The following is a 56,242-nucleotide window of genomic DNA, read 5'->3' as shown; positions in this document are numbered from 1 at the left end:
GGGAACGACCTCGGGCGGGTTGAAGACGTCGTATCCGAGGATCGTCGAGATGAAGGGCATGATGAAGGCGTTCTTGGTCGCCTCCTCGGTCTGGATGATCTCCCGCTGCTGATGGACCTTGGTGGCCAGGGCGATGAGACGTTCGGTGAATTCCACGGTTGACTCCCGGTGAAGCTGAGCTGACATCGATGCAGACGAATGCTCTCCGATGAATGTCGGTCAGCGCCACCCCCCACGAGGGTCGCCCCCTTCACACCTTCCGCGGCACCGTGAACACGGTCTCCACTCCCGCCGAGTACAGCACCGAGTCCGGCGCGCGCGTCGCCAGCCCGGGGAAGCCCGCGGCGTCGAGCAGCCCGTCGTCGAGCGCGAGCAGCTCCGCGCGGCGCAGGGGCCACGGCCGGTGCAGGTTGCGGCCGTACCAGGTGGAGCCCAGGTGGCGCTCGTGGTAGGCCCAGCGTGCGGTGAGGAACGAGGCGAGCGGGTCCTCGCCGACCGGGTCGCCCGGGCGGACGACGATCCGGGAGCGGGCGGCCGAGTCCGAGTGCCGGATCGTGTCGTAGATCACCGCGCCGTGGCGGTGCTCGATGCTCATCCGGGCCCAGCGGTAGGGGAGGCCGAACACCGCCTGCGCGGTGAGCACGGGAAGGAGGTGGGAGGCGTCGAGCGAGACGAACACGACTCCGCGTCGTCCCTGCTCGTCGACGGAGTAGAGCCGGACGTTCACCTCGGGGAAGGTGCCGAGCCAGGGCACCCGCGGGCCGCCGAGGAAGGCCGTCCGCGAGAGCCGGAACGGGATCAGGCCCACCCAGGAGGAGCCGTCGTGCTCGTCGGGCCTCGTCCCGGCCGGGAGGTGGGGCGCCACCAGGGCGGGGTCGACCCGCCAGTGCAGGAACGTCGCCTCGGTCCAGCGCTGCTTCAGGATGCGCGGTCCGCCGAGCGCGGGCGCGGAACGGGTGACGGGTTCGACGGAGCTCACGCGCCCATCGTGCTCCGATGTGCTGCGAGCTCGCCCGTGCAGGCGCGCTCAACGGCGTGCGGCGAGGGCCTTCAGTGTCTCCAGCACCAGGGCCACCGGTGCGGAGGAGACGGCGGAGTTCCGCACGACGGCCTCGAGGGAGCGGACAGGCCGGGGACGGACGACGGGCACGGCGCGGACGCCGTCCGGCAGGCGGTGGGCCGCGAGCTCCGGCAGGACCGTCACGCCCATGCCCGCGGCGACGAACGCGGCGGCGGTGATGTGGTCGTTCGCCTGGACGTGGAAGGGCGGCGCGAACCCGGCGGCGGCGCAGGCCTCCACGACGTTCCGGCGGCACCAGCCGGTGGGCAGGTCGTTGTCGACCCAGCGCTCGTTCGCGAGCTCGGCGAGGTCGATCTCGCTCCGGGAGGCGAGCGGATGACCTTCGGGCAGGACGACGAGGTAGGGGTCGTCGAGGAGGTGGTGCGCCGTGAATCCGGGGGCGGTCGGCTCGGAGGAGGCGACGAGGAGCTGCACGTCGGGGCGCGCTCCGAGGTCGTCGTCGAGCTCCTCTCCCAGGCGCAGATCGAGGGCGAGACCGGGGAACGCGGCGGTCAGCCGACGGGCGACCTCCGGCATCCAGGCGCTGCCGACGGAGGCGAAGTACGTCACCGAGAGGCGGCCGGAGCGGCCCTCGCGCAGCTCCTCGACCACGGCCTCCGCTTCGGCGAGGCGCTCGAGGACGCGGTCCGCCTGGGCGGCGAGGGCGCGTCCGGCGGGGGTCGGGCGGACGCCGCGGCCCACCCGCTCCAGCAGGGTCAGTCCGGTCTCGCGCTGCAGAGCGGAGAGGTGCTGGCTGACGGCGGAGGACGTGTAGCCGAGGCCGGAGGCGGCTCCCGCGATCGAGCCGGAGGCGACGACGGAGCGGAGGATGCGGAGCCGGTGCACGTCGAGCATGGGACGACCGTACAGTCCGGCTGAACTATCCGACAGTGAACGGAACTGGTGCTGAATCCCCGGCAGCGCCACGATGGCCTCATGACCGACGTCTCCTCCTCCGCCCCGCCCTCCACGAGGGACGCCCTCCTGCTGTGGGGCGCGATCGCGGTCACCGTCCTGCTCTGGGCGTCGGCCTTCGTCGGCATCCGCGCCACGACGGAGGACTTCGGCCCGGGCGCGCTGACCCTCGGCCGCATCGTGGTCGGATCGCTCGCGCTCACGGTCGTCCGCGTCGTCCTCACCGCCCGGAGGCGACGCTCGAAGGCGGCTCCGGATCCGCGCACCGCGGTCCCGCGCGGGCGCCTCCTCCTGCTCGTAGTGGGCTGGGGGGTCGCCTGGTTCGGGGTCTACAACCTGGCGTTGAACGCTGCGGAGCGGCACGTCGACGCGGGGACGGCGGCCCTGCTGGTGAACATCGCGCCGATGATCACCGCCGTGCTCGCCGGGCTGCTGCTGGGGGAGGGGTTCCCCCGCCGTCTCCTCGCCGGGATGCTCGTGGCGCTGACCGGCGTCGCGGTGATCGCGTTCTCCACCTCCACCGGGCAGTTCGACGTGATCGGTGTCGCCCTCGGCCTGGTCGCCGCCGTCGTCTACGGCAGCGCGGCGACGCTGCAGAAGCGCCTGCTGGGCCGGATTGACGCGCCGACGATGACCTGGCTCGGCTGCCTCGCCGGCACGGTCGCGTGCCTGCCCTTCGCCCCGGAGCTCGTCGAGGCGCTCGCCGCCGCTCCGCTCTCCTCGATCCTGGCCGTGGTCTACCTCGGGATCTTCCCGACGGCCGTCGCCTTCACGACGTGGGGGTACGTCCTCGCGCGCTCCAGCGCGGGTCGCACCGCGGCGTCCACCTACGCGGTGCCCGCGGTGGTGGTGCTGCTGTCCTGGCTCGTCCTGGGCGAGACCCCGCCGCTCGCCGCGCTGCTCGGAGGCGCGCTCGCCCTGGCCGGAGTCGCGGTGGCGACGCTGCGGAGGCGCCCGAAGGCGGTCTGACCGGCGGCGGACGCTCCTCCACAGCCGCCCGATCGCGTCGAGTCCTCGGACGGGGCGGCCCGCGGGGATCCCGCGGGAGGGCCCGGGATATGCTGGGCGGACGTTCATCCCAGTCGGCGCCGAGCGCCAGGAACGGTGAGGATCCCGATGACCGAGGCCCTGCAGCCGCCCGTCCAGAACGCCCTCTCGCTCACGCCTCCGGAGCCGGTGGCAGCGGTGCCGACCACCTCGGCGCCGTCGATCGCGCCGAAGGTTCCCGAAGCCGCCCTGCCCGGCCTCGAGGCGAAGGTCGACGGCTACCTCGACACGCTCCTGGCGACGGAGTCCCGCAGCCCCGAGTTCGCGACGCGGGCCAACGACATCCGCACGATGGGCGACGCCGACATCCGCTCGGCCGCCGACTCGTCGAACCGGCTGCTGAGCACGCCGGTGCGCGCCCTCCAGGAGGGCGGGCTCTCCGAGGGGTCGACCATCGGCAAGACGCTGCTCGAGCTGCGCCGCACGGTGGAGGATCTGGACCCGTCCGAGGACAACCTGCAGAAGAAGATCCTGGGCTTCATCCCGTTCGGCAACAAGATCACCGACTACTTCCGCCGCTACGAGAGCGCCCAGTCGCACCTGAACGCGATCATCCAGGCCCTGTACGACGGGCAGGACGAGCTGCGGAAGGACAACGCGGCCCTGAATCTCGAGAAGCAGAACCTCTGGGAGACGATGACCCGTCTCAACGAGTACATCTACGTCGCCGAGCGGCTCGACGTGAAGCTCTCGGCGAAGATCGCCGAGCTCGACGCGACCGATCCGGAGCGGGCGAAGGCGCTGCGCGAGGACGTCCTCTTCTACGCGCGCCAGAAGCACCAGGACCTGCTGACCCAGCTGGCCGTGTCGATCCAGGGCTACCTCGCGATCGACGTCGTCATCAAGAACAACGTCGAGCTGATCAAGGGCGTCGACCGCGCGACGACCACGACCGTCTCGGCGCTGCGCACGGCGGTCATCGTGGCGCAGGCGCTCGCCAACCAGCGCCTCGTGCTCGATCAGATCACGGCGCTGAACACCACGACGTCCAACATGATCGAGGCCACCTCGCGCATGCTCGCCGACCAGTCGGCCTCGATCCAGTCGCAGGCCGCCTCGGCCACGGTCGGGCTGCCGCAGCTGCAGGCTGCGTTCGCGAACATCTACCAGACGATGGACTCGATCTCGGACTTCAAGATCAAGGCGCTCGACAGCATGGCCCAGACCGTCGGAGTCCTCCAGACCGAGACGGCGAAGGCCGGCGAGTACGTCGAGCGGGCCCGCCGCAGCAACTCGGACATCGACGCGACGTCCTCGCTCGATCTCGGCCGCTAGCCGATGGGCTGGTTCTCCCGACTGTTCACGGGTGCCCCCGCGGCGCCGGAGGAGACCGCGCCCGCTCTGCCGAGCGTCCCGACGAGCGAGGACATCCTCGCGGCGCTCGACCGGGTCGGCACGCGGACGGAGGGCCGAGTGCCCGGCACCGTCGCGGCGCGCATCCAGCGGATCGACGAGACGGTCCGCGAGATGGTGCCCCGTCTCGACCGCCTCGGCGGGATGAGCCGGCAGGGCCACACCGTCGTGGCTACCGCGACCAGCTACCTCCCCGAGGCGGTGGAGGGCTACCTCCGCCTGCCGAGGGACTTCGCCGACCGCCGCGCCGTGCACAGGGGGAAGACCTCGCTGATGATCCTCTGCGACCAGCTCGACCTCCTCGGAGGCACGCTCGACCGCATCTCGGACGCCGTCTCGCGGCAGGACGCCTCGGCGCTGATCGCGCACGGGCAGTTCCTGGCCGAGAAGTTCACGGAGTCCTCGCTCTCCCCGAGCGGTCTCGACGCGCCTCCGCGGCCGGGAGCGCCGTCCGGATCCGGCTCGCTGACACCGCCGAGCGCCTCGTGACAGCGCTCGCCCCGGCGCTGGACGCCCTCGTGCTCGCGGGGACGGCCGCCGGCCTCGACGCCGCGGCCGTCCGCGACGAGGGTGCGCGGCTGGCCGCCGCCGTCGCCGAGTCGATCCGCGGCGCCGGACAGGACTGGCTCGCCGCGACCGGCGCGACGGGCGGTCTGGAGGCGTTCTTCACCGCCGCCTCGAGCGGCCGGCGCTGGCGGTCGGGGCCGACCGATCAGCTGGCCGCCCTGGTCGGCGCGGGCTCTCACCACTCCTCCGCCTACGCCCGCGCCCTGACCGAGGTCGTCTCGGCGGCCAGCGCTCTCGGCGACCCGGGCATCGGCGGCATCGCCTCCGCCTCCGCGACCGCCGCGGCCCAGCTCTCCGCCGTCCCGGGCGCCCGGGGCGCCGCTCCGACGACGAGCGGGGAAATAGCGCACACGACCGGCCGGACAGCCGCGGGCGCCGACCTGCCGACCGGTCTGCCCGCCGGCGTGCCCGGGGTCGACGAGATCCTCGAGCGCCTCCGCCGGACCGAGCACGACGGTCCGCAGGACGAGCCGGCGCCCGCCGCCGCTCCCGCCGCGGAGCCCGCCTCCGAGCCGGAGCCGCTCGACCCGCCGGAGTCCATCGACGACCTGCTCGCCGAGCTCGACGCGCTGATCGGCCTCGACCGGGTGAAGAGCGAGATCAAGCGGCAGACGCAGCTGCTCCGGATCGACACCCTGCGCCAGGCCGCCGGACTCAGCACGCCCACGCTCACCCGCCACCTCGTCTTCACGGGGAACCCCGGCACGGGCAAGACGACGGTGGCGCGGCTGGTCTCGCGGATCTACCGCTCGCTCGGCATCCTCTCGAAGGGCGTGCTCGTCGAGGTCGACCGATCGGAGCTGGTGGCCGGCTACCTCGGGCAGACCGCGACGAAGACCGCGGAGGTGATCGCCTCCGCGCGCGGCGGCGTCCTCTTCATCGACGAGGCCTACGCGCTCGCGCTCGACCAGTACGGCGCGGAAGCGGTCACCACCCTCGTGAAGGACATGGAGGACCACCGCGGCGACCTCGTCGTGATCGTCGCCGGCTACTCCGGGCCGATGCAGGGCTTCCTCGACACGAACCCGGGTCTCGCCAGCCGCTTCTCGACCACGATCGACTTCGCCGACTACTCCGACGACGAGCTCTCGGCGATCTTCGGCCGCCTCGCATCTTCCGCGGACTTCGAGCCGACGGAGGAGGCGCTCGCCGCGTTCGCGGGCCTCGCCTCGGCGCAGCAGCGCACGGAGGCGTTCGGCAACGGGCGCTGGGTCCGCAACGTTCTCGACACGGCGATCGCCCGGCACGCCTGGCGCCTCCGCGACGTGGAGGAGCCGACGCTCGACGAGCTGCGCATCCTGCTCCCCGAGGACGTGGTGGAGAGCCCCGAAGCCTCGAGCAGCCCGGACGGAGCCGGCGAGGACGACGAGGGCTCGGTCGAGGGCTCTGAGGAGGCCCTCGGGCAGGCGGACGCCGCCCCGAGCGGCACGGCCGCCCCCGTCACCGACGACCCCGAGGAGGAGAGCCGTTGAGCGCCGCACCCGCCGCGCCGCCCGCGCAGAGGATCCCCGAGCCGCCCCTCGTCCAGGTCGCCAACCGGCCGGCGCAGCGGAAGCCGTCGCTGCTCGCCCGCGCGACCGCGACCACTCCGGCCACCCTGCGCCTCCTGCTCGCCCTGACGGCGCTGGCCGCCGTGCTGTTCGGCGTGTTCGCGCAGCAGGCCGGAGCGATGCAGGCGCGCGCCGCGACGACGGCCCGGGAGCAGTCGGCGCAGCTCCTCGGCGTGCAGAACGTCCGCACGCTGCTGGTGGACGCCAACGCGATCGCGGCCAACACCTTCCTCGTCGGCGGACTGGAGCCGACCGAGCTGCGGGCGTCGTACGTCTCGAGCCTCACCGGTGCCGCCTCCGCGATCGCCGGGCTCTCGGCCGCCGACTCGGCGGACACCCGGGCCCTCGCCCGGGTCGCCAGCAGCATCACGACCTACAGCGGGCTGATCGAGCAGGCGCGAGCCAACAACCGGCAGGGCTTCCCCGTCGCCTCGGCGTACCTCGACCAGGCGTCGACGGCCCTCTCGGGAGACGGCGGCATCCTCGAGGACCTCGACGGGCTCGTCGACTCCGGCGCCGACCGGGTCGCGGCCGCCTACGACGCCGTCCGCTGGAGCGTCCTGCTCATGATCGGCTCGCTCGTGATGCTGGTCCTCCTCCTGGCGGCGCAGCTCTGGCTCGCCCGCCGCACGCACCGCTACCTCAACCGCCCGCTCGCCACGGGGACCGCCCTCCTGCTGGTCGTCGGCGTCGGCGGGGCGCTCGCCTACGGATCGGTCGCGGCGGACGCGGGGACGGCACGGGTCGAGTCCTACCGCGAGGCGCTCACCGTGTCGAACGCGCTCATCGCCGCGAGCGACGCCAAGTCGCTCGAGAGCTTCACGCTGATCAAGCGCGGCTCCGGCGCCGCCCTCGAGGAGCGCTACACCCAGGCCGTCGACTCCGCCCGGGAGAAGCTCTCGGGCGACCTGCAGGACGAGCTGGCGAGGACGCGGCTCGTCGACGAGTTCGGGCAGTGGCAGTCGTTCCACGAGGAGATCCGCGCCGCGGACGACGCCGGGAACTGGGACCAGGCCGTCCGCGTCGCCACGATCACCGGGAACGGCACGCCGAACGACCTCTTCACCACCTTCTCCGATGACGCCCGCGACGTGGTGCAGGAGAAGGCCCTGGCCGCCGCCACCACGCTCGACAGAGGTGCGGAGTTCGCGACCCTCGTCTCGTGGATCCTGCTGGCGGCCGGTCTCGCCGGAGCCGTGTTCGCCTGGCGCGGCATCGCCCAGCGACTGGAGGAGTACCGATGAACCGCCTGCGCGCGGCCGCCCTCGCCCTGGCCACCGCCGCGGCACTCGCCCTCACCGGCTGCACGACGGGGGCGGACGACCTCGGCACGCCCCTCGCCGCGGCGACCCCGACTCCGACGGCGAGCGCGGCCGCTCCCGCCGCTCCGGCCGCGGCGGACTGCTCGCCCTCGGCGGTCACCTCCTACGCGCCGACCGGCGTGACCGACAGCACCAGGCTCGCGGAGATCCGCGGGCGCGGGACCCTGCGCGTCGGCGTCTCGGCCGACACCCTCCTGATGAGCGCCCGCAACCCGATCACGGGGGCGATCGAGGGCTTCGACGTCGACATCGCCCGCGAGGTCGCCCGGGCGATCCTCGGCAGCGACTCCATCGACTACGTCGTGATCACCTCCGCTCAGCGCCTCCCCGCGCTCACCGGCGGCGACGGCGCCCCGCAGGTCGACATGGTCGCCCGCACCCTCACGATGACGTGCGACCGCTGGAGCTCGATCGCCTTCTCATCCGAGTACTACGACGCCGGCCTCAAGGTGCTCGTCTCCGACGACCCCGACGGAGTCCCGATCACGGGCATCGGCGACCTCGACGGCGAGAGGGTCTGCGCGCCCAGCGGCACCACGACGCTCAGCCGCCTGCAGAACGACTACCCGGAGGTCGAGGCCGTCGAGGCCGCCACGCACTCGCAGTGCCTCGCCCTCTTCCAGGCCGGCGAGGTCGACGCCATCGCGGGCGACGACACGATCCTCGCGGGCTTCGTGGCGCAGGATCCGTACGCGAAGGTCGTCGGCGACGCCCTGAGCTCGGAGCCCTACGGCCTCGGCCTGCCCGCCGACGACCCCGACTTCGTGCGCTTCGTCAACGCCTCGCTCGAGAGCATCCGCAGCGACGGCCGCTGGCAGAGCATCTACGAGCGCTGGCTCGGGGTCCTCGGCGAGGCCTCGCCGCCGGCCCCGGTGTACGGCCGATGAGCACCGGTCTCGCGGAGGGGACCCCCGTCGCTCCGGGCCGGCTCGGGGAGGCCGCGCCGCAGCGCGAGCTCTTCGAGTACCTCGCCGCTCTCACCCGCTGGCTCCAGCGGACCACGCGCGAGCTCTCGCGGCTGGACGCCGCCGCGCTGGCGTCGCCGCAGGCCGAGAACTACACGGCCGACGTGGTGCTCGCCCAGTCGCTACGCGAGTCCGTCACCCGGCGCCTCGCCGAGCTCGAGGCGGTCTGGGACTCCGGCCGCGTCGACGTCGTGGCGCGTGAGCGGATGTCGCAGCTGATCTGGGGCCGTCTCGACGCCTCCGGGAGCGGCGCGGTCTCGCTGGTGGAGGCGGTGCGCCTCTGCGACGCGGTCGTCGGCCAGCTGCGCTCCCGGCTCGAGCTCGACCCCAGCGGCACCGACGTCGCCGGGCGGATCGTGGGGGTGCGCGCCGAGATCGAGCGCTGCCGCGACCTCACCCGTGACGGCGGCGGCACGGTCGACCGCGAGCGGGCGGAGCGGGTCGCCGTGCTGCGCTCCCGCCTCGACGCGCTCGCCGAGCGGGCGGGCCGGGGAGCCGACGTGTCGGGGCCGCTCGGCCAGCTCGAGAGCGACTCCGCCCGGCTCGAGCGCGACCTGATCATCGCCGCGTCCGAGCGGCGCGGACTCGAGCGCGACCGCCGTCGGGCGCGCGAGCTGGCGGAGGCGGCCGAGCGCCGCGAGGCGCCGCTGCGCGAGCTCGTGGCCCGTTGCCGCCGCGAGATCGCCGACCCGCCGCGGCTGGCCGTGCCCGACGTCTCCCGGCTGGGCGATCCTCCGTCCGACCGCGAGGCGCTCGACGCGCACCTCGCCCGGCTCACCGCCGTCGGCCGCGCGTTCGACGCGGTCGAGGCCGCCTACACCTCGCCGCTGCGCGAACGGGCCGCCCTGGGCTTCCGCCTTCGGGCGCTGCGGGAGCGGGCCGAGGGCAACGGCCGCGCTGCCACCGCCGTCGGCGTCGCGGCCGAGGAGGAGGTGCGCGCCGCCCTCGGCGCGGTGCCCTGCTCCGTCCCGCTCGCCCGCCACCTGGTCGAGCAGTACGACGTCGTCACCCGCGACCTCCCGCACCCCGACCCCGCGCACCACCGGAAGGCCACCCCATGAACGGCGCCCCCTGCACCGCGACTCCCGGCTGCACCGGGACGATCGAGGACGGCTACTGCAACGTCTGCGGCCTGCCGCCCGAGGAGGGCGCCGCCGCCTCCGCGCCGACCGCGCGCCGCGCCGCCCCGGCCTCCCCGCCGGCCACCGCCTCCGCCGCCTTCGGCACCGGCTTCGTCGAGGGCACCCCCGGCGCCACGGCACCCGGGCCCGCGGAGGAGTCGGCCACCGCGCGCAGCACGCGCACCTCCTCCGCCCGCCTCGCCACCGCCGCCCTCGGCTCCGCCCGCACGGCGCAGACCGGCTCGAAGGTCACCCGCCGCGTCGGCACCACCTCGACCCGACTGCGCGGCCCGAGGCTCGGCGCCGGGCTCACCACCGTCCCGTCCCGCCCGGCCGCCGATCCGATGGCCGCTCTGATGACCGAGGCGGTCCTCCCCGAGCGCAAGCGCTTCTGCTCGCACTGCGGCACCGCCGTCGGCCGCGGGCGCGACGGTCGGCCCGGTCGCACCGAGGGGTTCTGCCCCAACTGCCGCACGCCGTTCTCGTTCACCCCGCAGCTGGTGAAGGGCGACGTCGTCGGCGGCCAGTACGAGGTCGTCGGCTGCCTGGCCTACGGCGGCCTCGGCTGGATCTACCTCGCGCGCGACCGGAACGTCTCGGGGCGCTGGGTGGTGCTCAAGGGCCTGCTCAACTCCGGCGACCCCGACGCGTACGCCGCGGCCGTCACCGAGCGCCGGTTCCTGGCCGAGGTCGAGCACCCGCTGATCGTCGAGATCTACAACTTCGTCCTGCACGACGGCGCCGGCTACATCGTGATGGAGTACGTCGGCGGGCCGAGCCTCAAGCAGATCCTGAAGGAGCGGCTGGACGCCAACGGCGGCGCCGCGGATCCGCTGCCGGTGGATCAGGCGCTCGCCTTCGTGCTCGAGGTCATGCCCGCCTTCGCCTACCTGCACGACCACGGCCTGCTCTACTGCGACTTCAAGCCGGACAACATGATCCAGGTGGGCGACCAGGTCAAGCTGATCGACCTCGGCGGAGTGCGCCGGATCGACGACGAGGACTCCGCCATCTACGGCACCGTCGGCTACCAGGCTCCGGAGGTCGCCGACCTCGGTCCCTCGGTCGCCTCCGACGTCTACACGATCGGCCGAACGCTGGCCTCGCTGGTGCTCGACTTCCGCGGCAACCAGACGACCTTCGTCGCCTCGCTGCCGCCGGTGTCCGAGACACCGCTGTTCCAGCGGTACGACTCCTTCTACCGCCTGATCGCGAAGGCGTGCGCTCCCGACCCGCAGGACCGCTTCGCCACGGTGGACGAGATGCGCGGCCAGCTGCTCGGGGTGCTGCGCGAGGTCGTCGCGACCGACCGCGGTCCCGGACACCCCGCGCTGCACTCGACGGAGTCGGCCCTGTTCGAGGCGCCCGTGGCCGACGTGGTCGACCGCGTCCCGCCGTGGGACGCGCTGCCGGCGCTCCGCCGCGACGAGTCCGATCCCGCCCGGTCGTGGCTCGCGGGCGTGAACGTCGCCGACCCGATCGTGCGCCTGCGCGCTCTCGCGCTCGCGCCCACCGTGACGGTCGAGGTGCGGCTCGCCCGCGCCCGGGCGGCGATCGAGGCGCAGCGCTGGGAGGAGGCCGCCCGTGCGACGGGCGAGATCCTCACGGAGGACCCGTGGGAGTGGCGGGCGGTCTGGATGAGCGGCCTCGCCCAGCTCGCGCGCGGCGACGACATCGGGGCCCGCGCCTCCTTCAACACCGTCTACGGGCAGGTCCCCGGCGAGCTCGCCCCGAAGCTCGCGCTCGCCGCGGCGTGCGAGGCGAGCGGTGAGCCCGAGGTCGCCGAGTCCCTCTACGTGATCTGCGCCCGCGCCGACGCGAACTACACGGCACCCGCCGCCTTCGGTCTCGCCCGGGTGCGGCAGCTGCGCTCCGACCTCGACGGGGCGCTCGACGCGCTCGACATCGTCGCGCCCACGCGCTCCTCCTACTCCGACGCGCGCCGCCGCCGGGCGGAGCTGCTGGCGGAGTCGGGCCGCGGGCTGCCCGCGCTCTCGGCTGCCCTCGCGAGCGTCGACTCCGTGTCGATCGATCAGCGGACCCGCCTCGAGCTCACGACCCGGGTCCTCGCCTCCGCCCTCGAGCTGGTGAGGCGCGACGGCCCGGCCGAGGGAGCGACCCTCGGCGGAGTCGAGGCGAACGAGGCCGCCATCCGCGACGGCCTCGAGGCCTCCTACCGCGCGCTCGCCGCCTCCACTCGTGAGCGCGACGAGCGCCTGCGCCTCGTCGACCGGGCCAACGAGGTCCGACGCTGGACGCTGACATGAGCGGCGCGCTGTCGACTCCCTGCCCGAACTGCGGCGAGCCGGTCACGACGGGCGACGCGTTCTGCGAGGCCTGCGGGACGCCGCTGATCGTCGCGGCCACCCCCTCCGCTCCGCCCGTCGCCGTCGGGGGATCCGCCACCTGCGTCTACTGCGGGGGAGCGGTCGCCGAGGACGGCTACTGCGAGCAGTGCGGACGCCCCGCTCCGACCGAGCGCGAGCACTGGGCCGAAGCGCCGCACCCGCTGGTCGGCGGCGTCTGCGACCGCGGGCTCCGGCACCCGGCCAACGAGGACGCGATGGCGCTCGGGGCGACCACCGGTGCCGACGGCTCTCTGAGGACGGCGCTGCTCGTGGTCTGCGACGGGGTCTCCTCGACCCCCGACTCCGACAAGGCGTCGCTCGCCGCGGCCCGTGCGGCACTCAGCGCGCTGCAGGCCGAGGTCGGCGGCGAGAGCGCGGGAGCGGACCGCTGGCGCGCTCTGCTGCAGATGGCCACAGCGCGCGCCTCCGGAGCGATCGACGCGGCCGTTCCCGAGAAGCGGTCGAATCCGCCCTCGTGCACCTTCACCGCGGCGGTGCTGGACGGCGCGCTGCTCGTCACGGGCAACGTGGGCGACAGCCGCAGCTACTGGATGCCGGACGCGGGCGAGCCGCGGCAGCTCACGGTCGACGATTCGTGGGCGCAGGAGCAGATCGCCTCGGGAGTGCCGCGGGAGCAGGCCGAGACGGCGCCCGACGCTCACGCCATCACCCGCTGGCTCGGCGCCGACGCGCACGACGAGGAGCCGCGGGTCGCCTCCGAGGAGCTGACCGAGCCGGGCTGGGTTCTGGTCTGCTCCGACGGGCTGTGGAACTACGCGTCCGCCGCCGAGGACCTCGCGCGCGTGCTGCGCGAGGCGCAGGAGCGGGTGGGCGCGGATCCGGTCACGCTCGCGGAGGCGCTGGTCGCCTGGGCGAACGAGCGCGGCGGGCACGACAACATCACGGCGGCGCTGGCGCGGTTCGACCCGGCGGGTGCGGCGGAGGCAGCGGCTGCAGCGTCCGCTGCCGAGGTGCGCGGTGAGGAGACCGGCACAGCCGAGCAGGGTGCCGCCGACTCCGGTGCCGGTCCCGATGGTGCGGAGCCGGACGCTGCCGAGCCGGACGCTGCCGAGCCGGACGCTGCCGACGCCGGTGCTGCCGACCTCGGCGCTGCGGACCCCGGCGCTGCCGGCCCGAGCGCGGCCGACCCCGCCGCCTCGAGCCCCGACCCGGCCACCCCTTCGCCCGACGCCGACGCCTCCCGTCCCACCGACTGAGCGCGCCGATCCGTCCAGACCACCCCTCCACCGCTGGACGGATCGGCACCCCCGCGGCCGTGGTCACGCCCCTACAGTCGTCGCCATGAGCATCGCCGAGCCCGCCACCGCCCTGTCCGTCGTCGGCCACTGGATCGACGGGGCTCCCTCGGCCTCCTCGTCCGGCCGCACCGCTCCCGTCTACGACCCGGCGCTGGGAGTCGCGACCAAGGAGGTCGCGCTCGCCGACTCCGCCGAGGTGGACGCCGCCGTCGCCTCCGCGAAGGCCGCCTTCCCCGCCTGGCGCGACACGTCGCTCGCGAAGCGGCAGCAGATCGTCTTCCGCTTCCGCGAGCTGCTCGAGGCGAAGAAGCAGGAGCTCGCCGAGCTGATCACGTCGGAGCACGGCAAGGTCGTCTCGGACGCGCTCGGCGAGATCACCCGCGGCCAGGAGGTCGTGGAGTTCGCGACGGGCCTCGCGCACCACCTCAAGGGCGAGTACTCCGAGCAGGTCTCCACGGGTGTTGACGTCTACTCGACCAAGCAGCCGCTGGGCGTGGTCGGGATCATCTCCCCCTTCAACTTCCCGGCGATGGTGCCGATGTGGTTCTTCCCCATCGCCATCGCCGCCGGCAACACCGTCGTGGTGAAGCCCTCCGAGAAGGACCCGTCCCCAGCGATCTGGCTCGGCGCCCTCTGGAAGGAGGCCGGTCTCCCCGACGGCGTCTACACGGTGCTCAACGGCGACAAGCAGGCCGTCGACGGGCTGCTCGAGCACCCCGATGTGCGCTCGATCTCGTTCGTCGGCTCGACCCCGATCGCGCAGTACGTCTACGAGACGGGCACCCGCCACGGCAAGCGCGTCCAGGCCCTCGGTGGGGCGAAGAACCACATGCTGGTGCTCCCCGACGCGGACCTGGACCTCGTCGCCGACTCCGCCATCAACGCAGGCTTCGGCTCGGCGGGTGAGCGGTGCATGGCGATCTCGGTCGTCGTCGCGGTCGAGCCCGTCGCCGACGAGCTCATCACCAAGATCCAGGACCGCGCCGCGAAGCTGCGCACCGGCGACGGCCGCCGCGGCTGCGACATGGGCCCGCTGATCACCGAGGCGCACCGCGACAAGGTCGCCTCCTACATCGCGATCGCGGAGGAGGACGGCGCGGAGGTCGTCTTCGACGGCCGCGGCATCGAGGTCGACGGCGACGCGAACGGGTTCTGGCTCGGCCCGACCCTGCTCGACAAGGTCCCCACCACCTCCCGCGCCTACACGGAGGAGATCTTCGGACCGGTGCTCTCCATCGTCCGCGTCGCCTCCTACGAGGAGGGCGTCGCACTCATCAACAACGGCGCGTTCGGCAACGGCACGGCCATCTTCACCAACGACGGAGGAGCGGCCCGCCGCTTCCAGAACGAGGTCGAGGTCGGCATGATCGGCATCAACGTCCCCATCCCCGTCCCCGTCGCCACGTTCTCCTTCGGCGGATGGAAAGCGTCCCTCTTCGGCGACACCAAGGCCCACGGAGCCGAAGGCGTCCGCTTCTTCACCCAGCAGAAGGCCATCACCAGCCGCTGGCTCGACCCCTCCCACGGCGGCATCAACCTCGGGTTCCCGCAGCATTCCTAGGCTCTCTCCTCCTTCGTCGTCGATCGCCCGCAGTCGGCTCGGGAGGGTGGTCGGGTCTTGCAGAGCGTCGTGCGTTCCGCGCACGTCGATCCGCTGGGACGCGGATCACCGGTTGCGCTCCGCGGTGCTCGTGAGGCTCTCTCCTCCTGGCGTCGCCGATCGCCCGCAGTCGCGGCGCTGGTGAGCCTCTCTCCTTCTTCGTCGTCGATCGCCCGCAGTCGGCCGGGGAGGGTGGTTCCGTTCTCGAGGGCGTCGAACGTTCCGCGCACGACGATCCGCTGGAACGCGGATCGCCGGTTGCGCTCCGCGTCGGCGGGACGCGCTCGGTCGACCGGAGAGGCTCCTGAGCACCGCCGAGCGCAACCGGCGATCCGCGTGGGAGCGGATCGTCGTGCGCGGTACGCAACCCGCTCTGCGGAACGCGACGACCCTCCCCGGCCGACCGCGGCCGATCGACGACGCAGGAGGAGAGAGGCTCTTGGGCACTGCGCAACCGGCGATCCGCGTGGGAGCGGATCGTCGTGCGCGGTACGCGACCCGCTCTTCCCAGCGCGACCACCCTCCCGGCCGACCGCGGCCGATCGACGACGCAGGAGGAGATCGGCTATGAGTGGAGCCGCAGCGCCGTCCAGAGCTCGGTGCGGGCGGAGACGTCGTCGAGGTCGAGGCCGAGGGCGCGCTCGACGGCGGTGATGCGGTTGCGGAGGGTGTGACGGTGCACGCCGAGGTCGCGGGCGGCGGGCTCCCAGGCGCCGTTGCGGCGGAGCCAGACGCGGGCGCTCTCGAGCAGCACGGCTCCCTCCGGGGTCAGCAGCGGTGCGAGCATCCGGCGGGCGAGCGGTGCTGCTCCGGCGGCGGCGAGAAGCCCGATCATCCCCTCGGCGGCGACGTCCTCGAAGCGGACCACCGTCCCGTCTCCCGTGCGCTCGGCGGCGCGCCGCGCCTCCTCGAGGCCCCGGTCCAGGTCCGACCAGCCGATCGGGGCGGAGGCGCCGGCGCTCGCGCCGTGCCGCTCCAGCACGGCGGTCAGCGGCTCGAGTCCGTCGGCGGCGGCCACGGCGACGAGCGAGCCGTCCCTCTCGGCGAAGAACAGGCGCGCGCCGTCCTCCTCCGCCACGACCTCCAGCTCGTCGAGGAGCGAGTCGCCGTGCACCGGCGTGCTCAGCACGACCACCCGCACGGGCTCGGCGGGCAGCGGGCTCCCCAGGCGCCGTGCGGTGCTCTCGGCGACGTCGAAGGCTCCCGCGGCCAGCAGCTCGAGCAGACCGGAGCGCAGCTGCCGGCGGGAGGAGTCCAACGCGCGCCGCTGCTCCAGCGCGATGCTCGCCAGGGCGATGACGCTCGCGACGAGGTCGCTGCCCGCCGGGTCCAGGGGCGTGCCGGTGCCCACGGCGAGCACCCCGCGCAGGTGGTCGCGGCGCCCGATCGTCTGCAGCGTCACTCCGCCGCCGTCGTCGAGTCGGAGTCCCGCTCGGCTGCCGCGGGTCAGGGCGTGCCTCGCGGCCGCGGCGACCGCCTCCTCCGCCGGCACGTCGAGCCGGGTGGGCAGGTGCACCCTCTGCCCGGCCGCGTCGTAGAGGGCGACCCAGCAGTCCAGCTGCCGCTCCAGCTCGGTGAGGATCGCCGCGAGCCCGTCCGGCCGCAGCGCCGCACGGGCGACCCGCCGCTGCGCCTCGAGCGACCACTCCAGCCGCTCACGCTGCTCCCGCGAGATCACGTCGGCGACGAACCGGATGATTCCCATGAACGGAGTCAGGTCCGCCACCTCCAGCAGCGGCAGGCCCTGGCGCTCGCACGCCGTGACGAGAGCGGCGGGCACCTCGTCGTGCACGATGCGGGTGGCGAAGCCGAGCGCGCGGATGCCGCGGCCGCGCAGCCGGGCGACGTACTCCTCCGAGAACTCGGCGCTGTCGTGCCCGGTGAAGTGGACGCCGTCGGTCAGCAGCAGCTGGCCCGACTCGAGCCAGGGCGTCGGATCGACGAGGTCCGAGGAGTGCGCCCACACCAGAGGGGCGTCGAGGTCGGCCTCGTCGTGGACGCCGGCGAGCACGCGCAGGCGGAAGGCCGGTTCGGCCAGCAGATCGCGGACGGTCGCGGGCATGCGCGGCTCCCTTCGACGTTCCGTCCATCGTAGGGTCCGCGGATCGACGGATCCGCACGCCCACTTCCGAGGTGCGCGCGGCACGATGGGGAGCATGACGTCCTCGACCGCCCCCACCGTCCGCGACAACGCCTCGGTCACCGCCGCCGACCGGTCCCGCGTGTTCCACTCCTGGTCGGCGCAGGGCGCGCTGAACCCGCTGCCGATCGCGGGCGGTCTCGGCGCCGAGGTCTGGGACGTCGACGGCACCCGCTACCTCGACTTCTCGAGCCAGCTCGTGAACGTCACCATCGGCTACCAGCACCCGAAGGTCGTCGCCGCGATCCAGGAGCAGGCGGGCGTCCTCACCACCGTCGGCCCCGCCTACGCGAACGAGACCCGCGCCGAGGCGGCCCGCCTGATCACCGAGCGGGCGCCCGAGGGCATGGAGAAGGTCTTCTTCACCAACGGCGGCGCGGATGCGAACGAGAACGCGATCCGCATGGCGCGGCTGTTCACCGGCCGCGACAAGGTCGTCTCGCTGTACCGCTCGTACCACGGCAACACGGGAGCGGCGATCGTCTCGACCGGCGACTGGCGCCGCATCCCGAACGAGTACTCCCGCGGGCACGTGCACGCCTTCGGGCCCTACCTGTACCGCAGCGAGTTCTGGGCCGAGACCCTCGAGCAGGAGTGTGAGCGCGCCCTCCACCACCTCGAGCGCGTCGTGCAGGCGGAGGGGCCGGAGTCGATCGCCGCGTTCCTCCTCGAGACCATCCCCGGCACCGCCGGCGTGCTCACCCCGCCGCCCGGCTACCTCGCGGGTGTGCGCGAGATCGCCGACCGGTACGGCATCCAGCTGATCCTCGACGAGGTCATGGCGGGCTTCGGCCGCACGGGGGAGTGGTTCGCCTTCGACGCCTTCGACGTGCGCCCCGACCTGATCACCTTCGCGAAGGGCGTGAACTCCGGCTACGTCCCGATCGGCGGCGTCGTCATCTCGGATCCGATCGCCCACCACTTCGACGAGCGCGTCTTCCCCGGCGGTCTCACCTACTCGGGCCACCCGCTCGCCGCGGCCAGCGTCGTCGCGACGCTCGAGGCGATGGAGGAGGAGGGGATCGTCGACAACGCGCGCACCATCGGCTCGGAGCACCTGGCCCCCGGCCTGGCGGCGCTCGAGGCGAAGCACGACCTGATCGGCGAGGTCCGGGGATCCGGAGTGTTCTGGGCCCTGGAGCTGGTCACAGACCGGGCCGCGCGCACCCCGCTGTCGGCGGCCTCCGTCGCCCGCCTCAAGGCCGACCTGCTGTCCCGCGGTCTTCTGCCCTTCACCGCCGACAACCGGATCCACGTGGTCCCGCCGGCCGTCATCACCCCCGCCGAGGTCGCCCGCGGGCTCGGCATCCTCGACGACGCCCTCACCGCCTTCAGCGGCTGACCGCACTCTGTTCCTCCGAGCGCCGCGCGGGGGCGGTGTTCTCGCGAGGCGTGTCCGGGGATCCGCGGTGCAGCGGATCCGCGTCGCCGTGCGTATCCCGTTCCTTGGGACCCGGCCGCGCGCTCGGGCCGACTGCGGGACGCCGCGCGGGGGGCGGCGTTCTCGCGAGGCGTATCCGGGGATCCGCGTTCCAGCGGATCTCCGTCGCCGTACGCATCCCGCTCCTCGAGACCCGGCCACGCGCTGGAGCCGACTGCGGGACGCCGCGCGGTGAGCGGCGTCCTAACCAGCACTGTGCAAGGCGAACGCCGTCACGAACCCGAGCACCGCGTACAGCCCGGTGAGCACGTCGTCGCGGTCGAACGCCTCGGGGATCATCGTGTTCGAGATCATGGCGAGGATCGCGCCGGCGGCGACGGTCGTCACGAAGGCCACGACCGCGCCCGGTGCGGTGGCGAAGACCAGGAAGCCGACCAGCGCCGCGGCGGCCGAGATCGCGGCGATCCCGCCCCAGACGGTGAAGACGTAGCGGGCGGAGCGGCCGTCGGCTTTCATGCCGACCGTCGAGGACAGGCCCTCGGGGAGGTTCGAGATCGCGACCGCGGCGACGATGGGCACGCTGATCGCCGCTCCCGCTCCGCCCTGGGCGACCGAGAGGCCGAGCACGATCGATTCGGGGACCCCGTCGATCAGGGCGCCGGCCGCGATGGCCGCGCCTCCTCCTCCGCCCGACCCCTTCGCGCTCTTGCGGTTCCCCGCGCCGGCGCGGGTGAGCAGCGCGTCCGCCCCGACGAAGACGACGGCTCCCGCGAGCGTGCCGAGGATCGTCGGGAGCAGTCCTCCGTCGTCCGCCGCCTCCTGCACGAGCTCGTAGGCGAGCGCCGAGATCAGCACCCCTGCTCCGAACGCGGAGATCGCGGCGGTGAGCTTCGGGGGCACGCGCACGAACCAGGCGAGCGCGGCGCCGATCAGGAGGGTGGCGCCGCCGATGGCGCCGCTGGCGAGGGCGAGGGTCCAGGGAGGCACGGCTCCACCCTGGCACCGGCGGTGTCCGGCCGCGGCGGGCTTGACGGGGGCGCTCCGGCGGCGCTCGACCCGCCTCCGCCCGCCCCGACAGCTGTCGTGCAGGCGTCGGGCCGCGATGCCCGGCCGATCCTCGGCGATGGAGGGCCGCTCAGGCCGGGCGTCCCCGTAAACTGCCGGAATGGCGGAGTTCAGCGCGAGTGTTTTCCAGAACGAGTTCCTCTCGGACGGCGCCACCGACGTGCACGCCATCGTCACGGTGACCGCGTCCGGCACGGGGGTCGCCGGGTCCGACGGGGCCGCGGCCGAGATCATCATCGTCGACTGCTCCGGATCGATGACCGGCGAGAACATGACGGCCGCCAAGCGCGCCGCAGCCGTGGCCGTCGACCAGATCCTGGACGGCACCTTCTTCGCCGTCGTGGCCGGGTCCGAGCGCGCCGACCGCGCCTTCCCCTACCCCAACGCCACCGTCTCGATGGTGCGGATGGAGCCGGGGGCGCGAGCCGCGGCGAAGGAGGCGATCGGCTACCTCCAGGCCGACGGCGGCACCGCGATGGGCACCTGGCTGACCCTCGCCCGCCAGCTGTTCGCGACCGTGCCGGAGGCGACGCAGCGGCACGCGATCCTCCTCACCGACGGCAAGAACGAGCACGAGTCTCGGATGCAGCTGGACGCGGCGATCCGCGCGGCGTCCGGCGACTTCCAGTGCGACGTGCGCGGCGTCGGCTCCCGCTGGATCGTCGAGGAGGCGCGCACCATCGCGAGCGCCCTGCTGGGCACCGTGGGCCTGATCGCGAACCCGGCCGACATGGCCGCCGACTTCGAGTCGCTGATGCGGGCGTCGATGGGCCGGGGAGTCGCCAACGGCGAGCTCCGCGTCTGGACTCCTCAGGGCGCGCAGCTGCTCTTCGTCCGCCAGGTCGCGCCGAACCTCGAGGACCTCAGCTCCCGGCGGAACGCCGTGAACCCGCTCACCGGCGCCTACCCGACCGGCGCCTGGGGCGACGAGTCGCGGGAGTACCACGTGGCGGTCCGGGTCGCGTCGAAGCCGGTCGGCTCGGAGCAGCTCGCCGCGCGGGTGCAGCTCAGCGTGCGCGACGAGGTGGTCGCCTCCGCCCTGGTGAAGGCGCGCTGGACGGACGACTCCGCACTGACCGCCCGCATCGACCCCGCCGTCGCCCACTACACGGGCCAGACCGAGCTCGCCTCGGCGATCCAGGACGGGCTCGCAGCCAAGGCGCGGGGCGACGAGGCGACCGCCACGGTCAAGCTCGGGCGGGCGGTGCAGCTCGCCTCCGTCACCGGGAACGACGAGGCGACCGCGAAGCTGCGGAAGGTCGTCGAGATCGACAACCCGAACGAGGGCACCGTGCGGCTCAAGCGCGGCGTGGACCGCCTCGACGAGATGGCGCTGGACACCGCGTCGACCAAGACCACGCGGGTGCGCAAGTGAGCTTCCGCTGTCCCGAGGGGCACACCTCCCAGTCCGGCGACTACTGCGACGTCTGCGGGGCGCCCATCGGTGCCGCTGCGGCCCCGTCGCCCGCTCCCGCCGCGCCGACCACCGCGATCCCGACCGGCCCCTCGGTCTGCCCGCACTGCTCGTTCCCGAACGAGCCCGGCGCCCTGTTCTGCGAGAACTGCGGCTACGACTTCACGACCGGCTCCCTCCCCGAGGCCGATCCGTTCACCTCCTCCGGCGCCGTCCGCGCTCCGGGCGAGGTCGGCGGCTCCGCGACGCCGTCGGGGGACCCGGCCCAGCACCTGGGCGAGGCGCCCGCGCCGCAGGCCGATCCCGCGGCTCCCACCGAGCTGGTCCCGGAGCAGGAGGCCGGCTTCGACACCCCCGTCGCGACCGCGCCGCCCGCCGCTCCGCCGACCGAGGTGATCCCGGAGGCCGCAGCGTCCGAGCCCGCAGCCCCCGACCCGGCGCCCGAGGCCTCAGCATCGGAGGAGGAGGCCGCGTCCGCGCCGGCCACCGGCTCCGCCCGCCCCGCCGCCGCCTCCGCGGACCCGGACCGCCCGTGGATCGCCGAGCTCTGGGTCGACCCGGAGTGGTACGCCGAGCAGCGCGCCGACGACCCGATGCCCTCGCCCGGCCCGCCCGCGACCGTCGTCCTCCGCGAGCGCACCCTGCTCGTCGGCCGCCCGTCCGTCTCCCGCGGCATCTCGCCGCAGGTGGACTGCGGATCCGACTCCGGTGTCTCGCGGCGCCACTGCCAGCTGAGCACCGACGGCTACCGCTGGTGGGTCGAGGATCTGCAGTCGGCGAACGGCACGTACCTCGCCCCGGCCGGGGCGCCGCTCCCGCAGTCGCCGATCGCCGCCGGGCAGCGCCGCGAGGTCGAGGAGGGCGATCGGATCTACGTGGGCGCCTGGACGCGGATCGTACTCCGTCCCGCGTTCCCCGGCGAGGCCTAGGGCCCCGCGCCCGGTCGTTCAGCGACCGGCGAGCGCTCCGAGCATCCACGACAGCGCCGCGATCGCGCCGACGCCGACCACGCTCGAGCCGATGATCACGGAGCGCCGGATCCGTGCCGCGCGCGAGTCCGAGGCGGTCGGCGCGGCCGCCGCCGTGCCCGTCGTCATCCCGCCGCGGAGCCGGTGCGCGACCTCGTCGGCGGTCGGCCGCTTCTCCGGGTCCCGCTGCGTCATCGAGGTCAGCAGCGCCCGCCACTCCGCCGGCAGGGTGTCGGGCACGGAGGGGCTGCGGTGGAGGCGGGCGATCGCCGCCTCGAGGACGGTGCCCGAGTACTCGCGGTGACCGGTGATCGCCTCGAGGAGGACCAGGCCGAGGGAGAAGACGTCGCTCGCTCCGCTGATCGGCTCGCCCGCGACCTGCTCCGGGCTGACGAAGCTCGCGGTGCCGATCACGACGCCGTCGCTGGTGAGGCGGGAGCCGTCCATGAAGTGGGCCACGCCGAAGTCGGTGAGCTTGGCGGTGCGGGCGTAGCCGCTGGAGGCGACCTCGCTGACCAGGATGTTCGCGGGCTTCACGTCGCGGTGCACGACGCCGCGCTCGTGCAGGTAGGCGAGGGCCTCCGCGAGCTGCGTGCCGATCGCCGCGACCTCCGCCGCTGGGAGGGGGCCGGACTCGAGCCGCGCCTCCATCGTGGGGTCGGCGACGAGCTCCATCACGACGTAGCGGCGGACCTCGCCGCCGAAGTTGTGCAGCCCCGCGTCGAAGAGGTTGACGATGCCCGGGTGGGCGAAGGAGCTCAGCATCCGCACTTCGCGCTCCTGGCGGGCCACGTCCTCGGGGTTCGAGGCCTCCGCGCGGAACACCTTCACGGCGACCTCGCGCTGCACGGTCTCGTCGCGGGCCCGGTAGACCGAGCCCATCCCGCCGGAGCCGATGCGCTCGATCAGGAAGTAGCGGCCGGCCACCTTCTGCTGGGCGGCGTTCGCGGCGACGGTACTCATGGCGATCCCGCCTTCCGCTCGAACGGTGCGCTCCGGAGCGCACGAAATGGGCGCCTGCGTCGACGGTACCCCGGGGCGGCGCCGGCCGGGTCGGCGGAACGGGGGGATTGACACTCCCGGCCCCGGACGGGGGACGAATGGCCGCTCAGCGCACCGATCGGCACCCCCCGCCGCGGGGTCAGCGGAGGCCGCTGCGCGCGAAGCCCTGCACGAAGTAGCGCTGGAACACCAGGAACAGCACCACCATCGGCACGACGTTCACCAGGGCGAACGCCATGGTCGCTCCGTAGTCGCTGCCGAACTGCCCCTGGAGGAAGAGCAGCCCGATCGGGAGCGTGAACAGCGCGTTCTCCTTCAGGGCGATGAGCGGCCAGGCGAAGTCGTTCCAGGAGCCGAGCAGCGACATGAAGAAGAGCACGGCGATGAGCGGCTTCGAGAGGGGGAGGACGATGGCCGTGAACACGCGGAAGTGCCCGGCGCCGTCGATCCGGGCCGCCTCGATCAGGTCCCGCGGGATCGCGAGGATGAACTGCCGCGCCAGGAACAGCCCGAACGCCGAGGCCGCCGTCGGCAGGATCACCGCCCAGTAGCTCCCGTAGAGGCCGAGGTCGGTGACGAGCCGGAACAGCGCCACCATGATCACCTGCACGGGCAGGGTGAGCGTCGACAGGGCCAGGAGGAAGAGCACTCCGGATCCGCGGAACCGCAGCTGCGCGAAGGCGTACCCGCCGAGCAGGTTGATCGTCACGGTGATCAGCGCGGTGACCAGGCTGATCGCGAGGGAGTTGCCGAACCAGGTCGCTACGGGGAACGACGAGAACACGCGCTCGAAGTTCACCAGCGTCAGCTCGCGCGGCCAGAGGCGGAGGGTGCCGCCGAGCAGCTCGGACCGCGAGGAGAACGCGACGACGACCATCCAGTACAGCGGGAAGACGATGACCACCGAGACGGCGAGGGCGAGAGCGAGGCGGAGCAGGCGCGAGGTGCGCGACGTGCGGATCATTCGACGAGGTCCCTCGAGCGGTTGGTGCGCCACTGCACGGCGGTGAAGATCATGGTCAGGATCAGCAGCACGATGCCGATGGCTGCGGCGTAGCCCTGGTCGCGGGTGACGAACCCGGTGTCGTAGGCGTAGGTCACGAGCACCGAGGTCGCGTTCTGCGGTCCGCCGCCGGTGAGCACGAAGACGATGTCGAACACCTGGAACGAGTAGATGACGTTGAGGATGAGCAGGAAGAACGACGACGGGCCGACCAGCGGCAGCGTCACGTGGCGGAACTGCTGCCACGCGTTCGCTCCGTCGAGCCGGGCCGCCTCGTAGAGCGCCGGGTTCACCCCCTGCAGCCCCGCCAGGTAGATGAGCATGTTGAAGCCGGTGCGCCACCACAGGGTGACGAGCACCACGGAGGCGAAGGCCGCCGCTCCGCCGGACTGCCAGGCGATGCGGGGGAGGCCGATCGTCTGGAGCATGCCGTCGAGCACGCCGCTGTTCTCGTCGAAGATCAGCACGCCCATCAGCGCCGTCGCCACGCCGGAGACCGCCATCGGCAGGATGAGGATGCTGCGGAACACCGGACGCGCGGGCAGCACCGAGTTCATCAGCACCGCCGCGCCGAGGCCCAGCGCCATCGAGAGCGGGGTCACGATCAGGGTGAACAGCGCCGTGTTCAGCGTCGAGCGCCAGAAGAGGCCGTCGCCGAGCAGCCGCGCGTAGTTGTCGAGTCCGACGAAGACGCCGTCGCCGAAGCCGTTCGTGCGCTGGAAGCCGATCAGGAACGCGCCGCCCAGGGGGACGAACACGAACAGCCCGAGCATCAGCAGGTTCGGCGCGAGGAACGCGTAGGCGGCCGCCGTCTCGCGGGCGGGGGCGCGGGAGGTGCGCCGGGGGCGGGCGGTCACCGCCTCCGGCGCGAGGACCGACCGGCTCACTGCGTCGCGGCCGCGATGCCGGAGGTGAGGCCGGCGATGGTGTCCTCGGTGCTGCGCCCGCCGACGAAGGCCTGCTCCAGCTGCTCCTTGAGCACCGTGATGATCGCGGCCATGTCGGGCGAGGCGACCTGCGCCGAGTCGGACGCCTGGACGGTGCCCGCCTGGCCGAGGAACACCTCGGCGAGCTCGGGGCGCACGGCGAACTCGATGCCCGACTCCGTGAGGTCGCGGCGAGTGGGGAGGAGCGAGGCGCCGGCGCAGAAGTCGCGCATCGCCTCCTCCTCCGTCACGAACGCGAGGAAGGAGGCGGCCAGCTCCGGGTTCTTCGCGGCCTTGGTCGCGACGAGGGCGTTGCCGCCGAAGTCGCCGCCTCCGCGCACGTTGCGCGGGGAGTAGGTGGCGCCCCACTCGAAGTCGAGGGTGGAGTCGGCGTCGGGGATGAGGAACGCGCCGGCGAAGGTCATCGCGGTGGTCTGCGAGTACCAGAGGTCGCTGGCGTAGGTGGTCGCCTGCACGGAGCTGCTCGGCGGCACGAGGCCGTCGGTGAAGAAGCTGCGGCTGAAGTCGATCGCGGCGCGGCCGGCGGCGGAGTCGATCGCGGGCCCGGACAGGTCCTCGGTGAGGAAGCGGCCGTCGGCCTGGAAGAGCAGGCTGAGCCAGCGCGTGACGCCGTTGCCCTGCCAGTTGTAGGCGAAGGGGTAGCGCTCGGCGGGGAGCGAGGCGCGCAGCTTCCGCCCGACCTCGGTGAACTCCTCCCAGGTCCACGCCTCCTCGGGCGAGGAGGGGAAGGAGGTGACGCCCGCGTCGGCCAGCACCTGCGTGTTGTAGAGGATCAGCGAGGTGTCGGTGTGGTGGGGGACGCCGAAGGGGCTCCCGCCGCTCTGCACTGCGGCCCAGGCCGGATCGGTGAACCGCTCGGCGACCTCGGAGTCGAGGAAGCCCGACAGGTCCAGGAGCTGGTCGCGGCCGGCGTAGCTGCCGAACGTGTAGTACGGGACCCGGAAGACGTCCGGCGGGTTCCCCGCCTGCAGCTGCGCGTCGATGTTGGTGAACATCTGCTCGTACGGGACCGCGTTGAGGGTCACGGTGGCGCCGGCGTTCGCCGACTGGAACGCGTCGATCGCGCGCTGGAAGCCGGCCAGCTCGGCGTCGGTGCCCCAGGTGGTGAAGGTGAGGGTGTCGCTGCCGGCGCTCGCCGCGGGGCCCGCGGGGGCGAAGCCGCAGCCGGAGAGGACCGGGACGGAGGCGGCGACGCCGAGCGCTCCGAGGAAGCGGCGGCGGTCGAGGACCGCGCGTCCGAGCTGCGAGAGGTCGAGAGCCCCCGCGGGGAGGCCCTTGCTGGTCAGGCCCATGACGGCCTCCTTCCGGGGGCCATTGGCAGGCTCCCGGGGGCAGGCTATTCCGGCAGGGCCGCGGGAATCGCGGCTGGACGGATCGGCCGATCCATGAGAGGAGCGGCCGATCCGCCCGGCGGGCGTTCAGCCGCGGCGGCCGAGCATCCCCTCGAACGAGCCGTCGAGCGCCCACGGGTCGGGCGCGGAGCCCGAGCGGGAGGAGCGGGCGGCTTGATCGGCCAGCTCGCGTCCGGCGCGCTCGATGCGCGAGGGCAGCGCCCGTCCGTCTTCGGTCGCGCCGCCCCAGTCGTCCGTCGCCGCGAACACGGTGGTCGCGAGGGGCGCCGCGTGCAGGTAGGTGAAGAGCGGGCGCATCGCGTAGTCGACGGCCAGGGAGTGGCGGGGGGACCCGCCCGTGGCCGCCAGCAGCACGGGCAGGCCGCGCAGCGCCTCCGTGTCGAGCACGTCGACGAACGACTTGAAGAGCCCGCTGTAGCTGGTGGTGAAGATCGGCGTCACGGCGATCAGGCCGTCGGCGCCGGCGACCGCGTCGAGCGCGGTCTGCAGTGCGGGGCTCGCGAAGCCGGTGAGGAGGTTGTTCGTGACGTCGTGCGCGAGGTCGCGCAGCTCCACGACGCTCCGCTCGACGGTGAAGCCCTGCTCGGTGAGGGAGGACTCGGCGGCGTCGGCCAGGCGGTCGGCGAGCAGCCGGGTCGAGGACGGCTGGCTGAGGCCGGCCGAGAGGACGGTGATCCTGCGGGTGTCCATGGAGAGCTCCTGACTAGACGGTGACGGGCTCGGCCGCGGGCTGCGCGTCGCGCGCGGCCACGAGGGAGGCGTGGGTGGGGGCGTCGGGCACGTGCGCGCGGCGGCCCTCGGCGAAGCCGGCGCGGAGGGCGGGGAGGATCTCGCCGAGCATGTCCATCTGCTCCAGGACGGTCTTCAGCGGGAGTCCCGCGTGGTCCATCAGGAAGAGCTGGCGCTGGTAGTCGCCGACGTACTCGCGGAAGCCGAGGGTGCGGTCGATGATCTGCTGCGGGGAGCCGACGGTGAGCGGGGTCTGCTCCGTGAAGTCCTCGAGCGAGGGGCCGTGGCCGTAGACGGGGGCGTTGTCGAAGTAGGGGCGGAACTGCGAGACCGCGTCCTGCGAGTTCTTCGCCAGGAAGATCTGCCCGCCGAGGCCGACGATCGCCTGGTCGGCGGTCCCGTGGCCGTAGTGCTCGAAGCGCTGGCGGTAGAGCTGCACCATCTTCTGGGTGTGCGAGGCGGGCCAGAAGATGTGGTTCGCGAAGAAGCCGTCGCCGTAGTAGGCGGCCTGCTCGGCGATCTGCGGGGAGCGGATCGATCCGTGCCACACGAACGGCGCGACGCCGTCGAGGGGGCGCGGGGTCGACTGGAAGCCCTGGAGGGGCGTGCGGAACTGGCCCTCCCAGTCGACGAAGTCCTCGGTCCACAGGCGGTGCAGCAGGTCGTAGTTCTCGATCGTCAGCTCGATGCCGCGGCGGATGTCCTTGCCGAACCACGGGTAGACGGGGCCGGTGTTGCCGCGGCCGAGCATCAGGTCGACGCGGCCGCCGGCGAGGTGCTGGAGCATCGCGTAGTCCTCGGCGAGCTTCACCGGGTCGTTCGTGGTGATGAGGGCCATCGCGGTGGAGAGCGTGATCCTCTCGGTCTTCGCCGCGAGGTAGCCGAGCGTGGTGGTGGGGGAGGAGGACCAGAACGGCGGGTTGTGGTGCTCGCCCAGGGCGAAGACGTCGAGGCCGATCTCCTCCGCCTTCAGCGCGATCGCGAGGGTCGCCTGGATCTTCTCGGACTCGGACGGGGTCCGTCCGGTCGTGGGGTCGGTCGTGATGTCGCTGACCGTGAAGATGCCGAACTGCATCAGGCGCTCCTTCTGTCCTCCGGCCCGGTGGGGCCTGGTCCATGCGTTTGCATGTACATCCTCATTCAACCACGTGCGGCCGGATCTATTCCCGAGGATCCGCGGGCCTCCGCCGGCCTGTCGGAGGACGGCGCCGGTGCCGAGCCCGGACGTCGCCGACCCGCCCCGCTCGCCCCGCGGCCGCCCGAAACATCCCCGCAATACGCCCCGCACTAGAGTCGTGCCATGGGTGACCTCTTCGACGGATACGGGTCCCAGAAGGTCGAGCGGCCCGACACGGGCGCCACCCCCTGGGACGAGATGTTCGCCGACGTGGCGTCGACCGGAGGCCCCGACGGGGTCCGCGGCGCCTACCGCGACATCTACTCCTCGCTCGCGCGGATGACCCAGGAGGAGCTGCGCGGCCGCACCGACGCGCTCGCCTCCTCCTACCTCGCGCAGGGCGTCACCTTCGACTTCGCGGGGGAGGAGCGGCCGTTCCCCCTCGACGCCGTCCCCCGGGTGATCGAGCGCGCCGAGTGGAACGAGGTGCAGACCGGCATCAAGCAGCGGGTCCGTGCTCTCGAGGCGTTCCTCGCCGACGTCTACGGCCCGCAGAACGCCGTGGCCGACGGCGTCATCCCCGCCGGGCTGATCTCGAGCTCCAGCCACTTCCACCGGCAGGCCGCGGGCATCGTCCCCGCGAACGGCGTGCGGATCCAGGTGTCCGGGATCGACCTGATCCGCGACGAGAAGGGCGGCTGGCGGGTCCTCGAGGACAACGTCCGCGTGCCCTCCGGCGTCTCCTACGTCATCTCGAACCGCCGGGTGATGGCGCAGACGCTGCCCGAGCTGTTCGTCTCGATGCGGGTGCGCCCGGTCGGCGACTACCCGAACAAGCTGCTGCAGGCCCTCCGCGCCTCCGCCCCCGAGGGCGTCGACGACCCGACCGTGGTCGTGCTCACCCCCGGCGTCTACAACTCCGCCTACTTCGAGCACACCCTCCTCGCCCGCCTCATGGGCGTCGAGCTGGTCGAGGGCCGCGACCTGTTCTGCACGGGCGGCAAGGTGTTCATGCGCACCACCTCCGGCCCGACCCGGGTCGACGTGATCTACCGCCGCGTGGACGACGAGTTCCTCGATCCGCTGCAGTTCCGCGCCGACTCGATGCTCGGCTCACCCGGGCTGATGCTCGCGGCCCGGCTCGGGAACGTCACGATCGCCAACGCGGTCGGCAACGGCGTCGCCGACGACAAGCTCGTCTACACCTACCTGCCCGACCTCATCCGCTACTACCTCTCGGAGGAGCCGGTGATCAAGAACGTCGACACGTGGCGCCTGGAGGATCCGGGAGCGCTCGAGGAGGTGCTCGACCGCCTCGACGAGCTCGTCGTGAAGCCGGTCGACGGCTCCGGCGGCAAGGGCCTGGTCGTCGGGCCGGCCGCCTCGGCGAAGGAGCTCGCGGAGCTGCGGTCCCGCCTCCAGGCCGACCCGCGCGGCTGGATCGCGCAGCCGGTCGTGCAGCTCTCCACCATCCCCACCCTCGTCGACGACGGGATGCGTCCCCGGCACGCCGACCTTCGGCCCTTCGCCGTGAACGACGGCACCGACGTCTGGGTGCTGCCCGGCGGCCTGACCCGCGTCGCGCTCCCGGAGGGACAGCTCGTCGTCAACTCGTCGCAGGGCGGCGGATCGAAGGACACCTGGGTGGTCGGCCTCGAGGAGGCGCGCAGCGCCGAGCCCGAGGCGCGCGACATCCAGGCGCTCGTCGCCGAGCAGGCCGCGGTCACCAGCTCCATCCCGATCGTCTACCCGCTCAACCACACGCCCGACCACTCGCCGCAGGACGCGCCGAACACCGACCAGGACCAGCAGCAGCAGCAGACGCTCGCGGCGGGGGAGGACGACTGATGCTCTCCCGGATCGCCGAGTCGCTGTTCTGGATCGGCCGCTACATCGAGCGGTCCGACGGCACCGCCCGCATCCTCGACGTCCACCTCCAGCTCCTGCTCGAGGACCCGTGGATCGACGAGGACACGGCCTGCCGCTCGCTCCTGTCGGTGATGGGCTCGACCCCGCCCGACGACATGCGCGAGATCACCCGCGCCGACGTGCTGGCGATCCTCGCGATCGACCGCACGAACCCCGCCTCGATCGCCTACTCGCTCGGCGCGGCCCGCGAGAACGCCCGCCGGGCGCGCGAGATCGTCTCGACCGAGCTCTGGGAGTGCCTCAACACCACGCGCACCCGCATGCCGCGCCGCGTCTCGGGCGAGCGGGTGTCGGAGTTCTTCAGCTGGGTGCGCGAGCGCTCCGCCCTCGCCGTCGGCATCATCGAGTCGGCGACCTCGCGCGACGAGGCCTGGCAGTTCTTCACCCTCGGCCGCTCGATCGAGCGCGCCGACATGACCGCCCGCCTGCTCGCCACCCGCTCGCTGACCGAGGCGAGCGGCCCGTCCTGGACCACGATCCTCCGCTCCTGCGGCGCCTACGAGGCGTACCTGCGCACCTACCGGGGCGTGCCGAGCGCGCGGAACGCGGCCGAGTTCCTCCTCCTGGACCGGCTGTTCCCGCGCTCGATCCTCTTCTCGGTCTCGCGGGCGGAGGCGTGCATGCGCGACATCGAGCCGCGCACCGGCCGCATCGGCCACTCCGGCGACGCGCAGCGCGTCCTCGGGCGGATCCGCAGCGAGCTGGAGTTCCGGCCGATCACCGACATCCTCGAGGACCTGCCGCGGCACATGGACAGCGTGCAGGAGGCGACCTCGGCCGCGTCCGAGGCGATCCGCCAGCGGTACTTCCCCACCAACGTCATGCCGAGCTGGATCGGGGAGGCGCTGTGAGCAGGCTGCGCATCAGGCACACCACGGGCTTCACCTACGCGGGGGACGTGGTCGCGTCCTACAACGAGGCGCGGATGCTCCCCGCCTCCTCGGACGGGCAGCTGGTGCTGTTCTCGAACCTCGACATCCGGCCGGTGACCTCGGTGCACGCCTACACCGACTACTGGGGCACCCGCGTCTCGTCGTTCGACGTGCTCGACGCCCACCGCGAGCTCTCGCTGACGGCGACCTCGCTCGTCGAGATCCGGCCGAAGCAGCACCCCGACCACCCGACCGGGTGGGATCAGCTGTCCGAGCAGGTCGAGACGCGCACCGAGTACGTGGAGCAGTCGAAGCAGACCCACCGCACCGCGCCGCCGGAGGACCTCGCGGCGATGGCGCGCTCGCTCGCGGACGAGGCGGCCGGCCCGTGCGAGGCCGCGCTCACCATCGCCGAGACGATCGGCCGGGCGATGACCTACCGGCAGGGCGTCACCGGCGTGCACTCCACCGCGACGGAGTCGTGGACCGCGCGCGAGGGCGTCTGCCAGGACATCACGCACATCGTCCTCGGGGCGCTGCGCTCGGTGGGCATCCCGGCGCGCTACGTCTCGGGCTACCTGCACCCCAAGCCGCACGCCGAGATCGGCGAGACCGTGGTGGGGGAGTCGCACGCCTGGGTCGAGTGGTTCTGCGGAGGAGCGTGGCGCGGCTACGACCCGACGAACCTGATCGACATCGGCGACCGCCACGTCATCGTCGGCCGCGGCCGCGACTACAACGACATCGCGCCGTTGCGCGGGGTGTTCGCCGGGCCCCGCTCGTCGAAGCTCTTCGTCCGCGTCGAGATCACCCGCGAGGCCTGAGGGCGGGCGGCGGTCGCGCCCCGCGTCGGGGGCGACCCGTCGAGCGGGCGGTCCGCGGAGCCGCCCCGGCGCGCGGACCGGCCGACGGAGCTTAGGCGCGCGGGCGCAGCAGGGGGACTCCGCCGGTGGCGGGCAGAGCCTCCGGCCCGGGGGCCGCGAGCCGGACGGCGCGGCGCAGGCGGAGGTGGAAGGCGAGTCCGATGGCGGCCGCCGCGATCCCGGAGGCGGCGCCGACCAGCATCGCCTGGCGCGGACCGTAGGCGTTCGCGACCCAGCCGATCAGCGGTGCGCCGATCGGGGTGCCGCCGACGAAGATCGCCATGTACAGCGCCATGACCCGGCCCCGCATCTCGGGGGCGGTCGAGAGCTGCACGTAGCCGTTGGCCGAGGTCATCAGCGTCTGCGCCGCGATGCCGACGAAGGGGAGCAGGATCGCGAACGCCCAGACCGTCGGCATGACGCCGGCCAGCGCGAGCGCGACGCCGAACGCCGCGGAGGCGCCGACGATGAGCCGGAGCCTCGGGCGGTCGCGGCGAGCCGAGAGGAGCGCCCCCAGCACCGAGCCGACGGCGATCGCGGAGGAGAGCAGGCCGAACTCGCTCGCCCCCATGTCGAACTCGACGGTCGCCATCGTCGAGGCGAAGATCGGGAAGTTCAGGCCGAAGGTGCCGATCAGGAACACGATCGCGAGCACCACGAGGATGTCCGGCCGCTTCGAGACGTAGCGGAACCCCTCCAGCAGCGCACCCGGGCCGCGGGTGGCGCGCGGGGCGCTGCGGAGCTGGTCGCGGTGCAGCGCGCGCAGCGAGAGCAGGACGGCGAGGAAGCTCGCGGCGTTGAGGAGGAAGACCCAGCCGGAGCCGACCGCGGCGATGAGCACGCCCGCGAGGGCCGGTCCGATCATCCGCGCCGAGTTGAAGGAGGCCGAGTTCAGCGAGACGGCGTTGGTGAGGTCGCGCTCCTCGACCAGCGCCGAGACGAAGGTCTGGCGCACGGGCGCGTCGATCGCCGCGGCGAAGCCGAGCAGCAGGGCGAAGAGGTAGACCATCCAGAGCTGGACGACCCCGGTCACGACGATGAGCCCCAGGCCGAGCCCGAGCGCGCCCATCGCGCCCTGGGTGGCCATCAGGAGCTTCCGCCGGTCGAAGCGGTCGGCGATGAAGCCGGAGAAGGGCACCATCACGAGCTGCGGTCCGAACTGCAGCGCCATGGTCACGCCGAGCGCCGTCGCGTCGTGGTCGGTCAGGTCGTTGATCACGATCCAGTCCTGGGCCGTGCGCTGCATCCAGGTGCCGACGTTCGAGACCATCGCGCCCGCGAACCAGATGCGGTAGTTCGGCACGGCGAGGGAGCGGAACATCGCGCTCATCGGTCGGCCACCGCGCGCAGGACCGCCGCCGCGTCGTGGAGCAGGCGCAGGTCCTCGGGAGGGAGCTCCTCGAGGCGCGCCACGAGCCAGGCGTCGCGGCTGCGGCGCACGTCGAGCACCAGTGCGGTGCCGGCCTCCGTGGGGCGGATGCGGGTGACGCGGCCGTCGGCGGGGTCGGCCAGGCGCTCCGCGAGTCCTTCGTCGACCAGGCAGCCGACCGTGCGGGTCATCGAGGGCGGGCGGACCCGCTCCGCCTCGGCCAGCTCGCCGAGGGTCTTCGCGCCCTCGCGGTGCAGGAGCGCGAGCACGCTGAACTGCGGATCGCTGAGCTCGTGCTGGGCCTTCTCCTGCCGGAGCCGCCGTCCGAGCCGGCCGACCGCTGCCCGCACCTCGCCCGCGAGGGAGGTCAGCGGGAGATCGGTCTGCGGGGTCTGGATCTGAGCGGTCTCGGTCGATGGCACATAGTTAGCCTAACAAAAGAACTGCCCGCTCAGGCGGAGGTCCGCGCGGTCCGCACCGCCCCGATGCTCGCGGCGACCACGAGCGCGATCCCGACGGCCTCGACGGCGCTGAGGCGCTGGCCGAGCACGAGGAAGCCCGAGAGCGCGGCCGCCCCGGGGGAGAGCGACATCAGGATCGAGAAGGTCGAGGAGCGCAGGCGCCGCAGCGCCAGCAGCTCCAGCGCGTAGGGCACCGCGGAGGAGAGCACCGCCACGGCGAGCCCGAGGAGCAGCACCGGCGGCACCACCAGGGCGGGCCCGGCGGAGGCGAGGCCGAACGGCAGCGACACGATCGCGCCGGCCGCCAGCGCCAGCGCGAGCCCGTCGATCCCCTGGAACCGCCCGCCGGTGCGGCCGGCGAAGACGATGTACGCGGCCCAGAGCACAGCGGCCCCCAGCGCGAAGCCGACGCCGACCGGGTCCAGCGCCGAGAACCCGCCCTGCGACAGGGTCACCACTCCGGCCAGCGCGAGCACCGCCCAGACCAGGCTCAGCACGCTCCTCCCGGCGATCACCGAGAGCGTCAGCGGCCCGAGCACCTCGAGGGTGACGGCGGCGCCCTGCGGAATCCGGGCGATGGCCTCGTAGTAGCAGGCGTTCATCCCGCCGAGGGCGAGACCGTAGGCGGCGACGGTGGCCCAGTCGCTCCGGCTGTGGCCGCGCAGCCGCGGACGGCAGACCAGGAGCAGAACGACGGCCGAGAACACCAGCCGGAGCGTGACGGTGCCGATCGGCCCCGCGGCGGGGAAGAGCAGCACGGCGAAGGAGGCGCCCAGCTGCACGCTCGCGACCGACCCGAGCACCAGGCCGATCGAGCCCGCGCTCGCCGGGCGCCGCTCCGGAGCGGCCGCTGCGCTCAGCTGGAGCGCCGCTGCGTCTGGACGGGCGGGACGTTGTAGCCGAGCAGGCCGACGCCGGTCGCGTCCCAGCGCAGCGTGGTCAGCGAGACGTTGTCGACCACGGGGAAGGTGTGCCGGTAGGTCTCGGGGTTGATGCCGAGGTAGGCGCACAGCAGGAGGCGGATGAGCGTGCCGTGCGCGACGACGAGCACGCGGCCGTCGGGGTGCTCGCGGTGGATGCGGGCGAGCGAGGTGTTCGCGCGGGCGACGGCGTCGAGGCCGGACTCGCCGCCGGGCATCGGCTGGATGGCCGGCGCCGCGACCCAGGCGTGGTACTCGTCCGGGAAGCGCTTCTCCATCTCGTCGATGGTCAGCCCCTCACCGCGGCCGAAGTCGACCTCGACCAGCGCCGGGTCGGGCTGCAGCTCGAGGTGGGCCGCCCGCGCGGCGGGCACGGCGGTGCGCACGGCCCGGACCAGGGTGGAGGAGTACACCGCCTCGAGGTCGGCGTCGACGGCCCAGGCGGCCAGAGTCGCCGCCTGGTCCTGGCCCCGGGGGGTCAGCGCGATGTCGGAGGAGCCCGCGAAGCGGTTCTCGGAGTGCCAGACAGTCTCTCCGTGCCGGGCGAGGATCAGGGTCGTCACCCCCTGAGCCTACCGACCGCGCGGGCCCGCGGGCCCCGCGCTCAGGCGGCGGGGACGCCGTAGTGCGCGTCGACCATCACCGGGAGGTGGTCCGAGACGCCCTGGGGCAGCGTGGAGACCCGCTCGATCCGCACGGAGTCGCTGATCGCGAAGTCGAAGTGGCCGCTGAAGTAGCGGTAGCGCGCGTAGGTGGGGGAGTCGCTCCGCGAGACCAGGTAGCCGTTCCGGGTCATCCGGCGGTCGAGTCCGCGGAAGAACCACGGGTAGTTGTAGTCGCCGACCATCAGGGAGGGGGTGTCCGGCGCGTACTCGCGCAGCCGGTTCAGCGCCTCGTCGATCTGCTTGCGGCGCAGGGCGTTGCCGGCCGAGAGCGGGGCGGCGTGGAAGGAGGAGACGGCGATCGATCCGCCGTCGCGGTCGTCGAGGCGGACGGCCAGCAGGCGCTCGTGAGCGGGGGACATCACCCGGTCGTGCATGGACTTGCTGAGCTCGAACGCGGCGCTGCCGGAGAGCTCGAAGCGGTCCTGCGAGTAGTAGACGGCCAGGCCCAGGCGGTTGCGGGCCGTGACGGACGCGAGCCGGAGCGAGCCCACCTCCTGCGGCAGCTTCGTGGTGTCGCACTCCTGCAGGCACAGGACGTCGATGTCGTGGCGGGCGGCGAGGGGGGCGATCTCGGCGTGCGCTCGGTGCTCCCGGAGGTTGTAGGAGATCACGCGGAGGGCGCGTTCGGTCGGCTGCATTTCGCCAGTGTAGGGCGCGCCGACCGAGCGCCGGCCGACCCTCCGGCGAACACGGAGGGACCTCCTCGGAACACGGTCGGAACGTTCGCCGACCGGCCGGGGAGGTCCCTCGCGGAGCCGTGTCAGTGCTGCTCGGTGCCCGAGGCGTCGGTCTCGGCGTCGGTGCCGTGGACGCCGTCGGTGGGGCCCCAGTCGGGCAGCGGGGGGTTCTGCTCCTCGCCGTCGGCGCCGACGCCGTCGGCCAGGGGGGAGGCCGCGCCGCCGACCTCGTCGAGGCCCGCGGAGGTGCCGGTCTCGGTGGCGGGGTCGGGCGTGCGCGCGCCGTCGGTCGTGTCGGTGCCGTCGGTCGTTTCGGTGGGGGTGGGCTCGATGTCGTAGTCGGAGCTGCTCATGTCCCGACGCTACGACTCCGCCGCCCGCGGGGGCACCCCCTTGCGCTCCCGTGAACGACGGAGGCCCCCCGCACCGGGAAGGTGCGAGGGGCCTCCGAAGGGGGAGTGCTCAGCGTCCGTAGGCGGAGGCGGCGGGGCAGTCGAACGGGTCGCCGCCGGCCGACAGGCCGACCTTGTTGAGGTAGCGGACGACGATCGCGTACGACTCCATCAGCGAGGTCTCGGTGTAGGGGATCTGGTGGGTGGTGCAGTACTCCTTGGCGATGACCTGCGCACGGCGCAGCGCCGGGCGGGGCATGTTCGGGAAGAGGTGGTGCTCCACCTGGTAGTTGAGTCCGCCCATGTAGAGGTCGGTGAACCAGGTGCTGCGGATGCTGCGCGAGGTGAGGACCTGGCGGCGGAGGAAGTCGACGCGCGCCTCCTTCGGCAGCAGCGGCATGCCCTTGTGGTTCGGCGCGAACGAGGCGCCCATGTAGAGGCCGAAGACGCCCAGCTGCACGCCGACGAAGGCGAACGCCATGCCGAGGGGGAGGGCCCAGAAGACGACGGCGAGGTAGAGGCCGACGCGGGTGACGAGCATGGTGATCTCGACCCAGCGCTTGTCGACCTTGCCCTTGCCGAACACGGTGCGGAAGCCGTGCAGGTGCAGGTTGAGGCCCTCGAGCAGCAGGAGCGGGAAGAACGCGTAGCCCTGGCGGCGGGTGAGCCAGGCGTAGAGGCCGCGCGAGCGGGCCGCGTCCTCGGCGGTGAAGGAGACGACGTCGCGCTCGATGTCCGGGTCCTTGCCCAGCACGTTCGGGTTCGCGTGGTGGCGGCTGTGCTTGGTCATCCACCAGGAGTAGCTGATGCCGACGAAGAGGTTCGCGAGGGTGCGGCCGGCGACGTCGTTGGCCTTGCCGGACTCGAACACCTGGCGGTGCGAGGCCTCGTGGGCGAGGAAGGCGAACTGCGTCAGCACGATGCCGAGGGCGGCGGCGAGCAGGAGCTGGAACCAGGAGTCGCCCAGCAGGACGAAGCCGGTGACGATGCCGCCGAGCGCGAGGACCAGCGCGCCGAACATCGTGTAGTAGAAGCCGGTGCGGCGGCGGAGGAGCCCCGCGTCGCGGACCGTGCTGAGGAGACCGGAGTACTCGGTCGTCGGGTTGACGCGGCCGTCGGCGCGGGGACGGGTGCGGACGACGCGGGGGGCGCCTCCGGTGACGGACGTGGTGGTGGGGGTGCTCATCGGCGCCTCGCTCTTCGTGGTGACCGTCGGCGTCGACGGTCTCTCGGCGAGCGATCCCGACGGGGGGCGGTCCGCTCATGGTTCACCGCGTCGGTAGGGGCCGGACGCGGCATCAGGGCGACCGGGGTCAAGGGCAACCTGGTGTGAACACTACGGGGACGGCGGCGGCACCGCACCATGGCGATTGCCAGCCTTCGCTCCGCGCGTGTCGGGAAGGGGAGTGCGCCTCCGGCGGGACCGCCGGAGGCGCACGGGCTCAGGAGCCGATCGAGTCCTGCGGGCGGCCGGACTTGAGCGCGGCGAGGCGCGCCTCCACCTCGGTCATCTCACCGAGGTCCTCGAGCGACTCGAACTGCGCGTCCAGGCTCGAGGAGGCGAGCTCCTCCGCGCCGCGGACGCGCGCCTCCTCGCGGCGGATCTTCTGCTCGAAGCGGCTCACCTCGCTCGTCGGGTCCATCAGGTCGATGCTCTTCACGGCGTCCTGGACCTGGCTCTGCGCCTCGACGGTCTTCGCGCGCGCGATCAGCTCGTCGCGCTTGCTCGAGAGCTGCTGCAGCTTCTCGCGCATCTGGTTCAGGCCCGACTTGAGCTTGTCGACGACCTCGGTCTGCGAGGCGATGGTCGGCTCGGCGTCCTTCGCCTCCTTCTCGGACTGGATCTGGCGCTGCAGAGCGACCTTGGCCAGCGCGTCGAACTTGTCGGCGTCGCCGGCGCTCCCGCCGGTGCGCAGCTCGTCGGCCTTGCGGCTCGCGGCGAGGGCCTTGCCGCCCCACTCCTGGGCGTTCTGCACGTCCTCGCGGTAGTCGTCCTCGAGCAGGCGCAGGTTGCCGATCGTGGTGGCGATCGCCGCCTCGGCGTCGCGGATGCTGTCGGTGTAGTCGCGGACCATCTGGTCGAGCATCTTCTGCGGGTCCTCGGCCTGGTCGAGGAGCGCGTTGATGTTGGCCTTCGCGAGCTGCGCGATGCGGCCGAAGATCGACTGTCTCTGAGCCATGGGTGTCTCTCCTTGCGTCGTGGGTGGTGCCGGATGTCGGAGGTGGTGCCGGAGTCGTGGGGGAGGTGGTGGTCGTCGGTCGTGCGCTGATGCCCGGGGGCGCTCAGAAGCGCCCGCCGCCGCCGCGGCGTCCGCCTCCGCCGCTGCTGCGCCCGCCGCCGAAGCCGCCGCCGCCGGAGCGCCGGGACGAGCCTCCGCCGCCGAAGCCGCCGCTGAACCCGCCTCCGCCGAAGCCGCCCGAGCGGTAGCCGCTGCGGCGTCCGCCTCCCAGGAGCGACTCGACCAGGATCCCGCCGAGGAATGCGCCGGTGGTGTCGCCACCGTAGGGGCTGCCGACGGCGTTCGGGGCGGAGTAGGCGCCGGCGTCGGCCCGCGCCCGCTCGAGCGCCTGCTGGGCGAGCTGCGAGGCGCGCTGGGCGGAGGCGAGAGCCTCGCGGGGGTCGGTGGCGGCGATGCGCTCGGCGTACTCGGCCGAGCGGGCGGCCTCGGCGACGCGGGTGCGCGCCTCCGAGCCGACCGCGCCGCGGCGGGCCGCGATGAAGTCCTCGGCGGCCGAGACGCGGCTGCGGGCGGAGGTGAGCTCGGCGCCGAGGGCGGCCCGCTCGCGCTCGCGCTGGGCCTGCGCGTCGCGGAACCCGCCGACGGCGCCGTCGATCGTGGCGTCGGCGGCGGTGAGCGCCTCGAGCAGGGCGAGCGGGTCGTTCGGCCGCACGGAGGCGGCGCGCTCGACGTCGTCGAGGGCGGCCTCGGTCGAGGCGACCGCCGCGGCGACGTTCTGCGCCTGGGCGGCGGACTCCGCGTCCGGGGAGGCGGCGAGCGCTCGTCCCTGCGTCACGTCGGCGCGGATCTCGGCGATGCGGCCGGCGAGCGACGCCTCCGCCTTCTGCAGCTCGTCGCCCCTCGTCGCCACCGCGTCGACGAGCCCGGAGGCCTGCCCGGCGGCCTGCTGCCCGGCGCGCAGCAGCACGGCGGCGCGGCCGGAGTCGCCGGCCTGCAGCGCCTGCTGGGCGCCGGCGAGCTGGTCGCGGGTGAAGCGGAGGCGGTCCTCGGCCTGGTCGGCGTCGTCGCCCACGTCGTCGATCGCGGTCGGCGCGTAGCGGGAGGCGAGCTCGGCGAGGCGGGCGCGGGCCGAGGGGAGGCGGTCGCCGACCTCGGCGGCGCGGGCCGTGAGCGCGGCGGCGACCTGCGGCGCGTTCTTCTCGAGGTCGCGCAGCTCCTCGAACGCACTCGCGCGCTCGTCGAGCGTCTGCTCGGCGTCGGCGCAGAGCTGGAGGATGCGCTGGTAGCCGTCGCGGCGCTCCTGATCGGTCTCCGGCTCGGCGTCGTCGAGGCGCTGCTGCAGGGTGAAGGCCTCGCCGAGCAGGTGCTTCGCGGTGACGAGCGCCTCGCGGAACGCGCCGGTCGCGTCGGCGCCGAACTGCGCCTCCGCGAAGCCGACCTCCTGCTCGCTGGTGCGGACGGCGTCGTCGGCGTGGACGAGGGCCGATCCGGCACGGGCGGCGAGCTCGTCGATCGAGGCCTCCGCCGCCTCCTGGGCGCGGCGCTTCCGCGCGCGGCGGACGAGCAGCAGCACCACGAGGCCGATCACGACGAGGGCCGCGAGCACGCCGAGCGCGATCAGCAGCCCCGAGCCGAGGGACTCGCCGGCGCTGGGCGCGTCGAGGCGCTGCCCGATCCCGTCGGCGGCGGCCACCGCGGCTCCGGCCCAGTCGCCGTCGGCGAGCCTCGGCTCGATGTCGTCGGACTGGAGCGAGGAGACCTGCGCGTCGTCGAGGGCGAAGCCCTGCGCGACCGACACCTGGTACTGGCGGGCGTCGACCGCGACGGCCAGGAGGACGTCGTCGGTGCCCAGTCCGTTGCGGGTCGCGGTCTCGTCCGCCCACGCGGCGCGGTCGGACGGATCCGTGAAGGAGTCGACGAAGGCGACGAACAGCTGCACGCGGTGCTGGTCGTAGAGGGCCCGCGAGGCCTGCTCGATCTCGGCGGTCTCTCCGGAGCTCAGCACCCCGACCGAGTCGAGGACGGTGGAGGAGGAGAAGGAGACGGGCGACTCGGCCGTCGCCGCGGTCGCGGGGACCAGCGCGAGGACCGCGGCGATCAGGAGGGCCGCGAGCGCCGGCAGCAGCCGGGAGCTCACGGGGTGGTGGGGTCTCGCCGGCATCGCGCACACTCCTTCGTCGTCGCCTCCCGAGTGTAGACAGCCCGGGTGTCCGAGCAGGGGTCGGGAGGCGGCAGGCCGTCGACCGCGTGCCCGGGGCGCGGGGGATGGGAGAACGCCGGGAGGAGGAATGACCGTGCTCCGCTCGCGGTTGTCGCCCGGAGTGCGCCGCAGGTGCACGTGCCTCCCCCCTCAGGGCAGCCCCCTGAGACAGCTCCGTAGAAAGGCGATCCCGTGGATCCGTTCTCCCCCCTCACCGCCGGCGACCTCGACCTCCCCAACCGCATCGTCCTGGCACCGATGACGCGACTGCGCTCCGACGAGCAGGGCGTGCCCGGCGCGATCGTCGCCGAGTACTACGCCCAGCGCGCGAGCATGGGCCTGCTGATCAGCGAGGGCGTCTTCCCCAGCGCCGAGTCCAAGGGCTACGCCGGGCAGCCCGGCATCGAGACCGACGCGCAGGCCGCGGGCTGGCGCGCCGTCGCCGACGCCGTGCACGCCGCGGGCGGGCGCATCGTCATGCAGCTGATGAACGCGGGCCGCGTCTCGCACACCGAGATCACCGGCACCGACCGCATCGTCGCCCCGAGCGCCGTCGCCATCGACGGAGAGGTGCACACCCCCTCCGGCAAGAAGCCGTTCCCGGTGCCGCACGCGCTGACCACCGAGGAGCTGGCGACCGTCCGCGACGAGTTCGTCGCCGCCGCCCGCCGCGCGATCGACGCCGGCTTCGACGGAGTCGAGGTGCACGGCGCCAACGGCTACCTGCTGCACGAGTTCCTCTCGCCCGTCTCCAACGTGCGCACCGACCAGTACGGCGGGACCCCGGCCGAGCGCGCCGCGTTCCCGCTCGAGGTCACCCGCGCGATCGTCGACGAGGTCGGAGCGGGCCGCGTCGGCATCCGCCTCTCGCCGGCCCACAACATCCAGGACGTCGTCGAGACCGACGCCGACGACGTGCGCGCCACCTACGAGGCCGTCGTCGACGGGCTCGCCCCGCTCGGCCTGGCCTACCTCAGCGTCCTGCACGCCGAGCCCGCCGGCGAGCTGGTCCAGGACCTCCGCTCGCGCTTCGACGGCGTCTTCATCGCCAACAGCGGCTTCGGCTCGCCGACCAGCCGCGAGGAGGCGACCGAGCTGATCAGCGAGGGCCACGCCGACGCCGTGGCCGTCGGCCGCCCGGCGATCGCCAACCCCGACCTGGTCGAGCGCTGGCAGGGCGGGCACCCCGAGAACGAGGTCGTCCAGGAGACGGTCTACGGCGGAGGAGCCGAGGGCTACACCGACTACGAGCCCCTCTCGGCGTAGTCGCGACGCACGCGGAAGGCCCGCTCCCTCGAGGGGGAGCGGGCCTTCCGCGTACCGGGGGGATCAGCTCTCGCTGCCCCGGCTCTTCAGCTCGGACTCGATGCGGGCGTCCTGCTCGGGCGAGAGCTCGTGGTCCTCGTCCTCCGGGCCGGCCGTCTCGCCGACGCGGCCCTCGCCGAGGGCGTGGATCGAGGTGATCTCGTCCTCGAGCGCGGCGTCGCGGTCGTGCTCGCTCACGAGCCGGTCTCGATCTCCCCGGCGGAGACGGCCTCGGCGTACTTGCGGAGGTCCGGGCCGGGCTCGAAGTCGATGAAGCGGTCCTTGAGGCGCGCGTTCAGCTCCGCGAACACGTCCTCCCAGGGCTCGCCCTTCTTGCTCGTCGCGAGGTCGAGCACCGCCTCGCGGAGGACCCTGTCCGAGTCCTCGAGGATCTTGTCGCGGGCTTCGTCGTTCCAGCGGATGTCCTGTGCGTCCATGCTCCGACCGTAGGCGCGGGGCCGGGGCGCCCCAAGGACTTGCGGGCGGGGGGCGGGAGGCGTAGGAGCCCCCGCCGCTCCGCGCTCAGGAGAGCGCCGGCAGCACCTCGCGCTCGAACAGCTCGATGCCGGACCGGTCGTAGGCGGCGTCCGGGAAGTAGAGGATGCCGTAGTCCATCCCGCGCGACTGCATGCCGGCGAGCCGGTCGACGATCTGCGAGGGAGTGCCGACCGCGAGCGCGTCGGGGCTGCGGTACTCGGCGACGAAGGACGCCGCTCCCTCCGCGCCGAGGTACGGGGCCACGCGCTCCTCGAGACGCTGCAGCGCCGCCTCGACCTCCGCCTCCGTCTCGCCGATCACGACGTTGTAGTTCGAGCTCCGGGTGATCGCCGAGAAGTCGGTGCCCAGGCGCTCGCAGTGCCCGCGGAGGACCGAGCTCTTGTGGTCGAACGCCTCCGGGGTCCCGGCGAAGTTCGTGTACTGCGCGTACTGGGCCGCGATCCGCAGCGTGACCTTCTCGCCGCCGCCGGCGACCCACAGCGGGATGCCGCCCTCCTGCAGGGGCAGCGGTCGGTTCTGCGCGCCGTCCACCTGGTAGTAGCGGCCGTCGAGGGTCGCGGACCCGGTCGTCCAGGCCTGCTGCAGGATCTGCACGCCCTCGTCGAGCCGGCCCAGCCGCTCGGCGATCGGCGGGAAGCCGTAGCCGTACGCGCGCCACTCGTGCTCGTACCAGCCGCCGCCGATGCCCATCTCGACCCTCCCGCCCGAGACGATGTCGACGGTCGTCGCGACCTTGGCGAGGTAGGCGGGGTTCCGGTAGCCCATGCAGGTGCACATCTGGCCCAGTCGCACGCGTGACGTGGTGGCGCCGAACGCGCTCATCAGCGACCACGCCTCGTGCGTCGCCTCCTCCGTCACCTGCGGGACGGTGTGGAAGTGGTCGTAGACCCAGATCGACTCCCAGGCGCCGTCGTCGGCGTGCCGGGCGAGGTCGCTCATGGTGCGCCACTGGTCGGCGGCCGGGACGCCGACGAGGTCGTGGCGCCAGCCCTGGGGGATGAAGAGTCCGAATCGCATGCCGCCGACCCTAGGGCGGCCCGCCCCCCGAGGTCGAGGGGGTCGCGGTGCTCGCGTACGCTTCCGACCGATGCTGACCTTCACAGAGGATCTCGGACTCCCCGTCCTCGCGCTGATGATCCTCGCCGCCTTCGCGGCCGGCTGGATCGACGCGGTCGTGGGCGGCGGCGGACTCCTCCAGCTCCCCGCCCTGCTCCTCGTCCCCGGGATCTCGCCCGTGCAGGCGCTCGCCACGAACAAGCTGGCCTCGATCTTCGGCACGACCACCAGCGCGATCACCTACTACCGGCGCGCGAAGCCCGATCTGCGCACCGCGCTGCCGATGGCGGCGGTCGCCCTCGCGGGCAGCTACGGAGGCGCGACGCTCGCCGGCCTCCTCCCGGCCGCGGTGTTCAAGCCGATCATCGTCGTCGCGCTGATCGTGGTCGCCGTCGTGACGATCGCGCGCCCGGCGCTGGGCAGCGTCACGGTGCTCAAGCACGCGGGCCGGCGCCACCTCGTCACGGCGGCCGTGCTGGGACTCCTGATCGGCTTCTACGACGGCCTGATCGGACCGGGCACCGGCACCTTCCTGATCATCGCCCTGATCACCGCGCTGGGCTACGACTTCCTGCTCGCCAGCGCCAAGGCGAAGATCGTCAACGTCGCGACCAACCTCGGCGCCCTGCTCTACTTCGTGCCGGGCGGGCACGTGATCTGGCTGCTGGGCCTCCTGATGGGCGCCGCCAACGTGGCGGGCGCGTACCTCGGCTCGCGGATGGCCGTCGCTCGTGGCAGCCGCTTCATCCGGGTCGCGTTCCTCGTCGTGGTCGGCGCCCTCATCCTCAAGGTCGGCTCCGACGTGTGGACCGAGAACCTGGCGCCGCTGCTGCGCTAGCGCGGGCTGCGGGACCGAGCCGCGGAACGAGGACGGGACCCCCGCCGCAGCAAGGGGTCCCGTCCTCGTTCCGATCGCTCGGCGCTCCGCTCCGCCGACCTCAGCCGAAGGGGATCGAGCCGACCAGCACGCCGACGGCGAGCATGACCAGCGAGACGACGACCGCTCGCCACAGCACCTTGCGGTGGTGGTCGCCGAGGTTCACCGCGGCGAGGGAGACGAGCAGGAGGATCGCCGGGACCAGCGGGCTCTGGAGGTGCACCGGCTGCCCGGTGATGGAGGCGCGCGCCATCTCGACCGGCGAGATGCCGTAGTTCGCCGCGCTCTCGGAGAGCACGGGAAGGATGCCGTAGTAGAACGCGTCGTTCGACATGAAGAAGGTCATCGGGATGCTGAGCACGCCGGTGATCACGGCGAGGAACGGGCCGAGCGCCGGCGGGATCACCGCGACGACCCACTCCGCCATGGCGTCGACCATGCCGGTGCCGTTGAGGACGCCGATCAGCACACCGGCCGCCAGCACCATCGACACGACGCCCACGATGCTCGGCGCGTGCTTGACGATCTCGGCCGCCTGGTCCTTCATCTTCGGGAAGTTGATCAGGAGGGCGACCGCGGAGCCGACCATGAACACGTAGGGCAGCGGCAGGATGTCGGCGACCAGCAGCGTCATCACCGCGAGGGTCAGGACCAGGTTCACCCAGATCAGCTTCGGGCGCAGCGTCTCGCGCTCGGGGTCGAGCATCGTGTCGGCCATCGCGGTGTCGGCGTCGTCGGCCTGCACGCGGGCGGCGACCGCCACCTGGGCTCCGCGCAGGGCCTGAGGGCCGCGCAGGAAGGAGAAGCGCTCCCGGGCGACGGTGCGGATGCCCCCGGTCAGCGCCGCGAGGCCGCCGGTGCGGGCGCCGCCCGAGCGGGAGGAGGAGCCGCGGCCGGCGCCGACGAGCTCCTGCTCGAGCATCGGCTCGGCCAGCGCGAGCGAGCCGAGGCGGCGGCGCTCGCCGAGCCCGAGGAACCAGGCGAATACGAGCGTGACGGCCAGGCCCACCGCGAGCGAGGGGAGCATCGGCACGAAGATCTCGCTCGGCGAGACCTGGAGGGCCGCGGCGGCGCGCACCGTCGGTCCGCCCCAGGGGACGATGTTGAGCGTGCCGTTGGCCAGGCCCGCGACGCAGGTCAGCACGACCGGGTTCATCCCCAGGCGCAGGTAGATCGGGAGCATCGCGGCGGTGGTGACGATGAAGGTGGTCGAGCCGTCGCCGTCGAGCGAGACCGCGCCGGCGAGCAGCGCCGTGCCGAGCACGACCTTCGCCGGGTCGTCGCCGAGGGCGCGGACGATGAAGCGGATCAGCGGGTCGAAGAGCCCGACGTCGATCATGATCCCGAAGTACATGATCGCGAACATCAGCAGCGCGGCCGTGGGCGCGAGGCTGCCGATGGCCTCGAGGACCATGTCGCCGATGCCGAGGCCGGCGCCCGCGAAGAGGCCGAAGATCGTCGGCACGACGATCAGGGCGACCATCGGCGTCAGCCGCTTGGTCATGATCAGGGCCATGAAGGCCAGGATCATCGTGAAACCGAGTACTACCAACACAGCTGACTCCTTCGTCCAGTGCCTCCGCCCGCGCTCGGCGGGAGAGCCGGCCGGGAGATGGTGGAAACCCTAGGCAGCCCCGCGTCCGGCGCCGGGGTATCGCTCATTACGGCGACATCTGCGCATAGTGTGGCTTCTGCGCATTCTGCGCACGACGATGGCGAGGAGGCCCCGATGCGCTTCGCGACCCACGTCCTGGTCCTGCAGCTCGCCACGGTGTCGGCCGCCGTGCTGGTCTGCGCGGGGCTCGTCACCGCGCTCAGCGTCCAGCAGCTGCGCGGCGAGGCGGAGGGCACGGCGCTCGCCATCGCCCGCACCGTCGCCGAGGACCCCGATGTGCGCGCCGCGGTCGCCGCGTCCTCCGCCGTGCCCGGCGCTCCCGCCGCCTCGGAGCTGCGCGGCGGACCGCTCGAGGACGTCGCCGCCGCCGTCGAGCAGCGCACCGGCGCGCTCTTCGTCGTGATCACCGACGATCAGGGCATCCGCCTCGCCCACCCCGACGAGGACCGCCTCGGCGAGCGGGTCTCGACCAGCCCCGACGAGGCGCTCGCCGGGCGCGAGAGCGTCTCGTGGGGCACCGGCACGCTCGGCGAGTCGGCACGGGCCAAGGTCCCGGTCTTCGCCGCGGGGGAGCAGCGGGTCGTCGGCGAGGTCAGCATCGGCTTCGCGCGCTCCAGCGTCTTCACCGACCTGCCGACCGCGCTGCTCGGCGTCCTCGCCGCGGCGCTCGCCGGGCTGGTGCTCGCCGCCGTCGCCTCCGTCTTCATCCGCCGCCGCCTGCTGCGCCTGACGCTCGGCCTCGCTCCGGAGGAGCTCACCTCGCTCGTGCAGGACCAGGCCGCCGTGCTCGACGGGGTCGACGAGGGCGTGCTCGCGCTCGACCGCGACGGGCGCGTCGGCGTCTGCAATGCGCGGGCCGCCGCGATCCTCGGCTCCGACGATCCGACCGGGCGGGCGCTGCACGGGCGGCCGCTCGCGGAGCTCGACCTGCCCGTTCCGCTGGCCGACGCGATCGGCGCCGCGCTGGACTCCGTCGAACCGCCCCGCCCCGGAGGCGAGGAGGGCTTCGTCGTCCGTTCCCGCATCGTCTACGTCGACATCCGCCGGGTGACCCGCGGCGACCGCGACCTGGGCGTGGTGGTGGTGCTGCGCGACCGCACCGACCTCGCCGCGCTGAGCCGGCGCCTCGACGCGGTCGGCGCGATGACCAACGCGCTCCGGGTGCAGCGGCACGAGTTCGCCAACCGCCTGCACGTGGTCGCGGGCCTGCTGGATGCGGGGCGGACCGCGTCGGCGCGCGACTACCTCGACGAGGTGCTGACCCGCGGCCCGCTCAAGTACCCGGTGCAGCACGCCGACCGGCTGCAGGAGCCGTACCTCCAGGCGCTCGTCGGGGCGAAGGGGATCGAGGCGGCCGAGCGCGGCGTGCTGCTGACGCTCGGTGAGGAGACGCTGGTGCGCGGCACCGTCGTCGAGCCGGAGGACGTCGCCACGGTGGTCGGGAACCTGGTCGACAACGCGGTGCGCGCGGCGGTCGAGGGGCGGCGGGACGTGCGCTTCGTCGAGGTCGAGCTGCTCGACGACGGCGACGCGCTCTTCGTGACGGTCGCCGACTCCGGCGACGGAGTGCTCGATCCGGACTCGCTGTTCGACCGGGCCGGCGCGGGCGACCCCGTCGAGGACGACGGTCGCGTGCACGGCCGGGGCTTCGGCCTGCCGCTGTGCCGTGAGGTGGCCGCCCGCCGCGGCGGCGAGGTCTGGCTGGCGGACGCCGGCGGAGCGGAGTCGGGGGCCGTGCTGTGCGCGCGCCTCCCCGGAGCGGTGCGGTCGCCGGAGCAGGACGGGGACGGGTCATGAGCGCGGACACGGCGCGGGAGCGCACGGTGCTGGTGGTGGACGACGACTTCCGGGTCGCGCAGCTGCACGCCGACCTGGTCGAGGCGCGGCAGGGGCTGACGGCCCTTCCTCCGGTGCACACGGCGCGCGCGGCGCGGGCGGCCGTCGCCGAGCACGCGCCCGATCTGCTGCTGCTCGACGTGCACCTGCCGGATCAGAGCGGGATCGCGCTGCTCCGCGAGCTCGACACCGACGCGTTCGTCGTGAGCGCCGCCTCCGACGGGGCGACGGTGCGGCGCGCCCTGCACGCGGGAGCGCTCGGGTACCTCATCAAGCCGTTCGAGGCGCGCCTGCTCGGCGAGCGCCTCGACGCGTACGTGCGGTTCCGGAACGTGCTGCGGGAGGACCGCGCGGCCGATCAGGAGGCGGTGGAGCGGGCGCTGCGCATCCTGCACTCGGGCGACGCGACCGCCGCGCAGCCCTCGCGCTCGGCGACCGAGCAGCTCGTCCTGGCGCGCCTGGCCGAGTCGGGCGCCGAGCTGTCGGCCCTCGAGGTGGCCGAGCGCGCCGGCATCTCGCGCGCCACCGCCCAGCGCTACCTCTCGGGTCTCGCGGGCCGCGGCCTCGTCGAGATGACCCTCAGCTACGGCACCACCGGCCGCCCGGAGCACCGCTACCGCGCCCGCTGACCCTCCGCGAGCGGAGTCCGCGATCGATCCGGCGGGGCGTTCTCGGCGGTCGGGACCCGCTCTCGGGGACCTGAGCGCCTAGGGGAGCTGACCGCGGAGCACCGGCGTGCGGTGCTCGGTCGAGCCGAACGGGGGATCCGCGTGTCAGCGGATCCCGCTAGGCGGTCGGGACCCGCTCTCGGGAACCCGACCGCCCGTGGGAGCCGACTGCGGTGCGCCGCCCTGCGGCGCACGAGACGGCCCGTCGAACGGGCGATCCGCGTGTCAGCGGATCGTCGTAGGCGGTCGGGACCCGCTCTCCGGGACCCGACCGCCTAGGGGAGCCGACTGCGGTGCGCCGCTCCGCGGCGTTCGGTCGAGCCGAACGAGCGATCCGCGTGTCAGCGGATCGTTCTAGGCGGTCGGGACCCGCTCTCCGGGACCCGACCGCCTAGGGGAGCCGACTGCGGTGCGCCGCTTTGCGGCGCACAAGACGACTCAGTGCGTCGCGTCGACGTCCGCGCCCGCGGCCTCGGCCACGCGGCGGCGCTCGGCGGCCTCGGCGGCCATGCGACGGCCCTTGGGGCTGACGAGGGAGGCGATCACCGTGATCACGAGGACGCCGATGATGACCGAGAGCGACAGTCCGGTGCCGATCTCGAAGACCTCCACGTGCTCGCCGTTGTTGATGAACGGCAGGTTGTTCTCGTGGAGCGCGTGCAGGATCAGCTTCACGCCGATGAAGGCGAGGATCGCGGCGAGGCCGATGCTGAGGTAGACGAGGCGGTCGAGCAGACCGTCGATGAGGAAGTACAGCTGGCGCAGGCCCAGCAGCGAGAACGCGGTCGCCGTGAAGACGAGGTACACGTCGCTGGTGAGGCCGAAGATCGCCGGCACGCTGTCGAGGGCGAACAGGATGTCCGTTCCGCCGATCGCCGCCATGACGAGGATCATCGGCGTGAGGACCTTCTTGCCGTCGATGTGCGTGTAGAACTTGTCGCCGTCGTACTGGTCGCTCGTCTTGAAGATCCGCTTGGCCAGGCGCACCATCACGTTGTCGCTGGAGTGGTCGTCGCCCGGCTTGACCAGGTTGAACGCGGTCAGCAGCAGGATCAGGCCGAAGATGTAGAAGACCCAGGCGAACGAGTTGATCAGTGCGGCGCCGAGGAAGATGAAGCCGGTGCGGGCGATCAGCGCGAAGACGATGCCGAAGAGGAGCACCTTCTGCTGGTCGGCGCGGGGCACCTTGAAGCTCGCCATGATGATGAGGAAGACGAACAGGTTGTCGACCGAGAGGGCCTTCTCGGTGATGTACCCCGCGAAGTACTCCGATCCGGGGGTCGCTCCGCCGAAGACGAGGACGCCGAGCCCGAAGAGCACGGCGATGCCGACGTAGAGCGCCGACCAGATCGACGACTCCTTCAGCGTGGGCTCGTGGGCCTTCCGGACGTGGAAGAAGAAGTCGAAGAGCAGGAGCAGGACGATGAAGACGATCGTCAGGGTCCAGATCAGGGGCGATACGGTCATGAAGGGGCTGGCCTCGCTCGTGAAGGGGGGTCGGGGGACGGTCGCGGGGGTCGCTCGTCAAGGGAAAAGGTAGCGAGGCACCGTGACGAGCAGGGTGCCCGCCGATGGATCGTGAGTATCTTCTCAGTTCTCCGCGCGTCCCTCGCGCCCAGCGGCCGGGGCGCCACACTGGTCACCATGACCGGCGCCGCTGTCGACAGGACCTTCCAGGACGCCTCCGGCGTCGTCATCCACTACCGCTGGTGGCCGCACCCCTCGCCCCGCGCGATCGTGCAGCTGGCCCACGGGGTCGGCGAGCACTCGGGGCGCTACGTCGAGCTGGCGGAGGCGCTGGTCGCCGCCGGGTACGCGGTCGCGGCGGACGACCACCGCGGGCACGGCCGGACCGGCCTCGAGCAGCACGGCGGCGACTCCTCCCGGCTCGGACTGCTGGGGCCGGGCGGCCTGCGCGCGACCGAGGCGGCGATCCTCCGGCTGACGGAGCTGCTCGCGGAGGAGAGCCCCGGCGTGCCGATCGTGCTGCTCGGCCACTCGTGGGGGTCGCTCATGGCGCAGCGGATCGTCGACCACCACTCCGGCGCCTACGCCGCGCTCGTGCTGAGCGGCACGGCCTACCGCCTCCCCGGGCACATGAACGCGGGCGACCTGGCGAAGCGGCACCGCGTCGCCGGCGGCCTCGGCCTCGAGTGGCTCTCCCGCGACCCGGAGGTCTGGCAGCGGTTCCACGACGACCCCCTCACCTTCACCACGCCGCTCGCGAAGCGGATCGGGCTGGTCGAGACCCTGCGGCTGGTCGGCCGCCCGAAGCGCGGGCCCGAGCATCCGCTGCCCCTGCTGCTGGTCGTGGGCGCCGACGACACCCTGGGCGGCGAGCGGTCGGTGCGCGCGCTCGCCCAGGCCTACCGGCGGCGGGCCGGGTACACGGACGTCTCGGTGCGGGTGTACCCGGAGGCGCGGCACGAGCTGTTCCAGGAGCTCAACCGGACCGAGGTCACCGCCGATCTCGTGGAGTGGCTGGGTGAGCGCTTCCCCGCCCCGGCTCGCGCCTAGGCTGGCGTCATGCATGGCGAGTACAAGGTCCCCGGCGGAAAGCTCGTGGTCGTCGACCTCGACGTGGTCGACGGGAGGTTCGCCGGGTTCCGCCTGGCGGGCGACTTCTTCCTCGAGCCCGACACGGCCCTCGACGACATCGACCGGGCGGTCGTGGGCCTGCCGGCCGAGACCGACGCGAAGTCCATCGCCGCCGCCATCCGGCAGGCGCTCCCGGCCGACGCGGTCCTGCTCGGCTTCACGCCCGAGGCCGTCGCGGTCGCGATCCGCCGCTCGCTGCAGAAGGCGACCAGCTGGCGCGACTACGACTGGCGCATCGTGCACGACCGGGCCGTCCCTCCAGCGACCCACCTGGCGCTCGACGAGGTGCTGACCGCCGCGGTCGGCGAGGGCCGCCGTGAGCCGACGCTGCGGATCTGGGAGTGGGACCAGCCCGCCGTCGTCATCGGCAGCTTCCAGTCGCTCCGCAACGAGGTCGACCTCGACAACGCGGCGAAGCACGGCGTCGACGTGGTCCGCCGCATCTCGGGCGGCGGCGCGATGTTCATGGAGGCGGGCAGCGTCGTCACGTACTCGCTCTACGTCCCCGGCGACCTCGTCCAGGGGCTGACCTTCGCCGACTCCTACGCCTTCCTCGACGAGTGGGCCGTCAGCGCGCTGCAGTCGCTCGGGATCGACGCGGTCTACCAGCCGCTCAACGACATCACCTCGCCCTCGGGCAAGATCGGCGGCGCCGCGCAGAAGCGCCTGGGGTCCGGCGCCGTCCTCCACCACGTGACCATGAGCTACGACATCGACGCCGAGAAGATGGTGCAGGTGCTGCGGATCGGCCGCGAGAAGCTCTCGGACAAGGGCATCGCCTCCGCCGTGAAGCGCGTCGACCCGCTGCGCAGCCAGACCGGGCTCAGCCGCGCCGAGATCATCGAGCGGATGAAGGCGACCTTCGTGCAGCTGCACGGCGGCGAGGCGGGGACGCTGACCGAGGAGGAGTACGCGGCGGCGGAGGAGCTGGTGCGGACGAAGTACTCGACTCCGGAGTGGCTGCGGCGCGTCCCCTGACCGGCGGGTCCGGGGCGGCGGTCGCCGGCGCGTGGACCCGGAGCGGAACGCGGCGGACCGGTCCGGCGGGCTCCCCTCAGCTCGCGAGGAGCTCCTGGTAGTCCGGGTGGTCGGCGATGAACTCGGCGACGAACGGGCAGGCCGGGACGATGCGCCCGCCGAAGCGCTCGTGCGCGTCGTCGAGGGCCGCCTCGACGAGGGTCTCGCCGAGGCCCTCGTGGCGGTGCTCGGGCGCGATCTCGGTGTGGAGGAAGACCACGTCGCGGCCGCGGACGGCGTAGTCCGCGACTCCGACGGTCTCGCCGTCGAGCCAGAGCGTGTAGCGGGACGAGTCCTCGTCGTGGCGCACCTCGGAGATCATCGCGCCACTCTACGCGGAGCCTCCCCGGCACCCGTCGAGCGCGGGCGCGAGGCGCGGAGCGTGTCGCCGGGCTCGCGCGCACTGGCACAATTGCCGGGTGCCCAGGACGATCCAGATCGCGGACGGCGTCCCGGAGTCGCGGAGCGCGGTGTTCCACGCCGACAACCTCGAGGTCCTGCCGCAGCTGGCCGACGGGGCCTTCACCGTCGTCTACCTCGACCCGCCGTTCAACACGGGCCGGGCGCAGGTGCGGACCTCGACCACCTCGGTACGCTCCACCACCGGCACGATCGCCGGCTTCAAGGGGCGCAGCTACGAGCGGATCCGCGGCGACCTGCTCCGCTACGACGACCGCTTCGACGACTACTGGTCGTTCCTCGAGCCGCGGCTGGCCGAGGCGTGGCGGCTGCTCGCCGACGACGGCACCCTCTACCTCCACCTCGACTACCGCGAGGCGCACTACGCGAAGGTGCTGCTCGACGCGCTCTTCGGCCGCGAGTGCTTCCTCAACGAGATCATCTGGGCGTACGACTACGGGGCGAAGGCCACGCGACGCTGGCCGACCAAGCACGACACGATCCTCGTCTACGTGAAGGACCCGCGCGGCTACCACTTCGACTCCGCCGCCGTGGACCGCGAGCCGTACATGGCCCCGGGCCTGGTGACCCCCGAGAAGGCCGAGCGCGGCAAGCGGCCGACCGACGTGTGGTGGCACACGATCGTCTCGCCGACCGGCCGCGAGAAGACCGGGTACCCGACGCAGAAGCCGGAGGGGATCCTCCGCCGTATCGTCCAGGCGTCCAGCCGCGAGGGCGACGCCGTCCTCGACTTCTTCGCCGGCTCCGGCACGACCGGCGCCGTCGCGCACGCTCTCGGCCGCCGCTTCGTCCTCGTCGACGAGCACGCCGACGCGGTCGCCGTCATGCGCCGCCGCTTCGCCGCGCTCGACCCGGCGCCGCTCTTCCTCTGACGCGGGCCCTCGCGACTCCTCAGACCTCGCCGTCCTCGCTCGCCACCTCCCCGACTCCTGCGCACTCGTGCGGAATCGAGCGGAACCGGCGGTGAACCTGCCTCCGGGTCCACGGCTGGGTCTGCTGAACGGGGCCGAGCGATTGTCGGCGCGCCCAGAACACGGAAGTCGCGTACTCGAGAGCGAGTACCGCGACTTCCGCGTACTCGCGGGCCGGCGTCAGCTGCTGGCGCGGACGACCAGCGACGTCGGCATCAGCGTGCGGTGCTCCACGGGGAGCCCCTCGATGCGGGCGGTCAGCAGCTCCACCATGCGGGCGCCGAGCTCGTCGGGGAGCTGGCGAACGGTGGTCAGCGCGGGGACGGCGTTCCGCGCGAAGAGATCGTCGTCGAAGCCCACGACGGACACGTCCTCGGGGATCCGGCGGCCGGCCTCGCGGAGGGCGGCGTAGGCGCCGACCGCCATCTGGTCGTTCGCGGCGAAGACGCCGTCCAGGTCGGGGTCGCGAGCGAGGAGGCGGCGCATCGCCTCGGTGCCGCTCGCCGGCGAGAAGTCCCCCCACTCGACGAGGTCGTCGGCGAGGCCGGCGTCGGTGAGGGCGCCGCGCCAGCCGATCAGGCGGTCGACGCCCGGCGGCATGTCGGCGGGGCCCGCGATGGTGGCGATCCGGCGCCGGCCGCGCTCGATGAGGTGCGCGGTGGCGACGGCCGCCCCTTCCGTGTTGTCCACGTCGACGAAGTAGGAGCCGCGCTCGTCGGGCGAGAGCGGTCGGCCGCCGAAGACGATCGGCAGCGTGCCCGAGAGCGCCGCGTAGGAGTGGTCGCCCGAGTGGTGCGAGACCACGAGCGCACCGTCGACGTTGCCGCCGAGCAGGTACCGCCGCGTCTTCTCGCCGTCCGTCTCGGACGCGATCAGCATCGAGAGCGTGTAGTCCGTGTCGGCCAGGCGCATCGCGGCGCCCTGCACGATCGAGGCGAAGAACGGGTCCGCGAAGACGCGCGCGGTCGACTCCGGCACGATCAGCGCGATCGACTGCGTGCGCCGCGAGGCGAGCATCCGCGCCGCGTGATTGGGCACGTAGTCGAGCTCGCCGATCGCCTTCTCGACGGCGGCCACGATCTCGGCCGCCACCTGCGGGGCGCCGTTGACCACCCGCGAGACCGTCGCGCGCGAGACTCCGGCCCGCGCCGCGACCATCTCGAGGGTGGGGGAGCGGCCCCCGCCGCGGACGCCCGTCGGCTCGCTCACGGGTCAGTCCAGGATCGCCGCGGCGCTGCCGCCGAGCAGTCGGGAGTAGACCAGGCCCGAGTCCTTCACGATCCGCTCCTGCGTGTCGTAGTCGACGCGCACGATACCGAAGCGCTTCTCGTAGCCCCAGGCCCACTCGTAGTTGTCGAGGAGGGACCACACGAAGTAGCCGCGGACGTCGGCGCCCTGGTCGATCGCGTCGGCGACCTTCTCGACGTGGTCGAGCACGTACTGCGTGCGATCCGGGTCGTGCACGCGGCTGTCCTCGACGACGTCGTCGTAGGCGGCGCCGTTCTCGGTCACGTAGAGCGGAGGGAGGTTCTCGTACTCCAGGCCCAGGCGGGTCAGCAGGTAGCGCAGCCCGTCGGGATTCACCTCCCAGTCCATCGCAGTGCGCGGCAGCCCGCGCGACGGGAAGGTGATGAACTCGGAGCCGACCCAGGGGGAGCCGACCTCGCGGTCCGTCGCCTGGGCGAAGTCGTCGGCTCCGGCCGGCAGCGGATGCGCCGAGACGTTGTCGTCGTGGTAGTGGTTCACACCGAGGAAGTCGAGCGGGAGCGAGATGAGATCGAGGTCGCCGTCGACGATCAGCTCGTCGAGCCCGAGCCCGGCGACGTCCTCGAGCAGGTCCTCGGGGTACTCGCCGCGCAGCAGCGGGTCGAGGAAGATCCGGTTCTGGAGGGCGTCGAAGCGGCGTGCGGCGTCGAGGTCGGCCTCGTCCTCGGGGTCGTCGGGGACGGCGTTCGAGAGGTTGAGCGTGATGCCCAGGTTCTGCGCTCCGAGCTGCCGGAGCGTCGAGACGGCCAGCCCGTGGGCGAGGTGCGTGTGGTGCACGGCGGCGAGGGCCTTCTGCTGCGAGATCACGCCGGGGGCGTGCACGCCCGCCCCGTAGGAGAGCAGGGTCGAGCAGAACGGCTCGTTGAACGTCGTCCAGTGCTGCACCCGGTCGCCGAGGCTCTCGTAGACGGCCTCGGCGTAGTCCCGGAAGCGCTCGGCGGTGTCGCGGTTCGCCCAGCCGCCGGTCTCCTCGACGGCCTGCGGGAGGTCCCAGTGGTAGAGGGTGAGCCACGGCAGCACGCCGGCGCCGAGCAGCTCGTCGACCAGGCGGGAGTAGAAGTCGAGGCCCTCGGGGTTCACCGCGCGGTCGCCCGGCTTGACGCGCGCCCAGCTGACCGAGAAGCGGTAGGAGCCGAGCCCCAGCTCCTTCATCAGCCGCACGTCCGCGGGCATCCGGTGGTAGTGGTCCACCGCGACCTCGGGGGTGTCGCCCTTCGCGACCGCTCCGGGGACGCGGGAGAAGGCGTCCCAGATGCTGTCCTCCTTGCCGCCCTCGTGGCCGGCGCCCTCGATCTGGGCGGCGGCGGTCGCGGATCCCCAGAGGAAGCCGGCGGGCCAGTCGCGGACGGCGAGCCTGTCGGCGCGGGCGATCTGCTCCGAGAGGCTCGCCGTCCGCGACTGGCCCGCCGGCTTCCTCTGGGG

51 protein-coding genes (1 of these 51 cut by a window edge) are annotated in these 56,242 nt (G+C 73.1%); 23 read left to right on the top strand and 28 right to left on the bottom strand.

Annotation, left to right across the window (positions count from 1 at the left end; all coding sequences use genetic code 11):
• The 3 genes from C5C59_RS12165 to C5C59_RS12155 all read right to left on the bottom strand — a co-directional run.
• Positions 1 to 156, bottom strand: the 5' end (the start) of a protein-coding gene (locus C5C59_RS12165) for a type I restriction endonuclease (RefSeq protein WP_104251281.1). 936 nt of this gene lie to the left of the window's left edge; 156 of the gene's 1,092 nt are visible here — the first part of the coding sequence; it begins with the start codon at positions 154 to 156; its stop codon lies beyond the left edge, outside the window.
• A 94-nt stretch (positions 157 to 250) separates the two neighbouring features.
• Positions 251 to 979 carry a YqjF family protein gene (locus tag C5C59_RS12160; RefSeq protein WP_104237664.1) on the bottom strand — a complete coding sequence of 243 codons (729 nt, stop codon included), beginning with the start codon at positions 977 to 979 and terminating at the stop codon, positions 251 to 253.
• 48 nt (positions 980 to 1,027) lie between these two features.
• On the bottom strand, positions 1,028 to 1,915 hold the full coding sequence (locus C5C59_RS12155; RefSeq protein WP_104237665.1) for a LysR family transcriptional regulator: 888 nt from the start codon (positions 1,913 to 1,915) through the stop codon (positions 1,028 to 1,030).
• 81 nt (positions 1,916 to 1,996) lie between these two features.
• Here C5C59_RS12155 and C5C59_RS12150 point away from each other — a divergent pair, with 81 nt between their 5' ends.
• The 10 genes from C5C59_RS12150 to C5C59_RS12105 all read left to right on the top strand — a co-directional run bounded on the left by C5C59_RS12150 (position 1,997) and on the right by C5C59_RS12105 (position 15,068).
• Positions 1,997 to 2,944 carry a DMT family transporter gene (locus C5C59_RS12150; protein ID WP_104237666.1) on the top strand — a complete coding sequence of 316 codons (948 nt, stop codon included), beginning with the start codon at positions 1,997 to 1,999 and terminating at the stop codon, positions 2,942 to 2,944.
• A 147-nt stretch (positions 2,945 to 3,091) separates the two neighbouring features.
• Positions 3,092 to 4,297: a toxic anion resistance protein gene (locus C5C59_RS12145; RefSeq protein WP_104223833.1), complete on the top strand. Its 1,206-nt coding sequence runs from the start codon at positions 3,092 to 3,094 to the stop codon at positions 4,295 to 4,297.
• 3 nt (positions 4,298 to 4,300) lie between these two features.
• Positions 4,301 to 4,864 (top strand): hypothetical protein, encoded by a 564-nt coding sequence (locus tag C5C59_RS12140; protein WP_104237667.1) that lies wholly within the window; start codon positions 4,301 to 4,303, stop codon positions 4,862 to 4,864.
• Positions 4,861 to 6,414 (top strand): AAA family ATPase, encoded by a 1,554-nt coding sequence (locus C5C59_RS12135; RefSeq protein WP_219812419.1) that lies wholly within the window; start codon positions 4,861 to 4,863, stop codon positions 6,412 to 6,414. The genes C5C59_RS12140 and C5C59_RS12135 overlap by 4 nt, the downstream gene beginning before the upstream one ends.
• Positions 6,411 to 7,736, top strand: coding sequence for a hypothetical protein (locus C5C59_RS12130; RefSeq protein WP_104237668.1), 1,326 nt, complete (start codon positions 6,411 to 6,413; stop codon positions 7,734 to 7,736). The genes C5C59_RS12135 and C5C59_RS12130 overlap by 4 nt, the downstream gene beginning before the upstream one ends.
• A complete protein-coding gene (locus C5C59_RS12125) occupies positions 7,733 to 8,701 on the top strand; it encodes a glutamate ABC transporter substrate-binding protein (RefSeq protein WP_104251280.1) in 969 nt (322 codons plus the stop codon). The genes C5C59_RS12130 and C5C59_RS12125 overlap by 4 nt, the downstream gene beginning before the upstream one ends.
• Positions 8,698 to 9,840 carry a hypothetical protein gene (locus C5C59_RS12120; RefSeq protein ID WP_104239642.1) on the top strand — a complete coding sequence of 381 codons (1,143 nt, stop codon included), beginning with the start codon at positions 8,698 to 8,700 and terminating at the stop codon, positions 9,838 to 9,840. Before C5C59_RS12125 ends, C5C59_RS12120 begins: the two co-directional genes overlap by 4 nt.
• Positions 9,837 to 12,167 carry a serine/threonine-protein kinase gene (locus C5C59_RS12115; protein WP_104239643.1) on the top strand — a complete coding sequence of 777 codons (2,331 nt, stop codon included), beginning with the start codon at positions 9,837 to 9,839 and terminating at the stop codon, positions 12,165 to 12,167. Before C5C59_RS12120 ends, C5C59_RS12115 begins: the two co-directional genes overlap by 4 nt.
• The gene (locus C5C59_RS12110) at positions 12,164 to 13,465 is read left to right on the top strand and encodes a PP2C family serine/threonine-protein phosphatase (RefSeq protein WP_104239644.1); all 1,302 of its coding nucleotides are present in this window, start codon (positions 12,164 to 12,166) and stop codon (positions 13,463 to 13,465) included. The genes C5C59_RS12115 and C5C59_RS12110 overlap by 4 nt, the downstream gene beginning before the upstream one ends.
• A gap of 85 nt (positions 13,466 to 13,550) precedes the next feature.
• Positions 13,551 to 15,068, top strand: a complete 1,518-nt coding sequence (locus C5C59_RS12105; RefSeq protein ID WP_104239645.1) for a CoA-acylating methylmalonate-semialdehyde dehydrogenase — start codon at positions 13,551 to 13,553, stop codon at positions 15,066 to 15,068.
• A gap of 604 nt (positions 15,069 to 15,672) precedes the next feature.
• On the opposite strand, the gene C5C59_RS12100 is transcribed toward C5C59_RS12105, so the two are convergent.
• Positions 15,673 to 17,169 carry a PucR family transcriptional regulator gene (locus tag C5C59_RS12100; protein ID WP_181134896.1) on the bottom strand — a complete coding sequence of 499 codons (1,497 nt, stop codon included), beginning with the start codon at positions 17,167 to 17,169 and terminating at the stop codon, positions 15,673 to 15,675.
• 94 nt (positions 17,170 to 17,263) lie between these two features.
• On the opposite strand from C5C59_RS12100, the gene C5C59_RS12095 reads away from it, so the two are divergent.
• A complete protein-coding gene (locus C5C59_RS12095; protein ID WP_104238602.1) occupies positions 17,264 to 18,589 on the top strand; it encodes an aspartate aminotransferase family protein in 1,326 nt (441 codons plus the stop codon).
• 282 nt (positions 18,590 to 18,871) lie between these two features.
• Here C5C59_RS12095 and C5C59_RS12090 read toward each other — a convergent pair whose 3' ends face one another.
• Positions 18,872 to 19,615 carry a ZIP family metal transporter gene (locus tag C5C59_RS12090; protein ID WP_104223842.1) on the bottom strand — a complete coding sequence of 248 codons (744 nt, stop codon included), beginning with the start codon at positions 19,613 to 19,615 and terminating at the stop codon, positions 18,872 to 18,874.
• A gap of 178 nt (positions 19,616 to 19,793) precedes the next feature.
• Between C5C59_RS12090 and C5C59_RS12085 the strand changes: the two genes are divergently transcribed.
• The gene (locus C5C59_RS12085) at positions 19,794 to 21,068 is read left to right on the top strand and encodes a VWA domain-containing protein (RefSeq protein WP_104238603.1); all 1,275 of its coding nucleotides are present in this window, start codon (positions 19,794 to 19,796) and stop codon (positions 21,066 to 21,068) included.
• A complete protein-coding gene (locus tag C5C59_RS12080) occupies positions 21,065 to 22,036 on the top strand; it encodes an FHA domain-containing protein (RefSeq protein WP_104238604.1) in 972 nt (323 codons plus the stop codon). Before C5C59_RS12085 ends, C5C59_RS12080 begins: the two co-directional genes overlap by 4 nt.
• Positions 22,037 to 22,054: 18 nt before the next feature.
• Here C5C59_RS12080 and C5C59_RS12075 read toward each other — a convergent pair whose 3' ends face one another.
• The 6 genes from C5C59_RS12075 to C5C59_RS12050 all read right to left on the bottom strand — a co-directional run bounded on the left by C5C59_RS12075 (position 22,055) and on the right by C5C59_RS12050 (position 28,183).
• Positions 22,055 to 23,038: a serine/threonine-protein kinase gene (locus tag C5C59_RS12075; protein ID WP_104238605.1), complete on the bottom strand. Its 984-nt coding sequence runs from the start codon at positions 23,036 to 23,038 to the stop codon at positions 22,055 to 22,057.
• Positions 23,039 to 23,216: 178 nt separating this feature from the next.
• Positions 23,217 to 24,041, bottom strand: a complete 825-nt coding sequence (locus C5C59_RS12070; protein ID WP_104233145.1) for a carbohydrate ABC transporter permease — start codon at positions 24,039 to 24,041, stop codon at positions 23,217 to 23,219.
• A complete protein-coding gene (locus tag C5C59_RS12065; RefSeq protein WP_244229482.1) occupies positions 24,038 to 24,937 on the bottom strand; it encodes a carbohydrate ABC transporter permease in 900 nt (299 codons plus the stop codon). Before C5C59_RS12065 ends, C5C59_RS12070 begins: the two co-directional genes overlap by 4 nt.
• 26 nt (positions 24,938 to 24,963) lie before the next feature.
• The gene (locus C5C59_RS12060) at positions 24,964 to 26,319 is read right to left on the bottom strand and encodes a sugar ABC transporter substrate-binding protein (RefSeq protein ID WP_104238606.1); all 1,356 of its coding nucleotides are present in this window, start codon (positions 26,317 to 26,319) and stop codon (positions 24,964 to 24,966) included.
• A 126-nt stretch (positions 26,320 to 26,445) separates the two neighbouring features.
• Positions 26,446 to 27,069, bottom strand: a complete 624-nt coding sequence (locus C5C59_RS12055; RefSeq protein ID WP_104238607.1) for an FMN reductase — start codon at positions 27,067 to 27,069, stop codon at positions 26,446 to 26,448.
• Positions 27,070 to 27,082: 13 nt separating this feature from the next.
• Entirely contained in the window at positions 27,083 to 28,183 is a 1,101-nt protein-coding gene (locus tag C5C59_RS12050; RefSeq protein ID WP_104238608.1) for an LLM class flavin-dependent oxidoreductase, read from the bottom strand.
• A gap of 225 nt (positions 28,184 to 28,408) precedes the next feature.
• On the opposite strand from C5C59_RS12050, the gene C5C59_RS12045 reads away from it, so the two are divergent.
• The 3 genes from C5C59_RS12045 to C5C59_RS12035 are packed head-to-tail and all read left to right on the top strand — an operon-like array spanning position 28,409 to position 31,850.
• Entirely contained in the window at positions 28,409 to 30,073 is a 1,665-nt protein-coding gene (locus tag C5C59_RS12045; protein WP_104226201.1) for a circularly permuted type 2 ATP-grasp protein, read from the top strand.
• Positions 30,073 to 31,005 (top strand): alpha-E domain-containing protein, encoded by a 933-nt coding sequence (locus tag C5C59_RS12040; protein WP_104223851.1) that lies wholly within the window; start codon positions 30,073 to 30,075, stop codon positions 31,003 to 31,005. The genes C5C59_RS12045 and C5C59_RS12040 overlap by 1 nt, the downstream gene beginning before the upstream one ends.
• Entirely contained in the window at positions 31,002 to 31,850 is an 849-nt protein-coding gene (locus C5C59_RS12035; RefSeq protein WP_104223852.1) for a transglutaminase family protein, read from the top strand. Before C5C59_RS12040 ends, C5C59_RS12035 begins: the two co-directional genes overlap by 4 nt.
• A gap of 91 nt (positions 31,851 to 31,941) precedes the next feature.
• On the opposite strand, the gene C5C59_RS12030 is transcribed toward C5C59_RS12035, so the two are convergent.
• The 9 genes from C5C59_RS12030 to C5C59_RS11990 all read right to left on the bottom strand — a co-directional run bounded on the left by C5C59_RS12030 (position 31,942) and on the right by C5C59_RS11990 (position 40,714).
• Complete coding sequence (locus C5C59_RS12030) at positions 31,942 to 33,219, bottom strand: MFS transporter (RefSeq protein WP_104238609.1); 1,278 nt, start codon at positions 33,217 to 33,219, stop codon at positions 31,942 to 31,944.
• Complete coding sequence (locus C5C59_RS12025; protein ID WP_258062756.1) at positions 33,216 to 33,680, bottom strand: MarR family winged helix-turn-helix transcriptional regulator; 465 nt, start codon at positions 33,678 to 33,680, stop codon at positions 33,216 to 33,218. Before C5C59_RS12025 ends, C5C59_RS12030 begins: the two co-directional genes overlap by 4 nt.
• A 29-nt stretch (positions 33,681 to 33,709) precedes the next feature.
• Complete coding sequence (locus tag C5C59_RS12020) at positions 33,710 to 34,522, bottom strand: DMT family transporter (RefSeq protein ID WP_244229480.1); 813 nt, start codon at positions 34,520 to 34,522, stop codon at positions 33,710 to 33,712.
• A gap of 53 nt (positions 34,523 to 34,575) precedes the next feature.
• The gene (locus tag C5C59_RS12015; protein WP_104238610.1) at positions 34,576 to 35,202 is read right to left on the bottom strand and encodes a histidine phosphatase family protein; all 627 of its coding nucleotides are present in this window, start codon (positions 35,200 to 35,202) and stop codon (positions 34,576 to 34,578) included.
• Positions 35,203 to 35,243: 41 nt separating this feature from the next.
• Complete coding sequence (locus tag C5C59_RS12010; RefSeq protein WP_104223855.1) at positions 35,244 to 35,942, bottom strand: endonuclease/exonuclease/phosphatase family protein; 699 nt, start codon at positions 35,940 to 35,942, stop codon at positions 35,244 to 35,246.
• Between the two features lie 122 nt (positions 35,943 to 36,064).
• A complete protein-coding gene (locus tag C5C59_RS12005) occupies positions 36,065 to 36,334 on the bottom strand; it encodes a hypothetical protein (protein WP_104238611.1) in 270 nt (89 codons plus the stop codon).
• A gap of 109 nt (positions 36,335 to 36,443) precedes the next feature.
• Complete coding sequence (locus C5C59_RS12000; RefSeq protein ID WP_104226226.1) at positions 36,444 to 37,559, bottom strand: acyl-CoA desaturase; 1,116 nt, start codon at positions 37,557 to 37,559, stop codon at positions 36,444 to 36,446.
• A 256-nt stretch (positions 37,560 to 37,815) separates the two neighbouring features.
• The gene (locus C5C59_RS11995; protein ID WP_104238612.1) at positions 37,816 to 38,553 is read right to left on the bottom strand and encodes a PspA/IM30 family protein; all 738 of its coding nucleotides are present in this window, start codon (positions 38,551 to 38,553) and stop codon (positions 37,816 to 37,818) included.
• A gap of 103 nt (positions 38,554 to 38,656) precedes the next feature.
• Positions 38,657 to 40,714, bottom strand: a complete 2,058-nt coding sequence (locus tag C5C59_RS11990) for a TPM domain-containing protein (RefSeq protein WP_104238613.1) — start codon at positions 40,712 to 40,714, stop codon at positions 38,657 to 38,659.
• Between the two features lie 231 nt (positions 40,715 to 40,945).
• Between C5C59_RS11990 and C5C59_RS11985 the strand changes: the two genes are divergently transcribed.
• Complete coding sequence (locus C5C59_RS11985) at positions 40,946 to 42,019, top strand: alkene reductase (protein WP_104238614.1); 1,074 nt, start codon at positions 40,946 to 40,948, stop codon at positions 42,017 to 42,019.
• A gap of 63 nt (positions 42,020 to 42,082) precedes the next feature.
• Here the strand turns inward: C5C59_RS11985 and C5C59_RS17340 are convergent, their stop codons facing one another.
• The 3 genes from C5C59_RS17340 to C5C59_RS11975 form a co-directional block, all read right to left on the bottom strand.
• Positions 42,083 to 42,256 (bottom strand): hypothetical protein, encoded by a 174-nt coding sequence (locus C5C59_RS17340; RefSeq protein WP_160035225.1) that lies wholly within the window; start codon positions 42,254 to 42,256, stop codon positions 42,083 to 42,085.
• On the bottom strand, positions 42,253 to 42,495 hold the full coding sequence (locus tag C5C59_RS11980) for a hypothetical protein (RefSeq protein ID WP_068251275.1): 243 nt from the start codon (positions 42,493 to 42,495) through the stop codon (positions 42,253 to 42,255). The genes C5C59_RS17340 and C5C59_RS11980 overlap by 4 nt, the downstream gene beginning before the upstream one ends.
• A gap of 85 nt (positions 42,496 to 42,580) precedes the next feature.
• Positions 42,581 to 43,573 (bottom strand): LLM class F420-dependent oxidoreductase, encoded by a 993-nt coding sequence (locus C5C59_RS11975; RefSeq protein ID WP_104238615.1) that lies wholly within the window; start codon positions 43,571 to 43,573, stop codon positions 42,581 to 42,583.
• A gap of 70 nt (positions 43,574 to 43,643) precedes the next feature.
• Here C5C59_RS11975 and C5C59_RS11970 point away from each other — a divergent pair, with 70 nt between their 5' ends.
• Positions 43,644 to 44,450, top strand: coding sequence for a TSUP family transporter (locus C5C59_RS11970; protein ID WP_104223862.1), 807 nt, complete (start codon positions 43,644 to 43,646; stop codon positions 44,448 to 44,450).
• Positions 44,451 to 44,550: 100 nt separating this feature from the next.
• Here the strand turns inward: C5C59_RS11970 and C5C59_RS11965 are convergent, their stop codons facing one another.
• A complete protein-coding gene (locus tag C5C59_RS11965) occupies positions 44,551 to 46,020 on the bottom strand; it encodes a CitMHS family transporter (protein ID WP_104233156.1) in 1,470 nt (489 codons plus the stop codon).
• Positions 46,021 to 46,218: 198 nt separating this feature from the next.
• Here C5C59_RS11965 and C5C59_RS11960 point away from each other — a divergent pair, with 198 nt between their 5' ends.
• Positions 46,219 to 47,901: an ATP-binding protein gene (locus C5C59_RS11960; RefSeq protein ID WP_104238616.1), complete on the top strand. Its 1,683-nt coding sequence runs from the start codon at positions 46,219 to 46,221 to the stop codon at positions 47,899 to 47,901.
• Entirely contained in the window at positions 47,898 to 48,569 is a 672-nt protein-coding gene (locus tag C5C59_RS11955; RefSeq protein WP_104223865.1) for a response regulator, read from the top strand. Before C5C59_RS11960 ends, C5C59_RS11955 begins: the two co-directional genes overlap by 4 nt.
• 477 nt (positions 48,570 to 49,046) lie before the next feature.
• Here C5C59_RS11955 and C5C59_RS11950 read toward each other — a convergent pair whose 3' ends face one another.
• Entirely contained in the window at positions 49,047 to 50,075 is a 1,029-nt protein-coding gene (locus tag C5C59_RS11950) for a TerC family protein (protein ID WP_104223866.1), read from the bottom strand.
• A 177-nt stretch (positions 50,076 to 50,252) separates the two neighbouring features.
• On the opposite strand from C5C59_RS11950, the gene C5C59_RS11945 reads away from it, so the two are divergent.
• A complete protein-coding gene (locus C5C59_RS11945) occupies positions 50,253 to 51,125 on the top strand; it encodes an alpha/beta fold hydrolase (RefSeq protein WP_104238617.1) in 873 nt (290 codons plus the stop codon).
• Between the two features lie 9 nt (positions 51,126 to 51,134).
• Positions 51,135 to 52,184, top strand: a complete 1,050-nt coding sequence (locus C5C59_RS11940) for a biotin/lipoate A/B protein ligase family protein (protein ID WP_104238618.1) — start codon at positions 51,135 to 51,137, stop codon at positions 52,182 to 52,184.
• Positions 52,185 to 52,260: 76 nt separating this feature from the next.
• Here C5C59_RS11940 and C5C59_RS11935 read toward each other — a convergent pair whose 3' ends face one another.
• Positions 52,261 to 52,545, bottom strand: a complete 285-nt coding sequence (locus C5C59_RS11935) for a GNAT family N-acetyltransferase (RefSeq protein ID WP_104238619.1) — start codon at positions 52,543 to 52,545, stop codon at positions 52,261 to 52,263.
• Between the two features lie 97 nt (positions 52,546 to 52,642).
• On the opposite strand from C5C59_RS11935, the gene C5C59_RS11930 reads away from it, so the two are divergent.
• Positions 52,643 to 53,515 carry a site-specific DNA-methyltransferase gene (locus C5C59_RS11930; protein ID WP_104225160.1) on the top strand — a complete coding sequence of 291 codons (873 nt, stop codon included), beginning with the start codon at positions 52,643 to 52,645 and terminating at the stop codon, positions 53,513 to 53,515.
• Between the two features lie 219 nt (positions 53,516 to 53,734).
• Here C5C59_RS11930 and C5C59_RS11925 read toward each other — a convergent pair whose 3' ends face one another.
• Together C5C59_RS11925 and C5C59_RS11920 are read right to left on the bottom strand one after the other, a co-directional pair.
• Entirely contained in the window at positions 53,735 to 54,712 is a 978-nt protein-coding gene (locus C5C59_RS11925; protein ID WP_104225165.1) for a LacI family DNA-binding transcriptional regulator, read from the bottom strand.
• Between the two features lie 54 nt (positions 54,713 to 54,766).
• A complete protein-coding gene (locus C5C59_RS11920; protein WP_104238624.1) occupies positions 54,767 to 56,191 on the bottom strand; it encodes a GH1 family beta-glucosidase in 1,425 nt (474 codons plus the stop codon).
• Between the last annotated feature and the right edge of the window lie 51 nt (positions 56,192 to 56,242).

This window comes from Rathayibacter sp. AY1F4 (assembly GCF_002931775.1).
GTDB lineage: Bacteria > Actinomycetota > Actinomycetes > Actinomycetales > Microbacteriaceae > Rathayibacter.
Note: the sequence above shows the minus strand (reverse complement) of the source record. Positions and strands in the feature narration are given on the sequence as shown.

Coding starts and splice junctions, on each gene's coding strand:
- C5C59_RS12155 (WP_104237665.1), bottom strand. CDS start 1,915: ATGCTCGACGTGCACCGGCTCCGCATCCTCCGCTCCGTCGTCGCCTCC.
- C5C59_RS12150 (WP_104237666.1), top strand. CDS start 1,997: ATGACCGACGTCTCCTCCTCCGCCCCGCCCTCCACGAGGGACGCCCTC.
- C5C59_RS12145 (WP_104223833.1), top strand. CDS start 3,092: ATGACCGAGGCCCTGCAGCCGCCCGTCCAGAACGCCCTCTCGCTCACG.
- C5C59_RS12140 (WP_104237667.1), top strand. CDS start 4,301: ATGGGCTGGTTCTCCCGACTGTTCACGGGTGCCCCCGCGGCGCCGGAG.
- C5C59_RS12125 (WP_104251280.1), top strand. CDS start 7,733: ATGAACCGCCTGCGCGCGGCCGCCCTCGCCCTGGCCACCGCCGCGGCA.
- C5C59_RS12120 (WP_104239642.1), top strand. CDS start 8,698: ATGAGCACCGGTCTCGCGGAGGGGACCCCCGTCGCTCCGGGCCGGCTC.
- C5C59_RS12115 (WP_104239643.1), top strand. CDS start 9,837: ATGAACGGCGCCCCCTGCACCGCGACTCCCGGCTGCACCGGGACGATC.
- C5C59_RS12110 (WP_104239644.1), top strand. CDS start 12,164: ATGAGCGGCGCGCTGTCGACTCCCTGCCCGAACTGCGGCGAGCCGGTC.
- C5C59_RS12105 (WP_104239645.1), top strand. CDS start 13,551: ATGAGCATCGCCGAGCCCGCCACCGCCCTGTCCGTCGTCGGCCACTGG.
- C5C59_RS12100 (WP_181134896.1), bottom strand. CDS start 17,169: ATGCCCGCGACCGTCCGCGATCTGCTGGCCGAACCGGCCTTCCGCCTG.
- C5C59_RS12095 (WP_104238602.1), top strand. CDS start 17,264: ATGACGTCCTCGACCGCCCCCACCGTCCGCGACAACGCCTCGGTCACC.
- C5C59_RS12085 (WP_104238603.1), top strand. CDS start 19,794: ATGGCGGAGTTCAGCGCGAGTGTTTTCCAGAACGAGTTCCTCTCGGAC.
- C5C59_RS12075 (WP_104238605.1), bottom strand. CDS start 23,038: ATGAGTACCGTCGCCGCGAACGCCGCCCAGCAGAAGGTGGCCGGCCGC.
- C5C59_RS12070 (WP_104233145.1), bottom strand. CDS start 24,041: ATGATCCGCACGTCGCGCACCTCGCGCCTGCTCCGCCTCGCTCTCGCC.
- C5C59_RS12060 (WP_104238606.1), bottom strand. CDS start 26,319: ATGGGCCTGACCAGCAAGGGCCTCCCCGCGGGGGCTCTCGACCTCTCG.
- C5C59_RS12055 (WP_104238607.1), bottom strand. CDS start 27,069: ATGGACACCCGCAGGATCACCGTCCTCTCGGCCGGCCTCAGCCAGCCG.
- C5C59_RS12050 (WP_104238608.1), bottom strand. CDS start 28,183: ATGCAGTTCGGCATCTTCACGGTCAGCGACATCACGACCGACCCCACG.
- C5C59_RS12045 (WP_104226201.1), top strand. CDS start 28,409: ATGGGTGACCTCTTCGACGGATACGGGTCCCAGAAGGTCGAGCGGCCC.
- C5C59_RS12040 (WP_104223851.1), top strand. CDS start 30,073: ATGCTCTCCCGGATCGCCGAGTCGCTGTTCTGGATCGGCCGCTACATC.
- C5C59_RS12030 (WP_104238609.1), bottom strand. CDS start 33,219: ATGAGCGCGATGTTCCGCTCCCTCGCCGTGCCGAACTACCGCATCTGG.
- C5C59_RS12010 (WP_104223855.1), bottom strand. CDS start 35,942: ATGCAGCCGACCGAACGCGCCCTCCGCGTGATCTCCTACAACCTCCGG.
- C5C59_RS12005 (WP_104238611.1), bottom strand. CDS start 36,334: ATGAGCAGCTCCGACTACGACATCGAGCCCACCCCCACCGAAACGACC.
- C5C59_RS12000 (WP_104226226.1), bottom strand. CDS start 37,559: ATGAGCACCCCCACCACCACGTCCGTCACCGGAGGCGCCCCCCGCGTC.
- C5C59_RS11995 (WP_104238612.1), bottom strand. CDS start 38,553: ATGGCTCAGAGACAGTCGATCTTCGGCCGCATCGCGCAGCTCGCGAAG.
- C5C59_RS11990 (WP_104238613.1), bottom strand. CDS start 40,714: ATGCCGGCGAGACCCCACCACCCCGTGAGCTCCCGGCTGCTGCCGGCG.
- C5C59_RS11980 (WP_068251275.1), bottom strand. CDS start 42,495: ATGGACGCACAGGACATCCGCTGGAACGACGAAGCCCGCGACAAGATC.
- C5C59_RS11975 (WP_104238615.1), bottom strand. CDS start 43,573: ATGCGATTCGGACTCTTCATCCCCCAGGGCTGGCGCCACGACCTCGTC.
- C5C59_RS11970 (WP_104223862.1), top strand. CDS start 43,644: ATGCTGACCTTCACAGAGGATCTCGGACTCCCCGTCCTCGCGCTGATG.
- C5C59_RS11965 (WP_104233156.1), bottom strand. CDS start 46,020: ATGATCCTGGCCTTCATGGCCCTGATCATGACCAAGCGGCTGACGCCG.
- C5C59_RS11960 (WP_104238616.1), top strand. CDS start 46,219: ATGCGCTTCGCGACCCACGTCCTGGTCCTGCAGCTCGCCACGGTGTCG.
- C5C59_RS11955 (WP_104223865.1), top strand. CDS start 47,898: ATGAGCGCGGACACGGCGCGGGAGCGCACGGTGCTGGTGGTGGACGAC.
- C5C59_RS11950 (WP_104223866.1), bottom strand. CDS start 50,075: ATGACCGTATCGCCCCTGATCTGGACCCTGACGATCGTCTTCATCGTC.
- C5C59_RS11945 (WP_104238617.1), top strand. CDS start 50,253: ATGACCGGCGCCGCTGTCGACAGGACCTTCCAGGACGCCTCCGGCGTC.
- C5C59_RS11940 (WP_104238618.1), top strand. CDS start 51,135: ATGCATGGCGAGTACAAGGTCCCCGGCGGAAAGCTCGTGGTCGTCGAC.
- C5C59_RS11935 (WP_104238619.1), bottom strand. CDS start 52,545: ATGATCTCCGAGGTGCGCCACGACGAGGACTCGTCCCGCTACACGCTC.
- C5C59_RS11925 (WP_104225165.1), bottom strand. CDS start 54,712: ATGGTCGCGGCGCGGGCCGGAGTCTCGCGCGCGACGGTCTCGCGGGTG.